A 55,516-nucleotide genomic window follows, 5' to 3' on the forward strand; every position below is an offset into this window, starting at 1 on the left:
ATCTGGCGGTGACGGTTGCGGACATCGAGGCGGAATACCAGCGCTTCACCGATCTCGGCCTCACCGTCGGCAAGCTGGTGGAGATGCCGCGGGACGGAAAGCCGTTCGCGAAATTCTTCTTCGTCACCGATCCGGATGGCTACAAGACCGAAGTCATCCAGCGCGGCGGACGGTTTCAGTAAACAGGGAGGATCGGCCATGGCGGACACCGGCATCAGGCTCGAAGAGACGTGGAAGCTCGCGCTCGAAGAGGAATTCGGCAGTGCCTATATGGCCGATCTCAAACAGTTTCTCGTCGCTGAAAAGCAGGCGGGAAAACGTATCTTTCCAAAGGGTTCAGAGTATTTTCGCGCACTTGACCTGACCCCGCTCGACGAGGTCAAGGTGGTGATCCTCGGGCAGGATCCGTATCACGGTGCGGGGCAGGCGCATGGCCTGTGTTTTTCCGTGAAGCCGGGCGTGCGCACACCGCCGTCGCTGGTCAATATCTACAAGGAAATGCAGGCCGATCTTGATACCCCGCCTGCAAAACACGGTTTTCTCGAGCATTGGGCCGAGCAGGGTGTGCTGCTGCTCAACAGCGTGTTGACGGTGGAAGAGGGCAAGGCCGCCGCCCATCAGGGTCAGGGCTGGGAAAAGTTCACCGATGCCGTCATCCGCACCGTCAACGACGAATGCGATGGCGTGGTCTTCATCCTCTGGGGTTCCTACGCCCAGAAAAAGGCGGCCTTTGTCGATCAGGAACGGCATCTGGTGCTGAAATCGGCGCATCCGTCGCCGCTCTCGGCGCATAACGGTTTTCTCGGTTCGCGACCGTTTTCCAAGACCAACGAGTATCTGCTGTCGATCGGCAAGGATCCGGTGGACTGGCAATTGCCGGACAGCGTTTGATGGCGCTTCAGTGAACGACGGATCTTTTCCGTCGTCATTTATCGAACAATGCGTTCGAACCCGATCCTCTATCCAAATTGCGATCCATCAACCATCTTCCCTGCATCAAACGGGTTCAGACGAACCCTTCAGAGAAGGGATATTTCCATGCTCGACCAGATCAAAGGGCTTCACCACGTCACCTCGATGGCTGGCAGCGCCCGCACCAACAACCGGTTTTTCACCGACACGCTTGGCCTGCGCCGCGTCAAGAAGACCGTCAATTTCGACGCGCCCGATGTCTATCACCTCTATTACGGCGATGAGGTCGGCACGCCCGGTTCCGTCATGACCTATTTCCCGTTTCCGCATATCGCTCAGGGCCGTCAGGGCACCGGCGAAGTTGGCACGACCGTGTTTTCCGTGCCGGAAGGTTCGCTGGGCCATTGGACCGATCGTCTCACCAAGGCCGGTTCGCAAGGCTTGAAGGCTGATGAAGCATTCGGCGAAAAGCGCCTGCATTTTGCCGGCCCCGATGGCGATGGTTTTGCACTGGTGGAGGTCAAGGACGATGCCCGCGCACAGTTCACCGGCAATGGTGTCGGCGCCGACGATGCGATCCGTGGCTTCCATTCGGCCTCGCTGCGCCTTCGTGATGAAGGAGCGACGGCCGAGCTTCTGAAATTCATGGGTTACAGCCAAGTCGACAACAAGGACGGCGTGCTGCGGCTTGGCCTGCCCGGCGGCAATGGCGCCGATTTCATCGACATCGAAACCATGCCGAACATTTCCAATGCTCGTCTCGGCGCCGGTTCGGTTCACCACATCGCCTTTGCCGTTGAGAACCGCGAAAAGCAGCTCGAAGTGCGCAAGGCGCTGATGGACACCGGTTATCAGGTGACACCGGTGATCGACCGCGATTATTTCTGGGCGATCTATTTTCGCACGCCGGGTGGTGTGCTGTTCGAGATCGCTACCAATGAACCGGGCTTCGACCGCGACGAGGATACCGCCCATCTCGGCGAAGCACTGAAGCTGCCGAGCCAGCATGCGCATCTGCGCAAGACGCTGGAAGAGCATCTGGAGCCGCTGGAAGGCTGACACGCCCTTGATGGAGCCGCCGGTGATGGCTGGCGGCCCCGGCTTCCACATTGAGAGGAATTTTACGATGAGCACTGAAAATTATCTGCATCGTGTCCGCGCTGGCGCGCCGGGTGCACCGATCCTCTTCGTCTTCCACGGCACAGGCGGTGACGAGAACCAGTTTTTCGATTTCGGCAGCCGGTTGCTGCCGCAGGCGACGGTGATCTCGCCGCTTGGCGATGTTTCGGAACACGGCGCGCCCCGCTTTTTCAGACGGACGGGCGAAGGCGTTTATGACCTTGTCGATCTGGCGCGTGCGACAGCGCGGATGAGCGAGTTCGTGGCTGCCAACAAGGAGAAATATGGCGCATCCAACGTGCTTGGCCTCGGCTTTTCCAATGGCGCCAACATTCTCGCCAATGTGATGATCGAGCAGCCCGGCCTGTTTGATGCCGGGGCGCTGATGCATCCGCTGATCCCTTTCCAGCCGAAGGCGAGGGCGGGCGATGCGCAGGCGCGCGTGCTGATCACCGCCGGTGAACGCGATCCGATCTGCCCGGTGCCGCTGACCAACGGGCTTGCCGAGTATCTCCGCAGCCAAGGCGATACGGTGGAGCTTGAATGGCACCCCGGCAGCCACGAAATCCGCCCCAACGAGATCGAGGCGGTGAAGCGGTTTTTCGAGCCATATGGGGCTTGATACGTGAAAGGGCGTCATGTTTTGGCGTCCTTTTTTCATGGCACCCAAGCAATCAAAATGCCCGAAAGGGTGTTTTTACGTGGAGCTCCCAAGCTTATTCGTAAAATATGCTGCAAATCTGCAATAGTTATTCAAAATTCATTTGCTGAATTTCTTGATTTCCGGTTGCTCCGGGCGAATTCCATTTACATCGCGCTGAATTATAAATTCTAATCCCTTTGCGGGTGGTGCGGGGGCACGCATCCGGGTCTGGAGCGAAGGGGAAATTCATGCGCATGCTTGTTTCGGGTGCGATCGTCACCCTTTTGATGTCGCTACAGCCTGCAGCGGCTTCCAATCTCATCGCCAATATCAGCCTGTCCACGCAGACGATGACCGTTTCCGAAAACGGCTCCGTCCGCTACCAGTGGAAGGTGTCGACGGCGCGCAAAGGCTATGTCACGCCGCAGGGTAGCTGGTCGGCCAAATGGCTCTCAAAGAATCATCGCTCGCGCAAATACGATAATGCGCCAATGCCTTACGCGGTTTTCTTCAATGGTGATTATGCGGTGCATGCCACGTTCGAGACAAAACGGCTGGGCCGACCCGCCTCGCATGGCTGCATTCGCCTTCATCCGGAAAACGCTGCCGCCTTTTTTGCGCTGACGAGCCGTCACGGGCTCGCCAATACGCGCATCACGGTCAGCCGGTAATCAGTAGCCGCACTGGCGCAGCTGTGCTTCGTAACGCTGCGCCATGTTGGCTGATTTCTGCGCCGCGCCGCGGATCGCTGTGGTGAACTGGCCGCGTTCATACCCTTTATGGCCGGCATAATAGGCGAGATAGAGGTTGCGGCTGTCGGTGCGGGCGATGCCGTTCAGGCGGCTCGAGCGGTTATGGTACCAGCCGACAAAATGGACGGCGTCGCCAAAATTGCTGCGGCGGGCATTCCAGCGGCCGGTGTCCTTCTGGTAGGTTTTCCACGTGCCGTCGAGCGCCTGCGCATAACCGTAAGCGGAAGAAATGCGGCCCCAGGGAATGAAACCGAGCACGTATTTGCGGCGCGGCTTGGCATAGGGCTGGAAACTGGATTCGACATAGATCGTTGCCATCAGCACCGGAACCGGCACGCCGAATTCCTGCTCGACGCGCTTGGCGTCACGGGCCCAGTTGTTGAACAGGCCGTCTCTTTGGTCAAAAATGGCGCAGGCATTGTTGATCCGGCTCGGCGCACTGGCGCAGCCGGTCAGAGCCAAAAGCGCGATGAAAAACGCAATACGCATCGCAGAAACTCGGGTCATGAGAAAAGTGATGCTCCTTAAAATTTAATGAAAAGTTTACGTAATCCGGCGGCGGGTGATTTGCCTGTTGAGATCGCGGTTCTGTGAAGAGCAGGACAATGTTATTTTTCTGCGGCAAAGCGTCACCTCGCGTCAGCCCCGTGATTTGATAATAGCCAAGGTCAAGAACTGGCCGATGGGGCACAGTCGGGGAGCTAGGTATTTGTCGAAGCGCAGTTTTTCGTTTCCGGTTGCAGATGTTCGGGCGCGTGCGCTCGGGGAAATCCATTCGCGGCCCTACACGCTTTTGCCCCTGCCGCGGGTGATCTTTCAGGTCGCCTTCCTGACCGAGGAAAATTTTGCAGGCGATCAGGCAATCCTGGCCGAACTGTCGCTGGGGCAGGGCATACCGGCGCCGGCGCCCGATACCAGCCACCACACCATGACCTGGGGAAGCGGCACTCTGCGCTGGGAGCGGCACACGGAATTCTCCACCTATTTCTGGGATACGCCGGCACCCGCCACATTCGGCGCCGAAATTCCGGTCAATCCTTTTGGCGCACGGTTTGCAGCACCTGGCGCGTTCATCTCCGGCGTGCGCATCGAAATTCGCCCTTCGCATGAGGACATGACGGACGTCATCGTCGGTTTCGATCAGACCAGTCTCTGTCAGAGCGTGGTGGCGGATGGGCAGGCCACTGTCGTCACCGATTTCCGTCAGGATGGCGACGGGCTGACAAAGTTTCTCGTCCTCGATCACGGCATGACGGAAGCGGCGCGCGGCATGCTGGCCCAGCGTATTCTCGATATCGAGACCTACCGGACGCTGGCCATGATGGGCCTGCCGCTGGCGCAAAACCTGTCACCGGAAATCCGCGAAATCGAGGCGGAGTTTACCGGCATCACCCAGCGCATGAAACAGCATGCGCGCGGCGAGGCCGACAGCATGCTGGCCGAAATCACGGCGCTGGCCGCTGAACTGGAAGCAAACGCGGCGCTCAGCCTTTATCGTTTCGGTGCCAGCCGCGCCTACAACAATATCGTGCTCGACCGTGTCTCGACGCTGGGTGAAAAGGCAGTACCCGGTTCGGAAACGTTGGGAGGTTTTCTGCAGCGCCGCCTGGCGCCGGCCATGCGTACCTGCCAGTCGGTGGAGGAGCGTCAGGCCAACCTGTCACGCAAGCTGACGCGCGCCACCGCGCTTCTGCGCAGCTGGATCGATGTCGATCTGCAGAAGTTCAACACCGAAATTCTTGCCTCGATGGACAAGCGCGCGCATCTGCAATTGCGCCTGCAGCAGACCGTCGAAGGCCTGTCGGTCGCGGCGATTTCCTATTACGTCATCGGTCTTGTGGGATATCTGGCAAAATTCGCGCATAATCTCGGCGTGCATATCGCGCCGGAAACCTTGACGGGCGCGGCAGTGCCGTTCGTGGTGCTGGGCATCTGGCTGACGGTTCGGCGCATTCGCAACAAGCACAGCGACTGAGGTTTTTCGTCAGGCGCTGTCATGGGGGAGACCCGACATGCTTCGTCTGACGTCCGCCTGCATCGTGCTGATTGCCAGCGTTCCCGTTTCGGCCGCCTCGCTGCCGTCCGACGTGCAGACCTTTGTGAGCGAGCGGGAAAACTGCGATCATTTTCGCGGCGAGGAGCCTTATGATGCCGATCGCCGACGCGAGATCGAGGCAGCACTCGACCGTTATTGCCGTGGCACGGATGCCCGCCTCGACGGGCTGAAGAAAAAGTACCGAAACGCGCCCGCCGCCGTTCGCGACCTGTTGAACGGGTTCGAATACCCGATCGAATAGATCAGGCCGCCGCCGTCTCTTTCGGCTTCCAGCGTTCCGCAATGGCAATGCCGCCGAGCGCCAGCGTCAGCGCGATGATGTGGAACGCGAAAAGCTGCTCGCCGAGGATGGCCACCGACAACAGTGTTCCGAACACGGGCACGAGGTTGATGAACAGGCCGGCCCGGTTGGCGCCCAGTTCGATGACGCCGCGGATATAGAGGATCTGCGCCACCAGCGAGGCAAAGAGGCCGGTATAGAGGGTTGCGGCCCAGCCGGTAAGGTCCGGCAGCAGCAGGTTTCCGGCCTGATATTCCCACGCCATCAACGGCACGGAGGAGGCGAGAGCGGCCAATGCCGGAATGGCCATCAGCGTGCGCCAGTCCACCGGCGGGCGCCAGCGCAGTGCGATCGTATAGGCGGCGTAAGCGATGATGGCAAAAATCATCAGGCCATCGCCATAATTGACCGTCAGCGCCACCAGCGTGCTGAGATCGCCATGCGCGGCGGTCAGCGCGACGCCGACCAGTGTCAGGGAGAAGCCAAAGATCTGTGCGGCAGAGACGCGGATGCGAAACAGCACGAAATTGGCAACGAAAATGAGGAAGGGGATGGCTGCCTGCTCGATCGTGACATTGATCGCCGTCGTATAATGCACGGCGGAATAGAGCAGGGCGTTGAAGAAAGTGTAACCGACCACGCCGAGGAAGATCAGCACCGGAAGATGTTTTTTCGCGACCGGCCAATCCTTCCTGATCTGCGGCAGCGAGATGGCGAGAATCACCATCACCGCCACCATCCAGCGGAAGAAAGTGAAGGTCATCGGGCTGATATGGCCGACCGCCAGCTTGGCAACAACGGCGTTTCCACCCCAGCAAAGCGTAGCAATGATCAGAAAAAGATAGGCCCTGCCGTGCACGCGCGTCCTCCGTGAATGTCCGGCAAGTGCGCTGCCTTCCGGTCGTTTTGGCCGTGCAGTTATCGGCCCCGCGGGCGATTTGTCACGTAAAAACCACAAGCACGTTGATAAAGCGGTCGCTTTCCGCGGATCGGCACAGTATAGATGCGCCGGTTTGAGTAGGCGCAACGGCTTGCGCCGCAAGGCAGGATATCGTGAAATGACGAATGTCGTGGTAGTGGGTTCCCAGTGGGGTGACGAGGGCAAAGGCAAGATTGTCGACTGGCTTTCTGAGCGCGCGGATATTGTTGTCCGTTTCCAGGGGGGGCACAATGCCGGCCATACGCTCGTCATTGACGGCGTCAGCTACAAGCTTTCGCTGTTGCCGTCGGGTGTTGTGCGTCCGGGCAAGAAGGGCGTTATCGGCAATGGCGTCGTGGTCGATCCGCATGCGCTGATTGCTGAAATCGGCCGTCTGGAGGCGCAGGGCGTCATCGTGACCCCGGACAATCTGCGAATCGCTGAAAATGCGACGCTGATTCTGTCGCTGCACCGCGAACTCGATGGCATGCGCGAAGACGCGGCCTCCAATAGCGGCACCAAGATCGGCACCACCCGTCGCGGCATCGGCCCGGCTTATGAAGACAAGGTCGGCCGTCGCGCCATCCGCGTCATGGATCTGGCCGACACCGATGCGCTGGAAGCCAAGGTCGAGCGTATCCTCAACCATCACAACGCGCTTCGTCGCGGTTTCGGCGCTGCCGAAGTCGAGCACAAGGACATCATGGAGGAACTGACCTCCGTGGCTGACCGCATCCTGCCCTTCATGGAAAGCGTGTGGGAACTGCTCGACAAGGAGCGTCGTCAGGGTTCGCGTATTCTCTTCGAAGGTGCTCAGGGCTCGCTGCTCGACATCGACCACGGCACCTATCCGTTCGTTACCTCGTCCAACACCGTTGCCGGTCAGGCATCTGCCGGTTCGGGCATGGGTCCGGGTGCGCTGGGTTACATCCTCGGCATCACCAAGGCTTACACGACCCGCGTCGGCGAAGGTCCGTTCCCGACCGAACTGAACGATGAAATCGGCCAGTTCCTGGGTGAAAAGGGCCATGAATTCGGCACCGTCACGGGGCGCAAGCGTCGTTGCGGCTGGTTCGATGCGGCACTGGTGCGCCAGTCGGTTGCCACCAACGGCATTACCGGCATCGCGCTGACCAAGCTCGACGTGCTCGATGGTCTGGAAGAACTGAAGATCTGCGTCGGCTACATGCTCGACGGCAAGCGGATCGACCACCTGCCGGCAGCCCAGGCTGCACAGGCCCGTGTCGAGCCGATCTATGTAACGCTGGAAGGCTGGAAAGAGTCGACTGTCGGCGCCCGTTCGTGGGCCGATCTGCCGGCGCAGGCGATCAAATACGTCCGTCAGGTCGAGGAATTGATCGGCGCGCCCGTCGCCCTACTTTCCACCAGTCCGGAGCGGGACGACACCATACTTGTGACGGACCCGTTTGAGGACTAATATCCTAGTTTGACACATCTTTCACGCGGGCCTTGTCGGTCGGTGATCAAGAGAAAGTATCGATGGCTGATTTTGTAGCGGTTATTCGCCGGACCGTAGACGGTCTGGCGAACAATACTCCCGAGATGCGGCTGCGGGTGTATGACAAGGCGCGCGGTGCTGTTCAGCGGCAGCTCGAGAACATGAAGCCGCGCCCGTCGGACGACATGCTCCGCCGCCAGATGGACAAGCTGGAAGCGGCGATCACCTCCGTCGAGGCCGAGCATGCGGAAGCATTGCCGGCATCGGAGCCGGCTGACGCGCCCGTTCTGGCCCCGGCTGCATTTGCGCAGGAAACCGTCGATCCGGTTCGCGAGCCTGAGCCGGCCGCCGCGCCGATCGTGGATGATGCCGCTTCGTCCTATTCGGACAGTGCCTATCAGCATGCCGAGCGGGCAGACGATGCCTACGAGCCGCCTGTATACGAGCCTGCCGCGTATGAACCGCCGGTTTACGAGCCGGCGCCTGCTGTCGATGCCTATGCTGATGCGGATCGCTACGATGCGCCGGTCGAGGAAGACCGCGCAGAGCCCTACGCTCAACATGACGCCACGGCCGACGAGCGCCGCGACGATGTGTACGAAGCTGCGGTGCCGCCCGCCGAAATCCCACGCTGGGATGAGCCGGCAGAGCCGGTTGCCGCACCTTATCCCGACGAACCACCGTTTCGTCGCGAACCGGAATTTCCGGAAACTGTCGCTTATGCGGATGATCAGGATCGCCTGATCCCTTCCCATGCGCCGACTTTCCCGGAGCAGACTTCGATCTGGCCGGAAGATCCGGATGCGCCGCATCGCCCGCTTGACGAGGTTCACGAGCAGGATTTCGGTGGCGAGCGCGACACCCAGCATGCGACGTCACGCCTTGTGGAGCCGATGGCGGATTTCGCCGAGACGCCTGCAAAAGCCGAAGAACCAAGCTGGTTCCAGGCCGTTGAGCCTAACAACGGTCCCGATCTGTCCTCGGCTGAAGCCTGGGCCAATCCTGTCGAGCTGCCGCGCCATTCGGACGATGTTGCCCCGGCAGCATTTGGCGAGCGGACGTTTGACGACCGCCCTGCGGCGGAGAGTTTTGACGCGCATTTCGAAACGCCGGTCAACGCCGCTGCCGATGCCAGAATGCCTTCGGTATCGGAACTGCCGGAATTCGGCTCGAAGACCGATGCCGCACCGGCGCAGGCTTTCCCCGACGACAACGATCCCTTCGCGGAATATCTTCGTGGCCAACCGGATGCGGCAGCCGTTCCCGGCGTTGCTGCCATCGGTGCCGCAGGCGTTGCCGCCGCTGCGACGACCGGACAGGCAAAGCCTGCCGATCCCGATCCATGGAACGATCTCGAAGAGCTGATCGGCTACAACAAGGCGGCCGCCGCTGCTGCCGAAACGGCGCCGGCGACGCAGGACGATGAGCTTCATGATGACATGATGCCGCCGCCGGTGCGTCCGTATCGCGCCAAGCCAAAACCGAAGCGCAGCTTTGGTCCGCTCATTCTTGCCGTCCTCGGTCTCGTCATCGTTGGTGGTGGCGGTTACGTGGCGTGGTCCAACTGGGATGCGGTCGATGAGCTGATCGGAAGCGTTACCGGATCCGAGACCTCGGGCACGAACACAACGCAGCCTACGCAGCAGGCGACAACGCCGCCGCCGGCTGGCCAGACGCCGCCGGCAGGTGGCAACACGGCACCGGCGCAGACGCCTGCCAATGGTCAGGCCGCGAACGGTACGACACCGCCTGCGGCCGACGGTACCGCGGCCGGTCAGAAATTCACGCAGCGCCTGCTGTCGAACGGCACTGAAGTCGACGAAGGTGCCGGTGGTCCGCCAGCCTCGGGTGGTGGCCAGTCGGTTGCCCAGCTCAACAGCCCTCCTGGCGCACCGGCCGCAACGCCAAATGAAGCGGCACCGGTTGCAGGTGGTACGCCGGCTGCAAATGCGCCTGCCGTCAACCCGGCCGATACGGCTGCCGTCAGCGGCGAAAAGATGTTTCTTTACGAAGAGCGTCTCGGTCAGCCGGCTCCGACCGCCGTCGAAGGCAATGTTTCATGGTCGCTTCAGAACGAGCCGGGTGAAAACGGCCGCCAGGAACCGACCGTTCAGGCGCGTATCAACATTCCGGGTCGTGGTCTGACGGCGCTGGTCACGTTCAAGCGCAATACCGATGCGTCACTGCCGGCAAGTCATCTGATCGAACTTGTCTTCTCGGTCCCGCCGGACTTCGAAGGCGGCGCGATCGACAGCGTTCAGCGTATTGCCATGAAGGATACCGAGCAGGATCGTGGCACGCCGCTGGTTGCGGTTCCGGCCAAGATCACTGACGATTTTCACATGATCGCGCTCAACGACTTCCCGGATGCACGCGCGACCAATCTGGAACTGCTGCGTTCGAAGAACTGGCTCGACATTCCGCTGGCCTATCGCAACGGCCGCCGCGCACTGTTGACCCTGCAGAAGGGGCCAGAGGGTATTCGTGCCTTCAACACGGCCATTCGCGAATGGTCGAGCGCCACGCCTTCGACGGGCCAGTGAGCGACACAGTCAAAAAACAACTGGACCAATCCGGCCGCAATGCTGCGGCCGGAAATGGCGCGCCGCCTGAACGCGGTTTCAACGCGCTTGTGCCGGAACTCGATGTGTCCGACATCGCTGCCAGCCTGCATTTCTGGTGTGATCTTCTCGGCTTCCATGTGGTTTATGATCGCCCGGCAGCCGGTTTTGCCTTCCTTGAAAGGGAGACCGCACAGGTCATGATCTGCCAGGTGAATGGCGAGTGGGTGACCGGTCCGCTGGAGCGTCCCTTCGGGCGTGGCATCAATCTTGAGATGAAGGTATCCGACGTTTCCGTCATCGCTGCTGCGCTGGAGGCCGCCGATTGGCCGCTGTTCCGTCCAGTGAAGGAAAGCTGGTACCGCGCTGGTTCTGAAGAACGCGGCGCGCGCGAGTTTCTGGTGCAGGACCCGGATGGATATCTCCTGCGCTTCTCGCAGTCGATCGGCATCCGTCCCGTCGCGATCTGATCGCTTGGATTAAATTTTCACACGCAAACTTGCCGCAGTGACAGCGGCTTTGCGAAATGGCATGGAACAACCATGCGTTTCGTCAGAAAAATCATCGCGGACAGAATGAGCGGCGGGGTTCTTGCCCTGCTGCTTTCGTTCATGATGATGCTGGACGGCGCGATCGGCGCGCATGCGCTGGGCGCGATGGCGGCGGCCGAGCAGGTGGCTGCGGCGCAGATCATCTGTTCCACCGATACGTCAGGCCATGATGTTCATGGCGTCGAACCTTCCCATCACAAGCAGGGCGGCAAGGCCGAGCATCCCGAATGCTGTTCCGCCGCCTGCCAGTTCGCCGCGCAAGTGGCGGCAGCCGATCTTCCGGCCGTGCCTGCGCCGCACTGGCCGCCGCTGCGCAATGACAATGTCACCGCACGTTTCACGCCGCATGTCACTCTGCAGCTGGCGGGCCTTTTCAAGGACGCGCGCGGACCACCTCACTTCTTCATTTGATGACTGCTGCTGCCGGACAATGAACCGGCCTGTCTTTTCTTATGGAGGCTTGAATGCCCTGTTCCTTGCTGGCGGAGCCCGTGCGCCCGCCTAAACTACACGTGTCGTTTGCTCAAACTTCGGGAGTGCTGCCATGACCTCGGCTCCCGTCAACGCTTCCGTGTCATCGAATAGCGCAGCTCTCCGCGCCTTTCTCACCCGATTGCATTTCTACGTCGGCCTGTTCGTCGGGCCGTTTCTGCTTGTCGCAGCGATCACCGGCACGCTTTATGTGCTGACCCCGCAGATCGAGGCCGTGATGTATCGCGACCAGTTGGTGGCGCGCACTGACGGCCCGGCACGACCCTTGTCCGAGCAGATCGCGGCGGCGCGTGCTTCGATCGGCGAGGGACCGAGACTTTTTGCCGTGCGGCCATCGACGGAGCCGGGACTTACGACGCGGGTGATGTTCACGCAGGCGGGTCTCGGCGAATCTGAGACACGCACCGTGTTCATCGATCCGGCCTCTCTGGCGGATCAGGGTGAATTGATCACCTATGGCACCAGCGGTATCCTGCCATTCCGCATTACGCTTGATTATCTGCATCGCAATCTGCTGCTCGGCGATATCGGCCGCCATTACAGCGAGCTTGCCGCCTCCTGGCTTTGGGTATCGATCCTCGGCGGCGTGCTTTTGTGGTATTGGCAGCGTGGCGTGAAGAGATCGGCTTCGGCCAAGGTCAGCACGCACCAGCGCTCACGCCGGCTGCATGTGGTGATCGGGCTGTGGACGGCGATCGGTTTCCTCTTCTTGTCCGCCACTGGCCTGACATGGTCGCGCTGGGCGGGTGGCAATATCGATGTCTTCCGCAACACCGTCGGCTGGATCACGCCGGCGATCACCACCTCCCTCAACCCGGCGGCCGAAGCGCCGGTTCTGGGCGAACATGCCGCGCATGGCATGGGGGCTGCTGTCGAAACGGCGGCCGCGGCGTCGGAAAAGGACATGGTCGCCCGTTTTGATCCCGTCGTGGCGTCCGCCCGTGCTGTCGGCATCGATTCACCGATGATCGAGATCCGTCCGCCGCGCACCGAGGGGCAGGCGTTTCGCGTCAGCGAATATGATCGCAGCTGGCCCACCCAGGTGGATACGATTGCGGTTGACCCGAACACATTTGCCGTTACCAGCCGCGCCGATTTCGAAAGCTTTCCCATCGTCGCCAAGCTGATCCGCTGGGGCATCGATGCGCATATGGGCGTGTTGTTCGGTATCGCCAATCAGGTGCTGATGGCCGTCTTCGGCATCGCCCTGACGGCGATGATCATCTACGGTTATCGCATGTGGTGGACGCGCCGTCCGGCACCGGGCGGTTCGGTGCGCACGCTGATGCGCAGCTTCTCCTATCTGTCGCCGGTCGCCAAAGTGGTTTCGTTTGCGGTCGCGATTGCCTTCGGCGTGGCGCTGCCCGTGATGGGCGTCAGCCTGCTGGTGTTTCTGCTGATCGACTTTTTCCGTGCGGCACTGGGCGAAATGATGGCGGCAGAACAGCGCAATATGCCGCCCGGCAGGCGGTAGTCTACAAACAAAAGAACCCGCGGCATCGACCGCGGGTTCTTCGTTCGTCGTAGCTGCTTTTATCAATCAGGCGCGCGGACCAGGATCTTGATCTGGCTTTTTTCGGCCACCAGCGTGTCAAAGCCCTGCGTGACGATGTCGTCCAGCTCAATGCGCTTGGTCACCAGTTTGTCGGCGGAAAAATAGCCCTGCACCATCAGGTTCATGACGGCCGGGAAGACGTCGCGGTAGGCGATCGTGCCCTTGAGGCTTTTTTCCTTGAGCACGACCGTATTGGGCTGGAAGGCGGCTTCCTTTTCCCAGATTGAGACGATCAGCGTCTCGCCCTCGTAACGGGTCGCATCGATGCATTGCTGCAGCACGGCGGGCACGCCGGTCACCTCGAAGGCGACATCGACGCCGCCGGGAGTCAGTTCGCGGATGCGGGCGGCGGCATTTTCCTTGGACGGATCGATGATGCTGGTGGCGCCCAGTTCCAGCGCCTTGGCACCACGCTGTGGCGACAGTTCGACCACATGGATGGCGGATGCCCCTGCGACCTTCAGCGCCTCGACGACAAGCAGGCCGATCGGGCCGGCACCGAATACGGCGGCGGTGCCGCCGGCTTTCAGGCTGGACAGGCGCACGGCATGCAGGGCAACCGCAGCCGGTTCGACCAGCGCGCCCTGTTCGAAGGAGAGGCCCTCCGGCATCTTGTGGACCCAGCGTTCGCCAACCGTGGTGTAGGCCGCGAAACCACCGCCACCACCGGACAGGCCGTGAAATCCAAGATCGTCGCAGAGATTGTATTTGCCATGCAGGCAGGCGTCGCACTTGCCGCAGGACAGGATCGGCTCGACCACAACGCGATCACCGGCCTTGACGCGGGTGACGCCTTCACCGACGTCGAAAACCTCACCGGAAAATTCGTGGCCCATGACGATCGGTGCGATGTCGTGGCTGACCGGATGCGGCGTCTTGACGGGAACGAAGATCGGGCCGGCGACATATTCGTGCAGGTCGCTGCCACAGATGCCGGCCCATTTCACCTTGATCTTCACTTGTCCGGCCCCGGGCTTGGGTTCGGTGACTTCCTCGACGCGAATGTCCTTGGCCTTGTACCAGCGCGCTGCCTTCATCACTCAGTCTCCTCATTATCTGCGCATGTATGTAGGGAGATTAGTACCGGAGGAGGAATGCGAACTTGATGCAGGTCAGTTTGGCGCCTTGCAATCATCTCTCGGACTGTCGCAATGCTGAGACAGAATGGGCATGAAAAAAGCCGCGGACCAAACGGCCGCGGCTCGTGATATCTGGGTGTTTCGAGGTGCTTACGCGTCAACGACGCGCAGCGCCTGTGCCTGTGCAAAGGCTTCCTTGCGGACGGCTTCCTGCACCTTTTCGAATGCGCGAACCTCGATCTGGCGGACGCGTTCGCGGGAAATGTCGAATTCGCTCGACAGTTCTTCCAGCGTGACCGGGTCCTCGGCCAGACGGCGGGCTTCGAAGATGCGGCGTTCGCGTTCGTTCAGCACGCCCATCGCCTTTGAGAGCATGCGGCGGCGGGTATCGAGTTCGTCCTGCTCGACCAGAACCTGTTCCTGGGTCTCGCTGTCGTCCACCAGCCAATCCTGCCACTGGCCGGATTCGCCTTCGGTGGCGCGGATCGGGGCGTTGAGCGATGCGTCGCCGGACAGGCGGCGGTTCATCGAAACGACTTCTTCCTCGGACACTTTCAGCGTGGTGGCGATTTCCTTGACCTGATCGGGGCGCAGATCACCGTCCTCGACGGCCTGCAGCTTGCCCTTGAGGCGGCGCAGATTGAAGAACAGGCGCTTCTGGTTGGCGGTCGTGCCCATCTTTACCAGCGACCACGAGCGCAGGATATATTCCTGGATCGAGGCCTTGATCCACCACATGGCATAGGTGGCCAGACGGAAACCGCGTTCCGGGTCGAATTTTTTCACGGCCTGCATGAGGCCGACATTGCCTTCGGACACGACTTCGCCGATCGGCAGGCCGTAGCCGCGATAACCCATGGCGATCTTGGCGACGAGACGCAGGTGACTGGTTACCAGCCTATGGGCGGCATCGCGGTCACCATGCTCGGCGTAACGCTTCGCGAGCATGTATTCCTGCTGCGGCTCCAGCATCGGGAACTTGCGGATCTCGTCGAGATAACGGTTAAGACCGCCTTCACCGGCGGTAATGGATGGCAGATTGTTGCGGGCCATAAAGCACCCCCTTCTGATCGTTTCTCCGGCTCCCTCGGGCTGACGCCATCGTATATGGACGTCATCAAAACCCTTGCAGGCAAGCCGCTTCGGTGTGGGTCATGTCATCAACCCCACTCCGACCCGGATACCAGATAAGTACGGCTGAACGGTGATTCAATGCTTCACGGTGACGTTACATCATTACAAATTCGTAAGCTTGCAACGCGCGTAAAATCGAAAAATCCGCTTGCCGGCTCGGCTGTTCCTCGGGACCGTTTCTATCGCATTTCCTCGCCGATTGCTCGGGTGATGTTAAGGGATTGCGGTGACGGACTGTTTCTAAAACGCAAACCAGGCGGCCATGTTCCATCGCCTTAAAACGGATCGGCCGGACAATGAGCCCGGCCGTAAATGATGTCATCGCGTGTCGCGACACCTCAGGCCCGTAGTGCTTCGATCAGTTCGGCCATGTCATCGGGGATCGGCGCTTCGAACTCCATCACCTCGCCGGTGCGGGGATGTTCGAAGGCGAGCAGGAAGGCGTGCAGGGCTTGGCGCGGAAAACGGCTGACCACATCCCGTGCCTCGTCCGGCAGCGTGTTCACCTTGGTCTTGAAGCCGCCGGCATAATCCTGATCGCCGATCAGCGGGGTGCCGACATGCGCCATGTGCACGCGGATCTGGTGCGTGCGGCCGGTTTCGAGCCGGCATTCGATGAGCGCCGCAAGCGACGTGGCATCGGGCTTTTCGTGAAAGCGCTCTCTCACTTCATAATGCGTGACGGCGTGGCGGGCGTCGTCGCTGTTTTCCTTCTTCACCGCACGTTTGGTGCGGTCGCCATTGGCGCGGCCGAGCGGTGCGTCGATCGTGCCCTTCAAGCCGTTGGGACGGCCCCAGACGACGGCCATATAGGCGCGCTCCAGCGGGCCGGTGCGGCCGTGATCGGCAAACTGGTCGGAAAGGTGGCGATGGGCGGCATCGTTCTTAGCGGCGATCATGACGCCCGACGTGTCCTTGTCCAGCCGGTGGACGATGCCGGGGCGTTTTACGCCGCCGATGCCCGACAGGCTGTCGCCGCAATGGTAGATTAGCGCATTGACCAGCGTGCCGGTCCAGTTGCCGGCGCCGGGATGGACGACGAGACCTGCCGGCTTGGCGATGACGATGACGTCTTCGTCTTCGTAAAGCACTTCCAGCGGGATGTTTTCGCCCTTGGGCTCCGGATCTTCCGGTTCGGGCAGGACGATCTCGATCGTGTCGCCCGGAGAAACCTTTTTCTTCGGCTCGGTGCAGGGTTTGCCATTCAGGCTGACGGCGCCCTGTTCGATCAGCGCCTTGAGGCGATTGCGCGAAAATTCGCCGCCGAGTTCGGTTGCCAGCCATGCATCGATGCGGCCTTCTGCATCGTCTGAGGCGGTCAGGACTTTCCTTGGCTGCTCGCCTTGGTTAAAGGGGTCGTTCATTCATTCATCCGATGTTGAAAAATCTGACGCAAGGACCGTTCCATGACCAAAGCCGAAATCGAGGACCAGAGCCCAGAAGAGCCGCTCGATCCGGCAATGGAGAACATCCGTCGCAAGATGATCAAGCTGCAGCTGGTGTCCGGCGGCATCTTGTTGGTCTGCTTTATGGCTGTCCTCGCCGCCATTGTCTACAAGATCACGCGTCCGGCTCCCCAGACGGCTGCAACCACCCAGACATCCGGTGGCCTTTCTGTGCCCGCCGACCAGCCGCTCTCGGCCACCGCCAACCTGCCGGCCGGCTTTGTCGTGCAGTCGGTTTCCTATTCGGGCAACCAGATCCTGTTCTTCGGCACACTGAACGGCACGTCCAAGGCGCTGATCTTCGATCTGTCCGTCGGCCGCATCATCGCCGACGTCACGGTCGGCAGCCACTGATGCGCGTCGAGGGGAACGGGCTTACCCGGATCGAGGATCCGGCCGATCCCCGCATCGCGGAATTCCGCGATATCAAGGAACGCGACCTTGCCGGGCGGCAGGGTCGCTTCATCATCGAAGGCACGGTGGTTCTGCGCATGACGGCTGCCGCGCATGGAGCCGGATCGTTCGAGATCGAAAAGATCCTGCTTCTGGAAAACCGCGTCGAGGGCGTGCGCGATATTCTGGCCGACGTGCCGGAGGATATACCTGTCTATGTGGCGAGCGGCGCGGTGCTCGATGCCATTGCCGGTTTTCACCTGCATCGCGGCATTCTGGCGCTCGGCCGTCGTGTGGCTGAACCGGATCTCGATGGCCTGATCGACAGCCTGCCGGACAAGGCGCTGGTGGTGGCCGCCTGCGGCATTTCCAATCACGACAATATCGGCGGCATGTTCCGCAACGCCGCTGCCTTTGGTGCCGATGCCGTGCTGCTCGACGAGACCTGCTGCGATCCGCTCTATCGCAAGGCGCTGCGTGTATCGGTCGGCTCGGTGCTGTCGGTACCTTATGCGCGCGGCGGTACCATCCTGTCGCTGCTGGAACGGCTGACGGCGCGTGGATTGTCGATCTGGGCGCTGTCGCCCTCCGGCACATTCGATCTGCGTGATATCCCGGCCGAGAGGCAAGGCATAACATTGGTGACGGGAACCGAGGGCGAGGGGCTTCCCGATGCGGTGATGAAGCGCTTCAGCACGGCGCGTATCTCGCAGCGGCCCGGCCTCGACAGCCTCAATGCCGGCATGGCGACGGGCATCGCGCTTTACGAAATCGCCCGCATTCAACAGAAAATCTGATTTTTACGCGTCTTGCGTCTGTTCTGAAATCGCTTCGCGGGCGCGGTCGGCAAGGCTGATGCGGCCATTGTCCGATTGCTCAGACGATGCTTCCAGCAGCTTGTGAACCGGCGAGGACGGCCCTTCCGTCGCGGCCGTCAGGGCCACCATGCTGGCGGCAATCGAGGCCATTTCGGCGCGGATGGCGTCGTCGCCAGCCTTGCCGCGCGGTTTCATCAGGCGTTCGCCAAGGGCGGTGCCGCGATTGCGGATATCCTGTGTCATGGCCGACAGGTCGGCGGTGTTGTCTGCCACGTCAGCCACAAGGGGGGAGGCCTTCTCTTCTGTTTCTGTGTCTTCCTGCTTGTTCTTGGGTGCGGGCAGGGCGATGCCCGCGGCTTTCAAAGCGCGGTTGGCGGCGCGGGTTTCCGAATTGGCGGTCTTCACCTTGTCGCGAAGGCGGGTGATTTCCTGATCACGGCGCTCCAGCGCGTTTTCCTTGTCGTTGCGCTCGGTCACTTCGCGGGCAAGCTTGTCTTCCAGCCTGAGCGCCCGGTGCTCTTCCTGCGTCAGGCGGGTCTCTGCTTCCTTGGCGCGGGTGGTGAGCAGTTTCACGTCATGACGCATCGCGTCACGTTCCTCGCGCAGCGCCGAGACGCGGAATTTCAGGTTCTCGACTTCGGTGTCACGGGTGGACAGATCGATGGTGAGATTGTCGAGATCGGCGCCGAGTTTCATGACGCGCTTGTGCAGGCTTTCGATTTCCAGATCCTTGGCGGCGCCGGCATCCTCGACCGTTTGAAGTGCTGCGCGCAATTGCTGGATATAGACGTCCTCGCGGCGCAGGCGCGACCGCAGATCGGACGCCTCGGTGTTCATGTCGTCGATCTGCATGTGCAGTTCGTGGTTTTCCGACTGAAGGCGGGTGGCATCGGCGGTGATGCCATCGTGGCGCAGCTGCAGGGCAACGGCGTTGTCGCGTGCCTTGATCAGGTCCTGTTTGGTGCGGGCATTCTCGGCAGCGTAGACCGCGCGCGCCATGTCACGCTGGGCGCGCACTTCCTGCGGGCTGATCGGCATGGTCGCCTGAATGCGGTTTTCCGTGTAGCGCACGATCCGCCGATGGATGGCAGGCGCCAGAATCATGGCGAAAAGAACGGCAGTCAGAAAGCCGAGGCCGAACAACAGGGCAAATTGGATCACGTGAGGGCCATCCCGCAGTCTGAAATATCGAGCCTATTGCAGTCTTCTTGCCTAACATCAGCTAAGCATGAGGCGCGCGAGGCGGCAAGCGCATCGCACGCCGAAAAGGCGAAAGTTGGATGACAGGGATCAGAAGGGATTCCAGGTGGGGTTTGGTGTCAGCTTCAGATAGCCGACATTGACGCCAAGACGGGCACCAAGACCGGTGCGGATCGGCACCAGCACCACATTCTGGTTCTTCAGTACGGTCATGCCGACGCCGGCGATGACGAAGGCCGAACCGCTGACGCCGCCGTAACGGGCATAAAGCGCCTGGATGGACGGAAGATCATAGACCAGCATCATCGCGCGCGTGCCCTGGCCACCGTAATCGATACCCAGCGACGGGCCCTGCCAGTAGACTTCATGCTGGCCGGCATTCTTGGTATAAAGCTGGCCTTCGCCATAGGTGAGGCCGGCAATGAAGGCGCCGGAGCCTTCCTGGCCGAGAATATAGCCATTCGGCAGGCCATATTGCTGGAAGGCGCGTTCGACGACCTTGGCCAGGCCGCCACTGGCGGAGCCAAAGAAGCCGTGGCCGGCGTCGACGATTTCCTGCGCCGTGTACTGTTCGCTGCCCTGCTGGGCTGCGGCGACGGTGGGGAGGGCAAGAGGCATTGCAAGAACAGGGGCAAGCAGGCTCTGAAAACCCAGGCGGGCGATGGCGTAAAATTTGCTCGGGCGCATCGTTCTTTCCGTGGTTCGCATCGATTCAAGTCGCATATAGCGGTCTAACCATCTTGAGGCGATGGTGTTAACAATCGGTTTACCAAAAATGGTGTTCTTAAGGCGCAACGCTGACGTCATTTTCGCGCAACGTTGGCGTGCTCAGGTTCTCGCCATTCGTGGCCGACATTGCAGCGCCATGCGCCAATTCTATGGCGCAGGAAAGACGCTGTAACATTTTAAACAACAGGAACTCCCGATGCCGAAGAACCCCAATCTCACCTTGAGCGGTGCCGACCTCGCATCGCTCCTGTGCAGCCGCGTCTGCCACGATGTGATTTCACCCGTCGGCGCCATCAATAATGGTTTGGAGCTGCTGGACGAGGGCGGAACCGACGAGGAAGCGCTGGACCTGATCCGTACCTCGGCCATCAATGCCTCGGTTCGCCTCAAGTTCGCCCGTCTTGCCTTCGGTGCCTCCGGCTCGGTCGGTGCATCGATCGATACCGGTGAAGCCGAAAAGGCTGCCAAGGAATTTGCCGCTGCGGAAAAGAAGGTCGAAGTGACCTGGAGCGGTCCGCGCGCCATCATCCCGAAGAACCGCGTCAAGCTGCTGCTCAACCTGTTCATGGTCGCCTATAGCTCGATCCCGCGCGGCGGCAGCCTCGATATCATGCTCGAAGACCCGGATGGCGATGCCAAATTCACCATCACATCGAAGGGCCGCATGTTGCGCGTGCCGCCGAAATTCATCGAGATCTGCTCCGGCAGCATCGAAGAGGCGATCGATGCCCATTCGGTTCAGCCCTATTACACGGTGCTGCTGGCGGAAGAGGCCAATATGGATCTCAAGCACGTCGTCTTCGAAGACAAGATTGCGTTTATCGCAGAAACTGCAATCGTGTGATTTATATCGCCGAACGGTAACCATTCATTAGCTGAGCTCCCCTTAGGATCAGGTCCCGGCGCTTTCATCGAAGGCCGGATCCATTGGGGAGTCCACCATGCAGCGTCTGATGATTGCCGACAGTTCCGATATCGTCCGGACCGTTGCGAAGCGTATCCTCAGCGAACTCAACTTCATGGTTTCGGAATCGGCAAGTGCCGGTGAGGCTTTGCAGCGCTGCAAGGCTGAACTTCCCGTCGTGCTGATCGTCGATGCGGGCCTGGAAGGTGCGCTGGAACTGATCGCCGGTGTGCGTGCGATTCCGAATGGTGACAAGGTGCGCATCTATTACTGCGTGATCGAAGCCGATCTGCGCAAGATGATGCAGGGCAAGCGCGCCGGTGCCGACGATTTCCTGCTGAAGCCGTTCGACCGCAAGATCCTCTCGTCGGTCTTTGCCAATCTGTCGATCGCCGCCTGATTTCCGAATAAACGCACAAAGCCGGGACGTTTTTACGTGCCCGGCCTTTTGTCTGGCCGATCATCCTTGCCGTATCCCATTGCCTGAACGTGCAAAGGCCCGCGCGATGACGATCGCGCGGGCCTTGCGGAAGGGGAATTCCGATATTTCTATCAGGCCGTTTCGGCGTATTCCGCGCCATCCGGTTCGCGCAGCACATAGCCACGGCCCCAGACGGTTTCGATGTAGTTGGCGCCATCGGCCGCATTTGCCAGCTTCTTGCGCAGCTTGCAGATGAAAACGTCGATGATCTTCAGTTCCGGCTCGTCCATGCCACCGTAAAGATGGTTCAGGAACATTTCCTTGGTGAGCGTGGTACCCTTGCGGAGCGAAAGCAGCTCCAGCATCTGGTATTCCTTGCCCGTCAGGTGAACGCGCTGACCACCGACTTCAACGGTCTTGGCGTCCAGGTTAACGATCAGTTCACCGGTGATGATGATCGACTGGGCGTGGCCCTTGGAACGACGAACGATGGCGTGAATACGAGCAACCAGTTCGTCCTTGTGGAACGGCTTGGTCATGTAATCGTCAGCGCCGAAACCAAGGCCTCGTACCTTGTCTTCGATGCCAGCCATGCCCGACAGGATCAGGATCGGGGTCTTAACCTTCGAGAGGCGCAGCGTCCGCAGCACTTCGTAACCGGACATGTCCGGCAGGTTAAGATCCAGAAGGATGATGTCGTAATCATAGAGTTTGCCGAGATCGACGCCCTCTTCACCGAGATCGGTGGTGTAAACGTTAAAACTTTCGGACTTCAGCATAAGCTCGATGCTCTGAGCCGTTGCGCTGTCGTCTTCGATCAATAGAACCCGCATGTTTTTCCCCTTTACCGCCGCGAAAGGTTTGCAACCCCCTAACGCGCACCGGATCCAGTCGTTGCCTGATTTGGAGGCTGCCACCAAATGGTTAACAAACTCTGACTCGTGTTGGCAAGGTACAGGAATTTGTTAAACAAAATTGGTACTGGCCTGATTTCAATTGAGAATCCGTCACCGCCAAAACGTGAATCATAACGCGAGGAAATTGCGCTAAGTGATTCATACGACTCGTCATTGTCGTTAGTCGAATAATCGACCATGGCATTTACTGACCCTTAAGCGATCGGCCTTATCATTAACGATGCCCGTAAACGAAAGGTTACCGCGACGAAAAATTCATTAACGTCGTGGAAATTTTTTTGGTCCTATGTGTAACAACTCGGACACAGGCTCGATTGTTAATTTGGCCGGGGTCTCGCTATCCACGGGAGTATTGCGTATGAAATCGCGTGACAGTCTGGTTCGCCTGAAAGAATTTCAGGTGAATGACAAGCGCCGACAGCTGCAGCAGTTGCAGATGATGATGGCGGAATTCGAAAGAATGGCGAAAGAGCTGGAACACCAGATCACGCTTGAAGAAAAGAAGTCCGGAATTTCCGATCCTAACCACTTTGCCTATCCGACCTTTGCAAAGGCGGCACGGCAGCGGGCGGATAATCTCCAGGTTTCGATCCGCGAGCTGAAAAGCCAGCAGGATTCCGCAGAGCTGGTGCTTGAAGAAGCACAGGCCGAGCTTTCCAAGGCAACGGCGTTGGAAGAACGCGACGTCGGCAACCAGCGCGCTCGCGCATAAAAAAGTTTCCGGCCGCCTATCGCCGGATCCATATCGCCAACGTGGCCAGGCAGATCATTCTGCCGGGCCCGTTGTCGTTTTTGTCGGGTGTTTTGTCACCACATCATGCGCTACATACGGTCACCACGTGGCTGGAGCGATTGATGCATCTGTCGAAATTTTTATGGATACTTGTTGCTGCTGTTTTTCTGATGCTCGGCCTTTTTCTGCCGATCATGCGCTTCGACAGTTTTTATTTTTTCAGCAAGACGCCGTCACTGGTCGGCGTCGTTTCCTCGCTCTGGACGAGCGGCGATATTTTGCTGGCCTTGCTGGTCGGCGGATTTTCCATCCTGTTTCCGATCCTCAAACTCGCGGCGCTTTTTTTGGGCGCGATACGCGGGGAGGGCCAATCGACGCGCAGCCGCTTCCGGCGGGTGATGCCGTACCTGTCGAAATGGTCGATGATGGATGTGATGCTGGTGGCGATCGTGGTGTTCGCGGCAAAAACCAGTGGTCTCGCGACCGCGATTGCCCAACCGGGCCTCTGGTTTTACGCGGGCTCGACACTGATTTCCGGCGTGATCCTGCCGCTGGTCGATCGCGATGCGCTCAGAAGGCGGCGCCTTAAAAAGCAGAACCCCTCGCGGCCCTGAGGTCGAGAGGGGTTAAAGCAGGCCGAATTCGGCAACACAGACGTCAGTGACGATACTGCTGGATACGGGTTGTTCTCAGGCCGGCAAGGCCATGATCATTGATCGATGCCTGCCAGGATAGGAATTCTTCTACTGTGAGCGTGTAACGCTCACAGGCTTCTTCCAAGCTCAACAGGCCACCGCGGACTGCAGCAACCACTTCAGCCTTGCGACGAATGACCCAGCGGCGCGTATCGGCCGGGGGCAAGTCAGCAATCGTCAATGGGCTGCCATCGGGTCCGATGACATATTTAACTCGGGGTCGTATCATTTCGGTCATTGGACTCTCTACACTACACAAGACCACGTGAGAGAGCCTAGAGCGGCAGTTTTAACATTTACCTAAGCGGTTCACGGGATTTTGTCCCTGCTGTGGAAAAGTTGAGCCAATAACGGAAAAAGTCAGAAAAAAAGCGCCCTGGAGGGAGCGCTTTTTATTTGCCGGGAATTAGAAGACGGACAGTTTCGTCAGAAACCCTTGCCGCCACGCAGTTCGGACACAACGGTTCCCACCATGATGCGGATATCGAACCAGACGGAAAACTTGTCGATATAATGCAGGTCGCAGGCAATGCGGGCACGTGCCTTGCCGGGACGATCAGTCGGACCACGCAGGCCGCGCATCTGGGCGAGACCGGTCATGCCGGGCTTGACCATGTGGCGACGGTGATAATCCGGCACCAGATCCTCGTAAGGAATACCGGCGGCCAGCATGCCGATAGCATGGCAACGCGGGCCGACCAGCGACATGTCGCCCTTCAGCACGTTCAGAAGCTGCGGCAGTTCATCGATATTGGTCTTGCGCAGGATGGCGCCGAGCTTGGTGATGCGCGGATCGTTCTTGATGGTCTGGGCCACACCGGTCGCGTCACCGAGGTCGGTGCGCATCGAGCGGAACTTGTAGACCCTGATCTTGCTGCAATCCTTGCCCCAGCGGGTCTGCCGGAAAAGCACCGGCCCCTTGCTGTCGAGCTTGATCAGAACAGCAACCGCCAATAGCAGAGGTGCCAGGGCGATAAGGGCCATCAGCGAGACGGAAATATCCACCGCACGTTTGGCGGTGAGGTGTCCCCGTTTCAGTCGGGGCTTGGAGAATGCAACGGCGCGACTGTTGCTTTTCGCAACCGCGAAGGACTCGCGACTCCGGACGGTGGCATAGGCTGCGCTTTTGTGGAGATCGGATATGCTCACGACGTTCCCCGCGTTATCTATGTTTTCAATCGTTTGTCTAGATCCTGATATAACACATACTCAGGACTGCTCAACCCGCTTGATTAGGGATCAATTAAGGCTGTCATGAATTCATTGAGATATTTTTGCATTGCAGCAATTTCATGACAGCCTTGATTCAAATTTTAGGCGATGATCCGTATCTCTATGTTTCTTCTGGGTTGTGCGTGTTCATACCACTTTGAAGTGTCGATGCGTTCAAACCATGGCAGTCGGATCACAGCATGGCGACAGTCAATTGTGTCAAGGTGGGAGCGAAATAGATCTGTGCCGTTCCGGTATGCCGCAAGGACAGCTCATCGCCTGCAGCCAGAAAAGCGACCTGCGTGTGGGACAGGCCCAGAGGCGCGGCTGCCGGAGCCCACAGGCCAAACATAAGGTTTGAGCCGTTGATCATGAGACTGGTCACATGGCCGGAAGAACTCGTGGCAGTGACAAGCAACGAAATCAGATAAAGACCGGCTGCCGGAACCTTGAGGGCCTGGCCGATGCTGCCAATTTGCGACCCGAGCACCACGCCGCCCTGTACCTGGTCCAGTCCGGTAAAACCGCTGTCAATCGTATCCGTCTGATTCACGGCGCCATCGTTCCTGTAGGCGCGGCCAGCCGGCCTTTGAGGCAGGTTGATGACACCACTCTGGTCAATTTTGAGCGCCGTATGCCAGTCTGCGCCATTGCTGACCTTGATCGAAAAATCATTGTCGCCGGCAAGACCAATTTCGGCATGGCCCGTCCAGTTCGATTGGAACAGCAGCGTTGCCGTGTCGGTGAGGGCGGATTTATTGATCTTTGCCTGATGCCCGTGGCCGACATGGGTGAACAGGCTGGCTTCGGAGGCAACCGCCAGACGATTATAGCTGTCTGCGCTGGTATTGATGCCAAGCATGTCGGGGGTCGCATTGCCGGTATCGACAGTGCTCCACACCGAGCCATCGAAAATTTTCAGCTTCTGCTCGGGGGTGAACCATGCGAGCCAGCCCTGTTTCGGGCGGAAGAAGGACCATGCGCCATCCTGCCTGGCAGCGATATGGCCGTCATAGCCGGCCCAGTCGCCGCCGGCATCTGCCGCCACGATAAAACGTGCGCCTTCGGCCGGGGCTGCCGGCGGGGCGGTCAGCTCGGCTTCGACGGCGAGATGAACGATCGCATCGAGGGCCAGCAGTGCCTCGTTATGGGTGACGTGTTTCTGCGCCTGCGACGGCAGGATGAAAGGCATCGAGATATTGGTCGTGCGGTCTGCCATGTGTCGTCTCCTTTGACGAGGTTGAACAGACGGGATTTTAAGTCCTGCGCGGAATGCGTGGATGAACTCGGAGTCAAGCGATTGAAAAGATTGAATCGGGTGTCGAAAACGTCCACGCCTGTCTGGCAGCGTGAAAAACGTGCCTTTCTTCCGCCGGCCGTGAAAAATGGTCGCAAACAGAATGTTGTGAGCGGGTTTGCGCTTGTTCTCGGACGCGCTTATGCGCATGTTGGCCGCGTTTAAAACAGGACCTTCGCATGCGTTATTCCGCCCTTTCCATTCTCAGACAGGCGCTGTCGGGCAATCGCGGCTGGAAACCGGTCTGGCGAGAACCGCAGCCGAAACCGCATTACGATGTGATCATCGTCGGCGGCGGCGGGCATGGTCTGGCGACGGCCTATTATCTGGCCAAGGAATTCGGCATCAAGAATATCGCGGTGCTGGAAAAGGGCTATATCGGTTCCGGCAATGTCGGCCGCAACACCACGATCGTGCGCTCCAACTATCTGCTTGAGGGCAATATTCCCTTCTACGAATTCTCGCTGAAACTGTGGGAAGGGCTGGAGAAGGATCTCAACTACAATGCCATGGTCAGCCAGCGCGGCGTGATGATGCTGGCGCATTCCGACGGCCAGCGCGACGCCTTTGCGCGGCGCGGCAATGCCATGCGCATGCATGGGGTCGATGCCGAGCTGCTGGATCGCGAAGACCTGCAGAAGATGATGCCTTACCTTAATTACGATCACGCCCGTTTCCCGATCAAGGCCGGTCTTTTGCAAAAGCGCGGCGGCACGGCGCGTCATGATGCGGTGGCCTGGGGATATGCGCGTGGTGCCGACAGCCACGGCGTCGATATCATCCAGCATTGCGAGGTGACCGCCATCCGCCGCGACGAAAACGGCAAGGTCACAGGCGTCGAGACGTCAAAAGGGTTTATCGGCTGCAACAAGCTGGCGCTGGCGACGGCCGGCCATTCCTCCGAGACGGCGCGCATGGCCGATCTGCGCCTGCCGATCGAGACACATGTGCTGCAGGCCTTTGTCTCGGAAGGCATCAAGCCGGTGATCGACAATGTCATCGTTTATGGCGGCGGCCACTTCTATATCTCGCAATCCGACAAGGGCGGTTTGGTTTTCGGCGCCGACATCGATTATTACTCGTCCTATGCGCAGCGCGGCAATCTCGCCATCGTCGAATCCACCATGGAGGAGGGGGTGTCGCTGATCCCCGGCCTTTCGCGGCTCAGGGTTCTGCGCAGCTGGGGCGGCGTCATGGACATGTCGATGGACGGTTCGCCGATCATCGACCGCACGCCGATCGACAACCTCTATCTCAACGCCGGCTGGTGTTACGGCGGCTTCAAGGCGACGCCGGCCTCCGGTTTCTGTTTTGCGCACCTGATCGCCAGAAACGAACCGCATCATGTGGCGCGCGCGCTGCGGCTGGACCGTTTCGAGCGCGGTTATGCGGTGGACGAGGCGGGCAAGGGTCCGCAACCGAACATTCATTGAGCTGGCGCCCAACCGGCCCCGAACTGGCATGAACCGAGTATTTTTCAGATGGCAAGCCTGATCACCTGCCCGCATTGCGGACGACGACCCAAGGAAGAGTTTTCCATCCGCGGCGATGCCGTGCCGGAACGGCCGGCGCCTGCCGCCTCGGAGGAGGCTTGGCATGCTTATGTCTATCTGCGCGACAATCCGCGTGGAAACATTCGCGAATATTGGCATCATGTGGCCGGTTGCCGCCGCTGGCTGGTGGTCGAGCGTGATAACCTGACCCACGCGGTTTTTGCCGTGACCGATGCACGCGAAGCAGCCAAGGGAGGTACGGCATGACCTCGTCGCGTATCGCCAATGTCGGGCTGGTCGATCACAGCCGCGTCGTGAAATTTTCGTTCGATAGCCGAAGCTACAAGGGTTTCGAGGGCGATACGCTCGCCTCGGCGCTTTTGGCCAATGACCAGATGCTGATGGGCCGCAGCTTCAAATATCATCGCCCGCGCGGGCCGGTGACGGCGGGAGCGTCGGAACCGAATGCGCTGGTGACGATCGGAAAGGATGCGCGCACCGAACCGAACACACGCGCGACCGTTGCCGAGCTTTACAGCGGCATGGTGGCGAAGAGCCAGAATGCCTGGCCTTCGCTGAAATTCGATATCGGTTCGATCAACGGTGCACTGTCGCCGATGCTGGGCGCCGGTTTCTACTACAAGACCTTCATGTGGCCGGCTGCCTTCTGGGAAAAGCTCTATGAGCCGGTCATTCGCCGCGCCGCCGGTCTTGGCAAGGCGGTGATGGAAGCCGACCCGGATCGATATGAAAAAAGCTGGGCGCATTGCGATCTGCTGGTGGTCGGTTCCGGCCCGGCCGGGCTGATGGCGGCGCTGACGGCCGCTCGCGCCGGTTTGCGGGTCATCCTTGCCGAGCAGGATTTTCGTCTGGGCGGTTCGCTTCTGTCCGAAACCGCAGTGATCGGCGGTGTTTCGGCACCCGATTTCGTCTCGGCGACGCTGGCCGAACTCGCAGCCATGCCGAATGTGACACTGATGCCGCGCACCACCGTGTTCGGATGGTATGACGACATGGTGTTTGGCGCTGTCGAAAAGGTGCAGAAACATGTGGCCGTGCCGAGCGCCGACAAGCCTGTGGAACGGCTGTGGCGTATCGCGGCCGGTCGCGCCATTCTTGCATCCGGCGCGGAAGAACGGCCGCTGGTGTTCGGCGGCAATGACCGTCCCGGCATCATGACGGCGGATGCAACGCGCACCTATCTCAACCGTTATGGCGTTGCCACCGGTCGCAAGGTTGCCGTGTTCACCAATGGCGGTTCCGGTTATCGCACCGCCGCCGATTTGTCCGCACGCGGCGTCAATATCGCTGCCATCATTGATTCACGCGCGGAATCTGCGGATTATGCGCCTTATGGCGTGCGGGTTATCCGCAGCGGCTCGATTGTCGATACCAAGGGCGGCAAGCGCCTCTCCGGCATCATGACCAACCGCTTTGGTTATGACGAGATGATCGACTGCGATGCGCTGGCCATGTCCGGCGGCTGGTCGCCGATCGTGCATCTGATGTGCCAGCGCGGCGCCAGGCCGGTGTGGTCGCAGGAGGCGCAGGCGTTTCTGGCCCCGGATGTCGGGCCGCTGTTCATCGCTGCCGGTTCGGCTGCGGGACACGCTACCATGTCCGAATGCCTGCGCGATGGCGCCACCAAGGCGCATGCGGCAGTGGAAGCCGTCGGCCGTCTGGTCGGGCATGTGAATACGCCGGAGGTGGAGGGCGAATACGATCCGTCCTTTGCGCCGCTCTGGTATGTGCCGGGTGCGCGCTCGAAAGCCTTTGTCGATTTCCAGAACGATGTGCATGTCGATGATCTGGCGCTGGCGACCCGCGAAGGGTTTGGCCATGTCGAACATGCCAAGCGTTACACCACCAACGGCATGGCGACCGATCAGGGCAAGCTCGGCAATGTCAATGCCGTGGCGCTTCTGGCCGGCATGCGTGGCGTGTCTCCGGCCGAAGTCGGCACCACCACCTATCGTCCGTTCTACACGCCGGTTTCCTTCGGCGCACTGGCCGGCACTGCGCGGGCCGAACAGTCGCGGCCGATCCGCACTTCGCCGCTGCATGGCTGGGCCAAGAAGAACGGCGCGACCTTCCTCGAAAGCGGGTTTTGGTATCGCTCCGCCTATTTCGTTGAGGGCGAGGAAAAGACCTGGCGCGAAAGCGTCGATCGCGAAGTGCTCAACGTGCGCCAGAATGCCGGCCTCTGCGATGTCTCGACGCTCGGCAAGATCGAGATTTTTGGTAGCGACGCCGCCGAATTCCTGAACCGCGTTTACTCGAATGCATTCCTGAAACTGCCGGTCGGCAAGGCGCGGTATGGCCTGATGCTGCGTGAGGACGGCATGGTCTTCGATGACGGCACCACCAGCCGACTGTCGGAAAACCACTATGTGATGACCACCACGACGGCTTACGCGGCCGAAGTGATGGCGCATCTGGAATTTGCCTCGCAAACCTTCTGGCCGGATCTCGACGTGCGTTTCGTCTCGACCTCGGACCAATGGGCGCAGATGTCGCTCGCCGGGCCAAAGTCGCGAACCATCCTGCAAAAGCTGGTCGAGGAGGATCTTTCCGACGCGGCTTTCCCGTTCCTCGCTGCACGAGAAGTGCGGTTGAAGGGTGGGCTTTCTGCGCGGCTGTTCCGTATCTCGTTTTCTGGCGAGCTGGCCTATGAGCTGGCCGTGTCCGCCGGTTATGGCGAAGCGGTCGCCGATGCGATCATGGAGGCCGGGCGCGAAGAGGGGATCTGCGCCTATGGCGTTGAGGCGCTCGACGTGCTGCGCATCGAAAAGGGCCATGTCACCCATTCCGAACTCGATGGCCGCACCACGGCCGATGATGTCGGCCTTGGCAAGATGATGTCGGCGGCCAAGCCCGACTTCATCGGCAAGCGCCTCTCCACCCGTTATGGCCTGACAGCCGCAGATCGGCTGCAGATGGTCGGCCTGAAGCCGGTCGAACTCGACAAGCCGCTCAAGGCAGGCGCTGCACTGCTGCGCGAAGGTGTCGAGCCGTCGATGACGGCGGGGCAGGGGTTTGTCTCTTCGGCCTGCTTCTCGCCGCATATCGGCCAGTGGATCGGGCTTGCCATGCTGAAATCCGGCCGCGAGCGCATCGGTGAAAAGATCCTCGTCTGGGATGCGGTGCGCAGTACCGAGTTTCTGGCGGAAGTCTGCTCGCCTGTTTTCGTTGATCCCGATAACCTGAACCTGCACGCCTGAGGTCATGCCGATGTCGATTTCCTTCACACACCGGCACATCCTCGAGGACCGCATGGGCGGTTACGAGCCGAGCCCGAATGCCAACCACCTGACGGTCGTTCGCCGCCCGGTGATCTTTTCCACGCTCGCGCATGCCGGCCATGAAGCCGCGGTGGCCGAAGCGCTGTCGCTGGTCGAGGATGTCGTCGTCCGGTCGGTCAGCCCGTCGGATTGGCTGGTCGTATCGCAAAGTGCCAGCGCTGCAACGATTTCGGCATCTCTGGCCACCATTCCGGGCCTCTCCTTTGCCGAGCAGAGCGATGGACAGGTGCTGATGGCGCTATCCGGCCCGGACGTGCGCACCATCCTTGCCAAATGTGTTGCGGTGGATCTGCATGCGGACATGTTTGCCGAGGGGCAGTCGGCGCCGATGATGATCTGCCGCGTTGCCGGCAATCTGGCCCGCACCGGTGCCGATGCATTCGAGATCATCGTGCCGCGCTCCCATGCGGCCTATGTCTTCGACGAATTGCGCGACGCCGGTCGTGAGTTTGCGATGACGCGCGGGTTTGGAGATTAAAGAGATGACAGCAGCCGGCCGTCGCAGGATCCGATGGGGCCGGGTGATGCCTGTGCTTGTCCTGTTGCTGATCGGTGCCGCTTATGCCGGATGGCGGGTGTTTTTGACGCGCTCCGTCACGATCCGGCTGGAACCTGCGGGGTATGAGCTGACCTACACCATGGCCTGGGATACCAGCATGAGGGAAAGGGTGACTCTATCCAAGGTTGGCAGCCCCTTTCAGGGTGCTTCCAGCGAATGGATAGAACTTTGGAAAAGACCGTATGATTCCGGCCTGTCTGTCTATCGAAATCAGGATGGATCACGATATTATCTGGGCACCGTCTACAAGCTTTTGATTTTCGAGCCGGCTTCGGGAAGCCTTTCGTCCCATTGCAATCCGGATGCTGCTCCAGCCCGGACCGATCTGGGTGCGCAACTGGAATTTTACAATTCGCATGAGGTACGCGAGTCCTTAGATCCCGGTGGCCGCGATCTTTTCGAATACATCGAGGAAGATCAGGTGTCGGGTGCTGTGCCCGACGATCCGCCAGAATCTCGTTATTTTACTGGGCTCCAGTATCTCGGGCGCTTTGGCCTCGTGCGGCCGCCTAAGTCTTGGCCTGGGTCTGGGGCAGGGCGTGGTGACGAAATTCGCTTCGTTCCGGCCGGGCATGCTCCCGAACCCCAGGGTAGTCTGGTCAGCCGCTGTGGTTGAAAGCGGGCGAAGCGATGCCCCATGTTTTGATGACCGACTAATTCACTCTAGGATTGCGGGATTCCTCCGGTTTTATCCACCAGAGGTCGGTCATATCCAGCTATTTCCGCACAGAATTTGTGACGTGTGTGCCGCATTTTTAGCATTGGTGAGCGTATTTGCGCCATCCTGGGCAAAAGCCCACTAATTTTTTTCTGCCTCTTTCTTTTGCACTTCACATTTCTATCGAAACGGGTAGGAATCAAAAAAATTGAAGATCCCATAAGGGACACTGACACAAAAGATGCGGCCGCCCAAAGATCGCATCCAGGGGAAACTACATGGAATATTTTATCCAGCAGCTCGCAAACGGGCTGACTCTCGGATCGATCTATGGCCTCGTGGCAATTGGTTACACGATGGTCTACGGCATTATCGGCATGATCAACTTCGCCCATGGCGACATCTTCATGCTCGGCGGTTTTGCTGCCCTGATCGTCTTTCTCATCCTCACCACGTTCTTCGCCGGTATTCCGGTGGCGCTGGCGCTTCTGGTCATGCTGATCGTCGCCATGCTGATGACGGGTTTGTGGAACTGGACGATCGAGCGCATCGCCTATCGCCCGCTGCGCGGCTCGTTCCGCCTGGCGCCGCTGATTACCGCGATCGGCATGTCGATCGTGCTGTCCAACTTCATCCAGGTGACGCAGGGCCCGCGCAACAAGCCGATCCCGCCTCTGGTCACCGAGGTCTATCATATCGGTAATATCACCATTTCGCTGAAGCAGATCCTGATCGTGGTGATCACCTCGATCCTGCTGTTCGCCTTCTGGTACATCGTCAACAAGACGCCGCTGGGTCGTGCCCAGCGCGCCACCGAACAGGACCGCAAGATGGCGGCTCTCCTGGGCGTTGATGTCGACAAGACGATCTCGATCACCTTCATCATGGGTGCAGCACTCGCCGCCGTCGCCGGTTCGATGTACCTGATGTATTATGGTGTCGCCTCGTTCAACGACGGCTTCATTCCGGGTGTGAAGGCCTTCACGGCAGCCGTTCTCGGCGGCATCGGTTCGCTGCCTGGCGCTGTTCTCGGCGGTCTGCTGATCGGCCTCATCGAAAGCCTGTGGTCAGCCTATTTCTCGATCGCTTACAAGGATGTCGCAACCTTCGCCATCCTCGCCATCGTGCTGATCTTCAAGCCCACCGGCATTCTTGGCCGGCCGGAAGTGGAGAAAGTGTAACATGGCCATCGCATCGGAAAACAACGTCCAGCCGGACGTCATGGCCAAGGCCATCAAGGAAGCCGTGTTCGCAGGCGTCGTCGCCTTCTGCATGTTCCTGCTCTTCGTCGGCATCGAAACTTATCAGGACATCAACAACCAGCTGGTCTGGCGCACGCGCTGGGGTCTTCTGGCGGTGTTCGTCGCGGTTGCCGTTGTCGGCCGTTTCGTGACGGTCGCCTTCATCAAGCCGCATCTGGACAAGCGCAAGCTTGCCAAGGCGAAAACCGGCGTTCTGGACATCTCGGAAGAAAAAAGCTTCTTCCACAAGCATTTCCTCAAGATCGCGCTGGTCTTCCTGCTTTGCTATCCCTTTCTGGCGATGATGATCTTTGGTCGTCAGGGCTCGCTGAAATATGTCGACAACTTTGGCATCCAGATCCTCATCTACGTGATGCTTGCCTGGGGTCTCAATATCGTCGTCGGTCTCGCCGGCCTGCTCGATCTGGGTTACGTCGCCTTCTATGCGGTTGGCGCCTATTCCTACGCGCTGCTGTCGTCCTATTTCGGCTTCTCCTTCTGGCTTCTCCTGCCGATGGCCGGCATTCTCGCCGCTCTCTGGGGTGTCATTCTCGGCTTCCCCGTCTTGAGATTGCGAGGGGACTATCTTGCGATCGTGACGCTGGCCTTCGGTGAAATCATCCGGCTTGTGCTGATCAACTGGACGGATGTCACCCGCGGTACCTTCGGTATCTCCGGCATCGCCAAGGCTTCGTTCTTCGGCATCTGGTCCTTCGACGTGGGTGCAGCGAACAATTTCAACAAGGCCTGGGGGCTTCCGTCTTCCTCTGTCTATTACAAGATGTTCCTGTTCTACATCATCCTGGCGCTGTGCATGCTGACGGCCTATGTCACCATTCGCCTGCGTCGCATGCCGATCGGTCGCGCCTGGGAAGCCCTGCGCGAAGACGAAATCGCCTGCCGTTCGCTCGGCATCAACACCGTCGCCACCAAGCTGACGGCGTTTGCCACCGGCGCCATGTTCGGCGGTTTCGCCGGATCGTTCTTTGCTGCCCGTCAGGGTTTCGTATCTCCGGAAAGCTTTGTCTTCCTGGAATCGGCAGTCATCCTTGCCATCGTCGTTCTCGGCGGCATGGGTTCGCTGACCGGCATCGCCATTGCGGCGGTGGTCATGGTCGGCGGTACCGAGCTGTTGCGCGAAATGGAATTCCTGAAGCACGTGTTCGGACCTGACTTTACGCCCGAACTCTACCGCATGCTGCTCTTCGGTCTGGCGATGATCATCGTCATGTTGTTCAAGCCGCGTGGCTTCGTCGGCACCCGTGAACCGACGGCCTTCCTGAAGGAGAGAAAGGCTGTCTCCGGCAGCTTCACCAAGGAAGGCCACGGCTGATGGCGACGGGTACAACGACAATGGCAAAAGACACGATCCTCAAGGTCGAACACCTGTCGATGAAGTTCGGTGGCCTGATGGCGATCAACGACTTCTCGTTCGAAGCCAAGCGCGGCGAAATCACCGCGCTGATCGGCCCGAACGGCGCCGGCAAGACCACGGTGTTCAACTGCATCACGGGCTTCTACAAGCCGACCATGGGCATGCTCACGCTCAACCGCTCGAACGGCAAGGAGTTCCTTCTGGAACGCCTGCGCGATTTCGAGATCAACAAGGTGGCGGGCGTCTCCCGTACCTTCCAGAACATCCGGCTGTTTTCGGGCCTCACCGTTCTGGAAAACCTTCTGGTCGCGCAGCACAATGTGCTGATGAAGGCCTCGGGTTTCACGATCCTCGGCCTGCTGGGGCTTCCGACCTACAAGAACGCCGCCAAGGCGGCGATCGAAAAGGCCGAATACTGGCTGGAAAAGGCCGATCTGACCGATCGTGCCGATGATCCGGCGGGTGACCTTTCCTATGGCGCGCAGCGCCGTCTGGAAATCGCCCGCGCCATGTGCACCGGGCCGGAACTGCTCTGCCTGGACGAACCGGCCGCCGGCCTCAACCCGAAGGAATCGCTGACGCTCAACGCGCTTTTGCGTGGCATCCGCGACGAGGGCACGTCACTGCTCCTGATCGAGCACGACATGTCCGTCGTCATGGAGATTTCCGACCACGTCGTGGTGCTGGAATATGGCCAGAAGATTTCCGACGGCACGCCCGATCACGTGAAAAACGACCCGAAGGTGATTGCAGCCTATCTCGGCGTCGAGGATGACGAAGTTGAAGAAATCGAGGAAAAGCTCGACAAGGGCATTATCGAAGAGGGGACCGTCTGATGACCGGTGAACCGCTTCTCAAAGTCCAGGCCGTCGAGACCTATTACGGCAATATCCGTGCTCTCTCGGGCGTCGATGTCGATGTCCACAAGGGCGAGATCGTCAGCCTGATCGGCGCCAATGGCGCCGGCAAGTCGACGCTGATGATGACCATCTGCGGTTCTCCGCAGGCCCGCACCGGACAGGTCATCTTCGACGGCGAGGATATCACAAGGCTGCCGACGCACCTGATCGCGCGCAAGCGCATCGCCCAATCGCCGGAAGGCCGTCGCATCTTTCCGCGCATGACGGTTTACGAAAACCTGCAGATGGGTGCCGGGCTCGACAACCTGAAATATTTCAACGAGGACGTGGAGAAGATCTTTACCCTCTTCCCCCGCCTCAAGGAACGCCAGAGCCAGCGCGGCGGTACGCTGTCGGGCGGCGAGCAGCAGATGCTGTCGATCGGCCGCGCGCTGATGGCGCGTCCGAAGCTGCTTTTGCTGGACGAACCGTCGCTCGGTCTCGCACCCTTGATCGTCAAGGGCATTTTCGAGGCGATCAAGAAGCTCAACAAGGAAGAGGGGCTCACCGTCTTCCTCGTCGAGCAGAACGCCTTCGCGGCGCTGAAACTGTCGGATCGCGGTTATGTCATGGTCAACGGCAAGGTTACGATGAGCGGCACCGGCAAGGAGCTGCTGATCAATCCGGAAGTCCGTGCGGCCTATCTCGAAGGAGGCCGGCATTGAGCGCGACCATTCTCACCCTCATCACGGGGAGCAACTGACATGCAGGGTCTGTTTTTCGAAGACGACACGACGGTTCGCTATTTTCTGCGCGGCATCGTGCTGCTGCTCGGTTTCTGGACCGCATGGCGGGCCGGCAAGGCGGCGGCGGAAGGCTGGAACGGTTATCGCGAAGTCGTGATCTATGCGGTGCTTTTGACCTGCGCCATGCAGTTCCTGCATTATGCGCTGTTTCAGGGGCCGTTCATCGACGCCTTCTATTTTATCCTTGATCTTGTTCTTCTTCTGGTTTTCGCGCTGGCCGGTTTCCGTATCCGTCGCACCAAACAGATGGTCCAGAACTATTACTGGCTTTACGAGCCGACCTCCGCGTTTTCGTGGAAGAACAAAGATTGACAGCCGGTCTAATCTGAATTCAGATCGGTTTGAACAAGAACAATAACACACCTCAAGGTGGAACAGCTTTCCGGCGTGGCGATGGTGGGTGTCGCGCTGGATCCCAAAAAAACCGCTCACCTCTTAAATAACTGGGAGTTATTCAATGAAGAAGTCTCTTCTTTCCGCTGTTGCGTTGACGGCCATGGTTGCCTTCGGCGGCAACGCCTGGGCTGACATCGTCATCGGCGTCGGCGGTCCTCTGACCGGCCCGAACGCCGCATTCGGTGCACAGCTCCAGAAGGGCGCCGAACAGGCCATCGCAGACATCAACGCTGCCGGCGGCATCAACGGCGAAAAGCTGACGATCGCGCTCGGCGACGACGTCTCCGACGCCAAGCAGGGCGTTTCCGTTGCCAACAAGTTCGTTGCTGACGGCGTCAAGTACGTGGTCGGTCACTTCAACTCGGGCGTTTCGATCCCGGCTTCGGAAGTTTACGCCGAAAACGGCATTCTCGAAATCACCCCGGCTGCAACCAACCCGGTCTTCACCGAGCGCAAGCTGTGGAACACCTTCCGCACCTGCGGCCGTGACGACCAGCAGGGCGGCGTTGCCGGCAAGTATCTTGCTGAAAAGTTCGCTGACGCCAAGATCGCCATCATCGACGACAAGACACCTTACGGCCAGGGTCTCGCTGAAGAGACCAAGAAGGCCTATAACGCGCTCGGCAAGAAGGAAGTCGTTCGCGAAGGCGTCAACACCGGCGACAAGGATTTCTCCGCCCTCATCGCAAAGATGAAGGAAGCCGGCGTTTCGATCATCTACTGGGGTGGTCTTCACACCGAAGCCGGCCTGATCATCCGTCAGGCAAAGGACCAGGGCCTCAAGGCAACGCTCGTGTCTGGTGACGGTATCGTCTCCAACGAGCTTGCTTCGATCGCCGGCGATGCCGTCGAAGGCACGCTCAACACCTTTGGCCCGGACCCGACGCTGAAGCCTGAGAACAAGGCACTGGTTGAAAAGTTCAAGGCCGCCGGCTTCAACCCGGAAGCCTACACGCTTTACTCCTATGCCGCCGTTCAGATCATTGCCGAAGGCATCAAGTCTGCCGGTAGCGCCGATGACGCTGAAGCCGTTGCCAAGAAGCTGCACGAAGGCACGTACAAGACCGTTCTGGGCGACATCGCCTTCGACGAAAAGGGCGACCCGAAGCTTCCGGGCTACGTCATGTACGAATGGAAGAAGGGCCCGGACGGCAAGTTCAGCTACTTCCAGCAGGGCAGCTGAGCCGGCAAGGCTTGAGCCTCAACGTATTCAGGGAGCCCGGCGCGAGCCGGGCTCTTTGCGTTTTGGGATGTGTTTTTGGGCGGCGGAATGAGACGGTGCGGCGTACTCCTTCTGATCTCCCCCCCTTGAGGGGGAGATGTCACCGTGAGGTGACAGAGGGGGGGTGGCAACGGTGCGGCATACGGTTTGCAAACGGCATTTGCGCCAGAAACACCCCCCTCTGTCCTGCCGGACATCTCCCCCTCAAGGGGGGAGATCGGCTGAACGGCATCCTCTGTATTCCATCGCCATTGTCCGATTCGACGCGATTTCCCCGTCAGGCTTCCCCATCCCGCCGCCTTATCAGATCACGCTCCGACGCCGTCACCTCGTCTACTGACGCACGCTCGTCGTCGATTTCTACCTTCGCCGCACCCGCGCCGTCTCGCCAGACTTTTTGCACGGCATCGATGGCTTCGCGCGCCGTCTCGGCCTCGATGCTGGGGCGATTGCCGTCGAGGGGCTTGATCTTGAATGACATGGTTCGGCCTCCGGGTTAGGAGGCACAACAGGACGGGCGACGCTTCCGTTCCAAATTGTTTTGGGCCGGGACATCACATCTCGTGCAGCACATGCGCGGCCTTCACCGCCGCCGATGCCCGGTTCTCGACGCCGAGTTTGACGTAAATCTGCTCCAGATGCTTGTTCACCGTGCGTGCCGAAAGCCCCAGAATATCGGCGATATCGCGGTTGGCCTTGCCCTTGGCGATCCAGAGCAGCACTTCGGATTCGCGCTGGGTCAGCGGAAAATGCTGACGCAGGATGGCATCGTCGGAGCGTTCGCGGGCGGCTGTCAGCCGGAACAGGAATTCGTCGGCTCCAATCGCGCCGAGGAAGGAAAATTGCAGGCTGGCGGCCTCGGCCGCATTGGCTGCCGGTGCGGGCAGCGAAAAGCTGGCATCGCGGGAAAAGCCCGGCTTGCCGCGTTCCGCCATCCAGGCGGCGAGGCGGGCGGCGACGATTTCCAACCCTTCGTCGCTGCCGGTGGCGGCATTGATCAGACGGGTTGCCTGCGGTGTGGACCAGTGCACGGCACCGGAGCCGCGGGCTGCCAGCAGATGTCGGCCGGCGGCATCGAGTGCGACGCGGGCGCTCTGGGCGGAGCGGGCATTGGACAGATGAACGCGGATGCGGGCGCGCAGCTCGTCGATATTGATCGGTTTGGTGAGGTAATCGACGCCGCCGCTGTCGAGTGCGTTGACGACATGTTCGGTCTCTGTAAGGCCGGTCATGAAGATCACCGGCACCTGCGCCACCGCGCCATGCGCCTTCAGCCTCCGGCAGGTTTCGAAACCGTCCATGTTCGGCATGACCGCATCCATCAGCACCAGATCGGGTGTGATGCGCTCGACGATGGAGAGGGCAGCCTGTCCCGATGTGGCGATCAGCACCGAAAAACCGGACTGTTCCAGCGCGTCGGTGAGGAAGCCGAGCGCCTCGGGGCTGTCATCGACCAGAAGCACGATATCGCGGGGCGTCGTCGTGTCAGGCATTGTCAGCTTTTTCCTCGTTGAAACGGTTCAGGAAGGCCATGTAACCGGCGATGTCGAAGGCCTGTACGTAAACACCGGCCTGTTCCGCGAAGGGGCGATTTTCTTCCGCCTTGGCCAGATCGGCAAGTTTTGCCTCGATGCCACGGACATAACCGATCTCGCCCAGTTGGAGAAGGTCCTGAAGATGGGTCGAGCCGGGGCTTTGGACGGTTGCCGGTCTGGGTGCCGGTTCCGGTGGCTGATCCTCCTCATAGGTCCATTTTAGCCCGAGATGGACGGCGAGCTTGTCGGCCAGACGGCGCACGTTGACCGGTTTGGCGATCGCGTCGTTATGGCCATCTGTGCCGTCGGGCGTGCCGGCGCCATCACCGATATTGGCCGACAGCATGACGATCGGCGCGGTCTGCCCCTGTTCGCGCAGTTTTGCGACGAGTTGCCAGCCGCTCATGCCCGGCATGGAGATATCGACAAGGAAAAGGTCGGGTTTGACGCCTTCGATCAGCGTCAGGCATTCCGGCCCGCTTGCCGCCGTCAGCACGACAAAATCCATCGGCGTCAGCACTTCGCGCATCAGTTCGCGATGATCCTGATTGTCATCGACCACGACGATGGTGCGGCGCGGGCCGGTATAAGAGGTGATCTTCTTTTCCAAGGCCGGTGCGGTGCTGGGGCGATGCACGGCCGACAGCATCAGCCGCACCTTGAAGGTCGAACCTTCATCCTTGGCGCTGGCAACAGTGATCTCGCCACCCATTGTGTTGGTCAAAAGTTGCGTGATGGTGAGGCCGAGACCGAGACCCGGCATCGGACGAATGCTTTCGGCCTCGCCGCGCTGAAAGGGTTCGTAGATGCGGCCGAGATCCTTTTCGGCGATGCCGCGTCCGGTATCGGCGATGGAGAATGTCGCGACCTGGCTGCGATAGGCAATGTCGAAGCGCACCGTGCCGTGGTCGGTGAATTTTATGGCGTTGGACAGAAGGTTGACGAGGATCTGGCGCAGGCGTTTTTCGTCAGTGCGCACATATTGCGGCAGGGTTTTGGCGCGGTCGTGTTCGAAGGTCAGGCCCTTGGCCTGCGCCTGCATGGAAAACATCTCGACGATCTGGTCGAGAAAATCCTGGATGTTGATCTCGTTGGAATAGACCTGCAGGCGGCCCGCCTCGATCTTGGAAATATCCAGCAGTCCGTCGATCAGGCCCGAGAGATGATCGGCGGAGCGCTTGATCACCTTGATGGCGGATTGCCGTGGGGCAGGGATGGTGTCGTCTCGCTCCAAAATCTGGGCGTAACCGAGCACGGCGTTCAGGGGTGTGCGCAATTCATGCGACAGGCCGACCACATACCGGCTCTTGGCGCGGTTGGCGGCCTCGGCGGTTTCCTTGGCTTCCTGCAAGGCGGCGTCGGTTTTCTTGTGGGCGGAGATTTCTTTCAGCAGCAGTGTGTTCTGGCGCGAGGATTCTTCTTCCGCCACCACCCGGCTGTCATGGGCAAGCACATAAAACCACGAGACGATGCCGGCCATGATGGCAAAGACGAAAAACACGATCGAGATCGTGCCATAGATGATTTCGGCATTGGCGGGTGCTGCCTCGCCGGCCTGATAGGCGATCATGCCGAGAATGGCGCCCATGGCCGAAATCGAGATGACGGCGGTGGTGGCGTAACGTCCAAGCCGCGTCGTCAGCTTGGTGATGACGGTTTCCGGCAGGAAGGCGCGGGCGACAGTGCCGACCTGCGTGTTCAGCCGCGCATGCGGTTTGCACATGTCGTGGCAGCGGCTGTCGAGCGAACAGCAGAGCGAACAGATCGGCGCGGCATAGGCGGGACACCAGGCCATGTCTTCGTGTTCGAACGGGTGTTCGCAGATCGAACAGGTGATGGAGCCGAGGGTCGCCCAGCTTTTGCGCTGTTTTCGCGCCAGGTAATATTTGCCCTTGGTGGCGAAGGCGATGGCCGGCGACAGCAGAAGCGCGATCAGGGTGATGTAGGTGGAAAGCGATGCCCAGAGTGGCCCGAACAGGCCGAAATGAGCGGCCAGCGCGATCGTGGCAGAGCCGAACATGGCGCCGATGCCGACCGGGTTGATGTCATAGAGATGCGCGCGCTTGAACTCGATGCCCTGTGGCGAGAGGCCGAGCGGCTTGTTGATGCAGAGATCGGCCGAGATGGTGCAGAGCCATGACATGGCGATGATCGAAAAGATGCCGAGTGTCGCTTCCAGCAGCCGGTAGATGCCGAGTTCCATCAAAAGCAGCGCGATGGCGACGTTGAACACCAGCCAGACGACCCGGCCGGGATGGCTATGGGTCAGGCGCGAGAAGAAATTCGACCATGCTAAGGACCCGGCATAGGCGTTCATCACGTTGATTTTCAGCTGCGACACGACAACGAAAGCGGCCATCAGAAGAAGGGCGGCGGTCTCGTTGGGGATCATGTAGCCGAAGGCGGTGAGATACATATGGGCGGGATCGGCGGCCTCGTGTGCCGGGACGGCGGTCGACAGCGTCAGCACCGCCAGAAACGAACCGGCCAGCAGTTTTGGCACGCCGACGACCACCCAGCCGGGACCGGCGAGAAACACCGCAAAACGATGCCGCCACTTGTGCACGCCTTCGGATGGCAGGAAGCGCAAAAAGTCGACCTGCTCACCGATCTGCGGCATCAGCGCCAGAATGACGGCGGAGGCTGCACCGAATTCCACGAGGTCGAAGGGAGCGGCACCACCGATTTCACCGTTGGAATGACCGATGCCGGCAAAAGCCCGCCAGAGGTCGAATTTTTCCCAGTCGAGGAAGGCGATGAAGACGAAGGGCAGGATGTTCAACACGATCCAGAACGGCTGGGTGATCAGCTGGAAACGCGAGATCAGCTGCACACCATAGATGACCAGCGGGATCACCACCACGGCGCTGATGATGTAACCGATCCATGGCGGAATGCCGAAGGCGAGGTCCAGTGCGCCGGTCATGATCGAGGCCTCGATCGCAAACAGCATGAAGGTGAAGCTGGCATAGATCAGCGAGGTGATGGTGGAGCCGATATAACCGAAGGAGGCACCGCGCGTCAGGAGGTCGATATCGACGCCGTGGCGGATGGCATAACGGCTGATCGGCAGGCCGATGACCAGCATGACGATGGCGGCGGCGATGATTGCAAAAAACGCGTTGGTGGTGCCGTAGGAAAGGGTGATCGTGCCGCCGATCGCCTCCAGCGCCAGAAAGGAAATCGCGCCGATGGCGGTCTGCGAAATGCGGCTGGAGGAAAACCGTCGGGCGCTTTTTGCGGTGAAGCGCAGCGCATAGTCTTCCAGCGTCTGGTTGGCCACCCAGCGATTGTATTCTCGGCGGACGGGGATGATGCGTTGGCGTGCGGCCATGCCTGAAAACGAGCGCCTTTGACAGGGAGACTGATATTTGGGCAGTTTCTGCTGCGGCGCAGCGTTTGGCAAGCGACATGCAACCTGAACGGCCATTGTTTTGCCGGATTTTCCCTTGTCATTGTTGTGCCGGCTATCAAAAATCGCCGGACAGGTCGACATACTGACAGAAGCGCTTGCAAGCCCGTTGGGGCGCTCCATGTCAGAACCGATCAGACATGCATACCGGCACAGCGGCCGCCGGCAACGTTTTCACGCCGCGCCAGATCAACCCAATATTTCAGGCGTTTCCCGTGACCTCCACATCTCCCGACGCAGAAGAACCCTCGCAGGATTTCGGCACGACCGGCATTGCGCCGATGGAACGTGCCAGCCCCATCACCCGCTTTTTCATGGGCATCGTCGCCTGGGCGGAGAAGCTGAATTTCAGGCACGCAAAACTCGGCAACCCGCCGGTCTATGACAATGCCACCTTTCCCTGGGCTGCCGAGATCGAGAAGGCCGCTCCGGCGATCCGCGCCGAACTTGACCGTATTCTTATGCGCAAGGACGAGTTGCCGAGCTTTCAGGACATTTCCACCGACGTGAAGACGATCTCCACCGATCAGGGCTGGAAGACGTTTTTCCTGCTCGGTTTCGGCGTGCGCTCGGAGCAGAACATCAAGGCCTGCCCGGACACATGGAGTGCGATGCAGCAGATACCCGGCCTGACGACGGTGATGTTTTCCATCTTCGAACCGGGCAAACACCTGCCCGCCCATCGCGGTCCCTATAACGGTGTGCTGCGCCTGCATCTGGGCCTGATCGTGCCGGAAAATTCGGGCGATATTCTTGCCATCCGCGTCAAGGACCAGATCTGCCATTGGCAAGAGGGCAAGGTGCTGATCTTCGACGATGCCTATGAGCACGAGGCCTGGAACCACACCGACAAGACCCGCGTCGTGCTGTTTGTCGATTTCGTCAAGCCGCTGAATTTCCCGGCCCGGCTGGTCAACTGGCTGCTGATGCACATGGCGATTTTCACGCCCTTCATCCGCGAAGGTCTGGACAACCACAAGGAATGGGAAAAGAAATTTTATGCGCAGGCCGAGGCGCTGCGCAATCGGCCGAACTGAGGGCCATAAGGCGATAATAGCGCTTGCTATTTCACCGTAATCAGCGGCTAGACTTGTGCGTCAACATGAGGAGACACGCCATGGCCAAGGGTCAGGTACGCAGCAACAAGGAAACGCGAAAACCCAAGAAGGACAAGGTCGCTGCAAGCGCGGCTCCGACCTTGGGATCGCAGGTCAAACTGGCCGACAGTTCCACGAAAAAGAAGTAATTCCTATTCGCTCGACCTGCGCCGGATATCCGGTGCCCTGAAAACCGGCAGCCGCTTATCTCCAGCGGCCGCCGAATTGAGCCTATCGCAGCCGTACCCGGCCGGCCGAGCCCCGCGCTATCATGCGCCGCGCAAATGCTCCCGCTTTCCCCCTCCGGCTACGTCATTTTGCGTATTCGAGTTTGCGGTGCAGCAGCCGATAGTCGGCTTAAGCAACGGTTAACAAGAGGCGCAGGCCCCCGTTGCTTGAACGAACAAGAAGAGGGGTTCGACCAATGACATTCAAGAGCAAACTGGGAGGCGCGCTGTTGGCCGCCGCGATGTCGGCAACCGCGCTGTCCGGCGCCTTTGCCGCTGACGACACGATCAAGATCGGCGTGCTGCATTCGCTGTCGGGCACGATGGCGATTTCGGAAACCACGCTGAAAGACGCCATGCTGATGCTCGTCGAAGAGCAGAATAAGAAGGGTGGCGTTCTCGGCAAGAAGCTTGAGGCCGTGGTTGTCGACCCGGCTTCCGACTGGCCGCTGTTTGCCGAAAAGGCCCGCCAGCTGATTTCCCAGGACAAGGTTGCCGCCGTGTTCGGTTGCTGGACGTCTTCGTCGCGCAAGTCCGTGCTGCCGGTGTTCGAGGAGCTGAACTCGATCCTGTTTTACCCGGTCCAGTACGAGGGTGAAGAATCCTCGCGCAACATCTTCTATACCGGCGCTGCCCCGAACCAGCAGGCCATTCCGGCCGTCGATTATCTGGCTGCCACCGAAGGCGTCGAGCGCTGGGTTCTGGCCGGTACCGACTATGTCTATCCGCAGACGACCAACAAGATCCTGAAGGCCTACCTGATGTCGAAGGGCGTCAAGGAAGAGGACATCATGATCAACTACACGCCGTTCGGTCATTCCGACTGGCAGACGATCGTCTCCGACATCAAGAAATTCGGCTCGGCCGGCAAGAAGACCGCTGTCGTTTCCACCATCAACGGTGACGCCAACGTGCCGTTCTACAAGGAACTCGGCAACCAGGGTATCAAGGCGGAAGACATTCCGGTCGTCGCCTTTTCCGTCGGTGAAGAAGAGCTCGCCGGCCTCGACACCAAACCGCTGGTCGGCCATCTCGCCGCCTGGAACTACTTTCAGTCCGTCGATGCGCCGGTCAATGCCGAGTTCATCAAGAGCTGGCACGCCTATACCAAGAACGACAATCGCGTCACCAACGACCCGATGGAAGCCGCCTATATCGGCTTCAATGCCTGGGTGAAGGCCGTCGAGGCTGCCGGCACGACCGAGACCGACAAGGTTCTCGACAGCATCATCGGTGTTTCCGTGCCGAACCTGTCGGGCGGCACCTCCACCGTCATGCCGAACCACCACATCACCAAGCCGGTGCTGATCGGTGAAATCCAGGCCGATGGCCAGTTCGACATCGTGCAGGAAACGGCGGCTGTGGTGGGCGACGAATGGTCGGATTACCTGCCGGACTCGAAGGACCTGATCTCCGATTGGCGCAAGCCGATGGAATGCGGCAACTTCAACGTCGCCACCGGCAAGTGCGGCGGCAAGGGTAGCTGATCTTTTCCTTCGAGGCAAAGACCCCTCCCAACCCTCCCCACAAGGGGGAGGGCTCTAACCCAGTCGCTCCGCCAAGGTTTTCAATGAGCCGAAGTGGGTGCCGCGAATTTTCTCCCCCCTTGTGGGGGAGATGGCCGGCAGGCCAGAGGGGGTAATGCCCCCGACGCCAGCCACCCGGGGGACACACATATGCTTATCCGTTTCATCACTCTCATCTTCCTGATCCTCGCCTCTGCCGCGCCATCCTTCGCGCAAGCGCCGGACCCAAAGCCGCTGTTCAACCAGCTGGCCGATGCCGATTTCAATGCGGCTGAAAAGCTTGTCGGGCAGATCGCCACGACCGGCGATACCCGTGTCGTGCCGGCGCTCAATGCCTTTGCCGAGGGTGACCTCTATTTCCGCAAGTCCGACAAGGCGGTGTTCGCCGCGAAGCCTGCCGGTGCGCAGCTCGAGCTGATCGACCCGGTAACGGGCGAGAGCGCCGGTCAGGTTGCCAAGGGTGCGGTGACAAAAATCAGGATCAACAACAATCTACGCCGCGCCATTCGCGCCGCTCTCGGTGGCCTGACGCTGATGAGCCCGGATCGCGGCACGCGGCTTTCTGCCGCCGATGCCATCCTGCGCTCGCCAAGCGCCGAGGCGCTCGATCTGGTCGAGGCCGCCCTTGCCAAGGAAACCGACGCCACCGTCAAGGCGCGCATGGAAGAAGCCCGCGCCGTGTCGCTGCTTTCCTCCGACCGTTCCATCGATGACAAACGCGCCGCCATCGCAACCATCGGCAAGCTCGGCGGACGGGACGCGCTCGGCATCCTCAATGCGGTTTCCTCCTCCATCGATGCCAGCCTCAAACCCGATCTCGATGCGGCGATCACCGCCATCCAGAACGAACAGCAGCTGTGGGACATGGCGCAGAACGTCTGGTACGGCCTGTCGCTCGGCTCGGTGCTGCTGCTTGCCGCCATCGGCCTTGCCATCACGTTTGGCGTCATGGGCATCATCAACATGGCGCATGGCGAAATGGTTATGCTCGGCGCCTATTCCACCTTCGTCGTGCAGCAGGTGATCCGCGAAAATGCGCCCGGCCTGTTCGACTGGTCGCTGACGATAGCGCTGCCGGTCGCCTTCCTCGTCACCGGTGCGGTTGGCCTTGTGATCGAGCGCGGCGTCATCCGTTTTCTCTATGGCCGGCCGCTGGAAACGCTGCTCGCCACCTGGGGCATTTCGCTGATCCTGCAGCAGAGCATCCGCACCATCTTTGGTCCGACCAACCAGGAAGTCGGCAACCCGTCGTGGATGTCCGGTTCGTTTCCGGTTGGCGGTATGACGATCACCTGGAACCGCATGTGGATCGTCGTCTTTTCGCTGTCGATCTTTGTCGGTCTGCTGCTTCTGATGAAACGTTCCGCCTTCGGCCTGCAGATGCGCGCCGTCACCCAGAACCGCCGCATGGCCTCGTCCATGGGCATCAAGACGCCGTGGGTGGACGCCTTCACCTTCGCGCTCGGCTCCGGCATTGCCGGGATTGCCGGGGTGGCGCTTTCCCAGATCGACAACGTCTCGCCGAACCTTGGCCAGAGCTACATCATCGATAGCTTCATGGTCGTGGTGTTCGGCGGCGTCGGCAATCTCTGGGGCACGCTGGTGGGCGCTCTGTCGCTCGGGATCCTCAACAAGTTTCTCGAACCGTCGGTCGGGGCCGTGCTCGGAAAGATCCTCGTGCTCGTGCTGATCATCCTCTTCATCCAGAAACGTCCGCGCGGCCTGTTCGCGCTCAAGGGAAGGGCGATCGAAGCATGATTTCCGCCTTCATCTTTCGTGCCCTGAAAGGCCATATCGTCGTCACCGTTGCCGTCATCCTCGCTTTCGCGGTGCTGGTGCCGGCCTCCAACCTGCTGCTGGCGCCTGACCATGCCCTGCACATCCCGACCTATGTCATGTCGCTGATGGGCAAATATCTTTGTTATGCGCTGCTGGCGTTGGCGCTCGATCTGGTCTGGGGGTATTGCGGCATTCTCTCGCTCGGCCACGGGGCGTTTTTCGCGCTCGGCGGTTATGCCATGGGCATGTACCTGATGCGGCAGATCGGTTCTCGCGGCGTCTACGGCAATGCCGACCTGCCGGATTTCATGGTCTTCCTCAACTGGAAGGAATTGCCGTGGTTCTGGTACGGGTTCGACATGTTTCCGTTCGCGATGCTGATGGTGCTGTTCGTGCCGGGCCTGCTCGCCTTCGTGTTCGGCTGGTTCGCATTTCGCTCAAGGGTGAACGGCGTCTATCTGTCGATCATCACCCAGGCGATGACCTATGCACTGATGCTTGCCTTCTTCCGCAACGACATGGGGTTCGGCGGCAATAACGGCCTGACCGACTATAAGGAAATCGTCGGCTTTTCCGTGCAGGGCGGCGGTACGCGTGCGGTTCTGTTCGCCATGTCGGCGCTGATGCTGGCGCTTTGCCTGCTGATTGCCTCGGCCATCGTCAATTCGAAATTCGGCAAGGTGCTGGTCGGCGTTCGCGATGCCGAAAGCCGGGTGCGGTTTCTCGGTTTCCGCGTCGAAAACATCAAGCTGTTCACCTTCGTCGTCTCGGCCATGTTTGCCGGTATTGCCGGTGCGCTGTTCGTGCCGCAGGTGGGCATCATCAATCCGGGCGAATTTGCGCCGGCCAACTCGATCGAGGTCGTCGTCTGGACAGCGGTCGGCGGGCGCGGCACGCTGATCGGGCCGATCATCGGCGCGGTTCTGGTCAATGCCGGCAAAAGCTATTTCACCGGTGCCTTCCCTGAACTCTGGCTGTTTGCGCTGGGCGGGCTGTTCATTGCCGTCACGCTGTTCCTGCCGAAAGGGATCGTCGGCACCATCCAGAGCGGTTTTACCGGGCGCAAGGCGATGCGGGCCGCAGCCGATGCCGAAAAGGGCCGTGGTGACGTGACCGCGGTCGCGCAGGCGGCGGAATAGGAGAGGGCGCCAAGATGAACACGATTGCCGAAACACGCTCGAAAAGCCTGCTCTATCTGGAGGATGTCTCCGTCTCCTTCGACGGGTTCAAGGCGCTCAATTCGCTTTCCTTCGTCGTCGAGCCGGGAGAGCTGCGCGCCATCATCGGCCCCAACGGCGCCGGCAAGACGACGATGATGGATATCATCACCGGCAAGACGCGGCCGGACACGGGCAAAGTGCTGTTCGAGGATGAGATCGACCTGACCAGAAAGGATGAGGCCGATATCGCCCAGCTCGGCATAGGCCGCAAATTCCAGAAGCCGACCGTGTTCGAAAGCCATACGGTCTGGGACAATCTGGAACTGGCGCTGAACCGGCCGCGCGGGGTGTTTTCAACATTATTCTACAAGCTTTCGGCCGAAGACACCGCGCGTATCGAAGAAATCCTCGACACGATCCGCATGAGCCACCGCAAAAACGAACTCGCCGCCAATCTAAGCCACGGCCAGAAACAATGGCTGGAAATCGGCATGCTGCTGGCGCAGGAGCCAAAGCTGCTGCTGGTGGATGAGCCGGTGGCGGGCATGACCGATGCGGAGACGGCCGAGACGGCGGTGCTGTTGCGCGAGATCGCCAAAAGCCGTTCGGTCGTGGTGGTCGAACACGACATGGGCTTTATCCGCGAGCTTGGCGTCAAGGTGACGTGCCTGGCGGAAGGCTCTGTTCTTGCGGAAGGCTCGATCGACTTCGTGTCGAGTGATCCCAAGGTGATCGAAAACTATCTCGGTCGATGACACAAGCTGGCGCGGTGGAGAAAAACTTCAAGTCTTGCAGATGATGATGGAACACGCTGTAAAGGCAGCGTTTTTTACTTTGGGGTTTCATCATGGCTTTGCTTGGCATTCTGGTTATGGCAATCGGCGGCGCGGCCGTCTGGTACTGGCGATTGAAGATGGTGCGCGAGGCGGGCAGCGAAGTCATCGACTCGATCGAACGCATGCGTGGCGCCTTCAAGCGCCGGCAGTTTCGCAAGAAGGCGGAGGCCGCACCGCTCGCTTCCATCGCCGATCCGGCGATCGCGGCGGTGGCCTTCTTCTTCTGCATCGCCAAGGAGAAGCCGATCTATCTGGAGGCGGCCAAGGATGTCATCCGCAACCGCATGGCCGGCATCATCCGGCCGGGCGACATGGATGAAGTGATGGTGTTTTGCGAATGGGCTTCGAAAAACACCATCAATCCGGAGGATCCGATCCGCCGCTTCCGCGACATGTGGATGAAGGCGCTGGATACCAACGAACGGATACAGCTGATCGGCATTGCCGAGGAAGTCGCCGAAGTCGGTGGTGACCGGACGAATGAACAGGAGCAGGCGCTGCAGGTGCTCAGGCGCACGCTCATGAGTTGAACAGAAAAGGGTTTTGGGGATGCTCGCAGTCAACAATGTCAATCTGCATTACGGTGCCGCACAGGCGCTGCGCGGCGTCTCCATCCATGCCGAAATGGGCAAGATCACCTGCGTGCTCGGCCGCAACGGCGTCGGCAAGTCGTCGCTGCTTCGCGCCGTGACCGGCCAGAAGCCGGTCAGCGCCGGCACGATCTCGTTTGATGGTGCATCATTGAACGGGCTTTCGCCCTATGTGCGCGCCAAGCACGGCATCGGTTATGTGCCGCAGGGGCGCGAAATCTTTCCGCTTCTGACGGTGAAAGAAAACCTCGAGACCGGTTATGCGCCATTGGCGCGCAGCGAGCGTACCATCCCTGACGAAATCTTTACCCTGTTTCCAGTTTTGAATTCCATGCTGTCGCGTCGCGGCGGCGATCTGTCGGGCGGACAGCAGCAGCAATTGGCCATTGGCCGCGCCATGGTCACGCGCCCGAAAATTCTCGTGCTGGACGAGCCGACCGAAGGCATCCAGCCATCGATCATCAAGGATATCGGCCGCGCCATCCGGTATTTGCGGGATTCCACCGGCATGGCGATCCTGCTGGTGGAGCAATATCTCGATTTCTGCCGGGAACTCGCCGACCATGTCTACATCATGGATCGTGGCGAGATTGTGCATGAGGGGGGCGCCGAAACGCTGGATACGGCAGAAGCAAGGCGTCACCTGACCGTCTGACGCGTTTTTTGCGCCACAGCTGCCATTTATTGCATGGCTGCTACCCGGTGCGACTATTTAAATCGCTTCTAATAAGTGCTATTCAACTGCCATTCAGACAGTCGAAATCCACCCCGCACCCTATGATGAGGCGCTTGATGGCATTTGAACGCATGAACGCTCGATCTGGTTCCCAAGCTCTTGGCACTTTTTTTGCGACAGGAGCTTTTTTCTTGGCCGCCGGCCTTGGAATGGCGCATGCCGGATGTGGCGAGACCTATAAGCCGGGTCGCCACCTGACAACGATCGAAGCCGATGGCGTCAAGCGTTCAGCTGTCTATTACGTGCCGTCCTCCTATACGGGCAAGGACAAGGTCGCCGTCGTTTTCGATTTCCACGGCAGCAACAGCAATCCCGATGGTCAGTTGACCCGCAGTTCCTGGGACAAGGTTGCCGAAAAGAACGGTTTCATCGCTGTCGCTCTGCAGGGCAGCATTGCCGGCAAGACGCCCGGCACCTTTGCCTGGAACGTTCCCCATGTCGAAGTCAGCAAGGCGATCATTCCGCAGGGCGGGCAGGGTGGTCTCGACGAGATTTCCTTCATCGACGAAGCCGTCGATGAGGTGAAGGACGATTTCTGCGTCGATCCGAACCGCATCTTTGCCTCCGGTTATTCCGGTGGTGGCCGCATGCTGTCGGCCTATCTGTGCGCCGGTGGCGACGATTTTGCAGCGGCAGGTTTTGTCAATTCGCTGCGCGCCGGCCGTCCGCTGGAAGCCGATGGCAAGTGGGGGCCTGACAAGGCCAATTGCAGCCCTGCCAAGCCGGTCTCGATTGTCGCCTTCGCGGGCGAGAAGGATCGCCAGAACCCGTATTCCGGTGGCGGTTCCGCCTATTGGCAGTATGGTTTCAAGACCGCCATCCAGCGCTGGACCGATCTTGATGGCTGCACCGGCAATGGCCGCACGGACACCGTCAACGGCGTCACCTACGGCGTTTACGACACCTGCAAGAACGGCGCCCGCATCGCCGCCTATTCGTTTGCCAATGGCACGCATGACTGGCCGAAGCCGACCGAGAAGGAAACTGTCATCGCGGCGGCCACCGACAGCGCCAATGGCGTCGTCAAGGTCTCGGCCACGGCCCGGAAGCCGGCCTTCGATGCCAATATTGACCCGGCCTATCGTATGTGGGACTTCTTCGGCAAGGCCGACAGCACCGATGTCGTGGCAACCGCCGCGCAGCCAAAGGCCAAGGTAACGGAAGCCGCTGCCAAGGATTGCATGGCAACCGGCGACAGCCAGGACATGACGTGCAGCAGCAGCCAGACCACCGACATGCGCCGCAACGGGCAAGGGGCGAAGGGCGCCTTGTAACCAAGGCGTTCCAGGGCCGTACGCGGCTTTCCGAATTCTATCAGGAAGGTTGCGCCAAGATCCGCCTGCCGGAAACGTTTTCTCCGGAAATGGAGGCGATTCTGATCAATACGTCCGGTGGGCTGACCGGCGGAGACAGAGTGGGGTGGAAGATCGTCGCCGGTGATGGGACGGCGGCGACGATCACGACCCAGGCCAATGAGAAGATCTACAAGGCATCCGCCGACACCGCGCGTCTCGATACGCGCATCGAGGTCGGCGAGGGGGCAGTCGTTCACTGGCTGCCGCAGGAAACCATTCTTTTCGACCGCTCATCGCTGACGCGCAGCCTTGAGGTCGATCTCCACGAAAATTCCGAATTTCTTGCCGTCGAAGCGGTTCTGCTTGGTCGCAAGGCGATGGGCGAGGCGGTCGTTAGCGGATTTTTCCGGGATCGCTGGCGCATCCGGCGTAGCGGAAAGCTCATCCATGCCGAGGATTTGCGCCTAGAGGGTGAAGTCGAATCATTGTCTGACCAGTCGTCGGTTCTGTCCGGCCAGGTGGCGTTTGCGACGCTGTTTTACACCGGGCCGCGCGCCGAAGCGCTTCTGGCGCCGCTTCGAAGCGTGCTCGGTGACGCAAATGCGGGCGCAAGCCTCTGGAATAACAAGCTGATTGCCCGAATAACCGCCATTGACGGCTTCGCTTTGAGAAAAATCCTCGTACCGGCAATTTCCGTATTGCGTAATGGCGCGCCAGTGCCGAAAGTCTGGCATATCTGATCCGATAAGCTTGGACGTTCCATGAACCTGACCCCACGCGAAAAAGACAAGCTGCTGATTTCCATGGCGGCCATCGTTGCCCGCCGCCGCCTCGAGCGTGGCGTGAAGCTCAATTATCCCGAAGCCATCGCGCTGATTACCGATTACGTTGTTGAAGGCGCGCGCGACGGCCGCGCGGTCGCCGACCTGATGGAAGCCGGTGCCCATGTCGTGACTCGCGAACAGGTGATGGATGGCATTGCCGAAATGATCCACGACGTGCAGGTGGAAGCCACCTTTCCCGATGGCACCAAGCTGGTGACCGTCCACGAACCGATCCGCTGAGGAAAAGCCCATGGCACTGGCCCTGCGACCCAATTGCGAATGCTGCGACAAGGATCTGCCTCCGGATAGCCGTGAGGCGATGATCTGCACCTTCGAATGCACATTCTGCACCGATTGTGCCACCGATACGCTTGGTGGTTTCTGCCCTAATTGCAGCGGCGAATTGGTGCGCCGTCCGGTGCGCCCGGTGGCGGCGCTCGTCAACAATCCCGCATCGACGGTGCGGGTGCTGAAGCCCGAGGGCTGCAAGCCACAAATCGCTTTAACCGCCTGAGGGAGTGATTCATGATACCCGGTGAAGTCATTGCCGCAAAAGGCGAAATCGAGCTGAATGCCGGCGCGCCGACCATTTCGATCGATGTGTCCAATACCGGCGACCGGCCAATCCAGGTGGGCAGCCATTACCATTTCTTCGAGACCAATAACGGCCTTGCCTTCGATCGCGACAAGGCGCGCGGCATGCGGCTGGACATTCCTGCCGGCACGGCGGTGCGTTTCGAGCCGGGCCAGACCCGCTCGGTGACGCTGATCCCGCTCTCGGGCAAACGCGAAGTCTACGGGTTCCAGCAAAAAATCATGGGAGCGCTCTGATATGGCAGCTAAACATTATATCGGCGGCTGCCAGTGTGGCGCAGTCTCGTTCGAAGTGGATGCCGATCTCGACAAGACCGTGACCTGCAATTGTTCGCGTTGCCAGCGTCTCGGTGCCGTGCTGACATTTACGCCGCGTGCGGCGTTTGATCTGAAATCGGGTGAGGAGAATCTTACCGAATACCGCTTCAACTCGAAAAAACTGCAGCACCTGTTCTGCAAGACCTGCGGCATCCAGAGCTTTTCCTATGGCACGGCACCCGACGGCGCCGAAATGGTAGCGCTCAACGTCAACTGCCTGGAAGGCGTCAATCCGCGCGAACTGACCTCCTATCATCACGATGGGGCGGCGGCGTGAGATGCGAAAGGGCCGGCGAATGCTGAAACTGGCGATCATGCCGCTTCTGTGCGGCTGCGTGCTGTTGACCGATGCGCCGATGTCGAATGGTCAGGAGCCGGATGTCGATTGCGACAAGGCCGAGACGCAGACGGACATGACGATCTGCGCGCAGCGCGATTTCGGTGATGCCGATGACGAGCTGAACGCCCAGTACAGGATCACCCGAAGCACCATGCGCCAGCAGGATGCGGATGGCATACCGGAGACAAGGGGCGCTGAAGATGCTCTCGTCAAGGCGCAGCGCGCCTGGGTCAGCGACCGCGATGCGCAATGCACGTCGGCCGGTTTTCAGGCGCGTGGCGGTTCGATGGAGCCGATGCTGGTCGCCAATTGCCAGGCCGAACTGACGCGCGCGCGGACCGAAGAGCTCAAAAGTCTGGCCGATGGGCTGGAGAACTGAGAGCGGCCAAAATTGTTGAGATGACGAAGATCGGTTAACATAGGTACATTGCGAAAACCGGGATCAACGCTGATGGGCAGGTTCGAAGCAAAAACGACGATGGACGGGACGGCGACCATTCCGGCCGAAGTCCGCGACGTGCTCGGGCTGCAGCCGGGCGGCGCCTTGCAGTTCATCGTCGATGACGACGGGAAGGTGACGGTGGTTGCCAAGACCAGTGATCTTGCGCATCTGCGCGGCATTTTCGGCAAACACGAAGGCCCGCCGATCGATATCGACGAGGCGATCATGGAGACGGTGGCGCGTCGTACGGCTGTTGACCGCACGGAGGACGATCCTTGATCGGACTCGATACCAACATGCTGGCGCGCTATTTTCTGGACGATGATCCGCTTTGGTCACCTCGTATTGCACGGTTTTTCGCAGAAAATCTTTCCGAGCGCAGACAGGGTTATATCAACCCGATCACCTTGACCGAGCTTGTCTGGGTTCTGCGCCGCAGGCCAGAATATGATCGGGCGGCTCTTGCGGGTGTCATCGAAGGCATCCTGTCCTCCACCAGTCTCGTCGTTGGCGAGGCCATCAAACGTGCGCTTGCCTCGTTCAAGGCAGGCAGTGCCGGATTTGCCGATTATCTCATTGCAGAACTCAACGAAGCCGCTGGCGCGTCACCCACCGTGACGCTCGACCGGCAGGCTGCC

The 55,516-nt window shown here is 60.0% G+C and carries 60 protein-coding genes (2 of these 60 cut by a window edge); 46 read left to right on the top strand and 14 right to left on the bottom strand.

Annotated features, from left to right (window positions below; genetic code table 11):
* The 5 genes from AAIH70_RS08225 to AAIH70_RS08245 all read left to right on the top strand — a co-directional run.
* On the top strand, window positions 1–182 hold the final stretch of the coding sequence (locus AAIH70_RS08225) for a VOC family protein (RefSeq protein ID WP_132271687.1). The gene continues 214 nt to the left of window position 1, outside the view; only the last 182 of its 396 coding nucleotides appear in the window; its start codon lies off the left edge, out of view; it ends in the stop codon at window positions 180–182.
* A 16-nt stretch (window positions 183–198) separates the two neighbouring features.
* The gene (ung, locus tag AAIH70_RS08230; RefSeq protein WP_132271688.1) at window positions 199–891 is read left to right on the top strand and encodes a uracil-DNA glycosylase; all 693 of its coding nucleotides are present in this window, start codon (window positions 199–201) and stop codon (window positions 889–891) included.
* Window positions 892–1,038: 147 nt separating this feature from the next.
* Complete coding sequence (locus AAIH70_RS08235) at window positions 1,039–1,971, top strand: VOC family protein (RefSeq protein ID WP_132271689.1); 933 nt, start codon at window positions 1,039–1,041, stop codon at window positions 1,969–1,971.
* 67 nt (window positions 1,972–2,038) lie between these two features.
* Complete coding sequence (locus AAIH70_RS08240; protein WP_132271690.1) at window positions 2,039–2,653, top strand: alpha/beta hydrolase; 615 nt, start codon at window positions 2,039–2,041, stop codon at window positions 2,651–2,653.
* A gap of 269 nt (window positions 2,654–2,922) precedes the next feature.
* A complete protein-coding gene (locus AAIH70_RS08245; RefSeq protein ID WP_132271691.1) occupies window positions 2,923–3,345 on the top strand; it encodes a L,D-transpeptidase in 423 nt (140 codons plus the stop codon).
* Here AAIH70_RS08245 and AAIH70_RS08250 read toward each other — a convergent pair whose 3' ends face one another.
* Window positions 3,346–3,915, bottom strand: a complete 570-nt coding sequence (locus AAIH70_RS08250; protein WP_132272544.1) for a transglycosylase SLT domain-containing protein — start codon at window positions 3,913–3,915, stop codon at window positions 3,346–3,348.
* Window positions 3,916–4,135: 220 nt separating this feature from the next.
* On the opposite strand from AAIH70_RS08250, the gene AAIH70_RS08255 reads away from it, so the two are divergent.
* Both AAIH70_RS08255 and AAIH70_RS08260 read left to right on the top strand, forming a co-directional pair.
* The gene (locus AAIH70_RS08255) at window positions 4,136–5,401 is read left to right on the top strand and encodes a DUF3422 family protein (RefSeq protein WP_132271692.1); all 1,266 of its coding nucleotides are present in this window, start codon (window positions 4,136–4,138) and stop codon (window positions 5,399–5,401) included.
* Window positions 5,402–5,438: 37 nt separating this feature from the next.
* Entirely contained in the window at window positions 5,439–5,723 is a 285-nt protein-coding gene (locus tag AAIH70_RS08260) for a hypothetical protein (RefSeq protein WP_132271693.1), read from the top strand.
* A 1-nt stretch (window position 5,724) separates the two neighbouring features.
* On the opposite strand, the gene AAIH70_RS08265 is transcribed toward AAIH70_RS08260, so the two are convergent.
* A complete protein-coding gene (locus AAIH70_RS08265; RefSeq protein ID WP_132271694.1) occupies window positions 5,725–6,621 on the bottom strand; it encodes a DMT family transporter in 897 nt (298 codons plus the stop codon).
* A 199-nt stretch (window positions 6,622–6,820) separates the two neighbouring features.
* Between AAIH70_RS08265 and AAIH70_RS08270 the strand changes: the two genes are divergently transcribed.
* The 5 genes from AAIH70_RS08270 (at window position 6,821) to AAIH70_RS08290 (ending at window position 13,218) form a co-directional block, all read left to right on the top strand.
* Window positions 6,821–8,119, top strand: coding sequence for an adenylosuccinate synthase (locus AAIH70_RS08270; RefSeq protein ID WP_132271695.1), 1,299 nt, complete (start codon window positions 6,821–6,823; stop codon window positions 8,117–8,119).
* 62 nt (window positions 8,120–8,181) lie between these two features.
* Window positions 8,182–10,683, top strand: coding sequence for a hypothetical protein (locus AAIH70_RS08275; RefSeq protein WP_132271696.1), 2,502 nt, complete (start codon window positions 8,182–8,184; stop codon window positions 10,681–10,683).
* A complete protein-coding gene (locus tag AAIH70_RS08280) occupies window positions 10,680–11,171 on the top strand; it encodes a bleomycin resistance protein (RefSeq protein WP_245519013.1) in 492 nt (163 codons plus the stop codon). The genes AAIH70_RS08275 and AAIH70_RS08280 overlap by 4 nt, the downstream gene beginning before the upstream one ends.
* Before the next feature lie 72 nt (window positions 11,172–11,243).
* Entirely contained in the window at window positions 11,244–11,663 is a 420-nt protein-coding gene (locus tag AAIH70_RS08285) for a DUF2946 family protein (RefSeq protein ID WP_132271697.1), read from the top strand.
* Window positions 11,664–11,796: 133 nt separating this feature from the next.
* On the top strand, window positions 11,797–13,218 hold the full coding sequence (locus AAIH70_RS08290; protein ID WP_132271698.1) for a PepSY-associated TM helix domain-containing protein: 1,422 nt from the start codon (window positions 11,797–11,799) through the stop codon (window positions 13,216–13,218).
* 62 nt (window positions 13,219–13,280) lie between these two features.
* Here the strand turns inward: AAIH70_RS08290 and AAIH70_RS08295 are convergent, their stop codons facing one another.
* The 3 genes from AAIH70_RS08295 to AAIH70_RS08305 form a co-directional block, all read right to left on the bottom strand.
* Entirely contained in the window at window positions 13,281–14,336 is a 1,056-nt protein-coding gene (locus tag AAIH70_RS08295) for a 2,3-butanediol dehydrogenase (protein WP_430033785.1), read from the bottom strand.
* A gap of 192 nt (window positions 14,337–14,528) precedes the next feature.
* A complete protein-coding gene (rpoH, locus tag AAIH70_RS08300) occupies window positions 14,529–15,431 on the bottom strand; it encodes an RNA polymerase sigma factor RpoH (RefSeq protein WP_132271700.1) in 903 nt (300 codons plus the stop codon).
* Window positions 15,432–15,850: 419 nt separating this feature from the next.
* Window positions 15,851–16,876, bottom strand: a complete 1,026-nt coding sequence (locus AAIH70_RS08305) for an RluA family pseudouridine synthase (protein ID WP_132271701.1) — start codon at window positions 16,874–16,876, stop codon at window positions 15,851–15,853.
* 42 nt (window positions 16,877–16,918) lie between these two features.
* On the opposite strand from AAIH70_RS08305, the gene AAIH70_RS08310 reads away from it, so the two are divergent.
* On the top strand, window positions 16,919–17,311 hold the full coding sequence (locus AAIH70_RS08310) for a hypothetical protein (RefSeq protein ID WP_132271702.1): 393 nt from the start codon (window positions 16,919–16,921) through the stop codon (window positions 17,309–17,311).
* Window positions 17,311–18,147: a TrmH family RNA methyltransferase gene (locus tag AAIH70_RS08315; RefSeq protein ID WP_132271703.1), complete on the top strand. Its 837-nt coding sequence runs from the start codon at window positions 17,311–17,313 to the stop codon at window positions 18,145–18,147. The genes AAIH70_RS08310 and AAIH70_RS08315 overlap by 1 nt, the downstream gene beginning before the upstream one ends.
* A 3-nt stretch (window positions 18,148–18,150) precedes the next feature.
* On the opposite strand, the gene AAIH70_RS08320 is transcribed toward AAIH70_RS08315, so the two are convergent.
* Window positions 18,151–19,329 carry a hypothetical protein gene (locus tag AAIH70_RS08320; RefSeq protein ID WP_132271704.1) on the bottom strand — a complete coding sequence of 393 codons (1,179 nt, stop codon included), beginning with the start codon at window positions 19,327–19,329 and terminating at the stop codon, window positions 18,151–18,153.
* Window positions 19,330–19,458: 129 nt separating this feature from the next.
* Window positions 19,459–20,055 (bottom strand): DUF1134 domain-containing protein, encoded by a 597-nt coding sequence (locus AAIH70_RS08325; RefSeq protein WP_132271705.1) that lies wholly within the window; start codon window positions 20,053–20,055, stop codon window positions 19,459–19,461.
* Window positions 20,056–20,293: 238 nt separating this feature from the next.
* Between AAIH70_RS08325 and chpT the strand changes: the two genes are divergently transcribed.
* Both chpT and AAIH70_RS08335 read left to right on the top strand, forming a co-directional pair.
* The gene (gene chpT, locus AAIH70_RS08330; protein WP_132271706.1) at window positions 20,294–20,941 is read left to right on the top strand and encodes a histidine phosphotransferase ChpT; all 648 of its coding nucleotides are present in this window, start codon (window positions 20,294–20,296) and stop codon (window positions 20,939–20,941) included.
* Window positions 20,942–21,038: 97 nt separating this feature from the next.
* Window positions 21,039–21,401, top strand: a complete 363-nt coding sequence (locus AAIH70_RS08335; RefSeq protein WP_132271707.1) for a response regulator — start codon at window positions 21,039–21,041, stop codon at window positions 21,399–21,401.
* A 152-nt stretch (window positions 21,402–21,553) separates the two neighbouring features.
* On the opposite strand, the gene ctrA is transcribed toward AAIH70_RS08335, so the two are convergent.
* A complete protein-coding gene (gene ctrA / locus AAIH70_RS08340; RefSeq protein ID WP_112733668.1) occupies window positions 21,554–22,255 on the bottom strand; it encodes a response regulator transcription factor CtrA in 702 nt (233 codons plus the stop codon).
* 442 nt (window positions 22,256–22,697) lie between these two features.
* Between ctrA and AAIH70_RS08345 the strand changes: the two genes are divergently transcribed.
* Together AAIH70_RS08345 and AAIH70_RS08350 are read left to right on the top strand one after the other, a co-directional pair.
* Complete coding sequence (locus AAIH70_RS08345) at window positions 22,698–23,051, top strand: flagellar export protein FliJ (RefSeq protein ID WP_132271708.1); 354 nt, start codon at window positions 22,698–22,700, stop codon at window positions 23,049–23,051.
* Window positions 23,052–23,194: 143 nt separating this feature from the next.
* On the top strand, window positions 23,195–23,686 hold the full coding sequence (locus AAIH70_RS08350; protein WP_132272546.1) for a paraquat-inducible protein A: 492 nt from the start codon (window positions 23,195–23,197) through the stop codon (window positions 23,684–23,686).
* A gap of 43 nt (window positions 23,687–23,729) precedes the next feature.
* Here the strand turns inward: AAIH70_RS08350 and AAIH70_RS08355 are convergent, their stop codons facing one another.
* From AAIH70_RS08355 to AAIH70_RS08365, 3 genes are all read right to left on the bottom strand, one after another.
* A complete protein-coding gene (locus AAIH70_RS08355) occupies window positions 23,730–24,005 on the bottom strand; it encodes a DUF1153 domain-containing protein (protein WP_112733674.1) in 276 nt (91 codons plus the stop codon).
* Between the two features lie 188 nt (window positions 24,006–24,193).
* The gene (locus AAIH70_RS08360; protein ID WP_132271709.1) at window positions 24,194–24,916 is read right to left on the bottom strand and encodes a sugar transferase; all 723 of its coding nucleotides are present in this window, start codon (window positions 24,914–24,916) and stop codon (window positions 24,194–24,196) included.
* A gap of 256 nt (window positions 24,917–25,172) precedes the next feature.
* Window positions 25,173–26,198, bottom strand: coding sequence for a DUF2793 domain-containing protein (locus AAIH70_RS08365; protein WP_165931926.1), 1,026 nt, complete (start codon window positions 26,196–26,198; stop codon window positions 25,173–25,175).
* Between the two features lie 257 nt (window positions 26,199–26,455).
* Between AAIH70_RS08365 and AAIH70_RS08370 the strand changes: the two genes are divergently transcribed.
* From AAIH70_RS08370 to AAIH70_RS08420, 11 genes are all read left to right on the top strand, one after another.
* On the top strand, window positions 26,456–27,709 hold the full coding sequence (locus AAIH70_RS08370) for a sarcosine oxidase subunit beta family protein (protein ID WP_132271711.1): 1,254 nt from the start codon (window positions 26,456–26,458) through the stop codon (window positions 27,707–27,709).
* Between the two features lie 48 nt (window positions 27,710–27,757).
* Window positions 27,758–28,036 carry a sarcosine oxidase subunit delta gene (locus AAIH70_RS08375; RefSeq protein WP_132271712.1) on the top strand — a complete coding sequence of 93 codons (279 nt, stop codon included), beginning with the start codon at window positions 27,758–27,760 and terminating at the stop codon, window positions 28,034–28,036.
* Window positions 28,033–30,990 carry a sarcosine oxidase subunit alpha family protein gene (locus AAIH70_RS08380; protein ID WP_132271713.1) on the top strand — a complete coding sequence of 986 codons (2,958 nt, stop codon included), beginning with the start codon at window positions 28,033–28,035 and terminating at the stop codon, window positions 30,988–30,990. The genes AAIH70_RS08375 and AAIH70_RS08380 overlap by 4 nt, the downstream gene beginning before the upstream one ends.
* 10 nt (window positions 30,991–31,000) lie before the next feature.
* On the top strand, window positions 31,001–31,549 hold the full coding sequence (locus AAIH70_RS08385; protein ID WP_132271714.1) for a sarcosine oxidase subunit gamma family protein: 549 nt from the start codon (window positions 31,001–31,003) through the stop codon (window positions 31,547–31,549).
* Between the two features lie 4 nt (window positions 31,550–31,553).
* On the top strand, window positions 31,554–32,246 hold the full coding sequence (locus tag AAIH70_RS08390; RefSeq protein ID WP_430033792.1) for a hypothetical protein: 693 nt from the start codon (window positions 31,554–31,556) through the stop codon (window positions 32,244–32,246).
* A 320-nt stretch (window positions 32,247–32,566) separates the two neighbouring features.
* Window positions 32,567–33,469: a branched-chain amino acid ABC transporter permease gene (locus AAIH70_RS08395; protein WP_132271716.1), complete on the top strand. Its 903-nt coding sequence runs from the start codon at window positions 32,567–32,569 to the stop codon at window positions 33,467–33,469.
* Between the two features lies 1 nt (window position 33,470).
* A complete protein-coding gene (gene livM, locus AAIH70_RS08400; RefSeq protein ID WP_132271717.1) occupies window positions 33,471–34,862 on the top strand; it encodes a high-affinity branched-chain amino acid ABC transporter permease LivM in 1,392 nt (463 codons plus the stop codon).
* A complete protein-coding gene (locus AAIH70_RS08405) occupies window positions 34,862–35,740 on the top strand; it encodes an ABC transporter ATP-binding protein (protein ID WP_132271718.1) in 879 nt (292 codons plus the stop codon). The genes livM and AAIH70_RS08405 overlap by 1 nt, the downstream gene beginning before the upstream one ends.
* A complete protein-coding gene (locus tag AAIH70_RS08410) occupies window positions 35,740–36,468 on the top strand; it encodes an ABC transporter ATP-binding protein (protein WP_132271719.1) in 729 nt (242 codons plus the stop codon). Before AAIH70_RS08405 ends, AAIH70_RS08410 begins: the two co-directional genes overlap by 1 nt.
* 39 nt (window positions 36,469–36,507) lie before the next feature.
* Complete coding sequence (locus tag AAIH70_RS08415; protein ID WP_132271720.1) at window positions 36,508–36,861, top strand: DUF6867 family protein; 354 nt, start codon at window positions 36,508–36,510, stop codon at window positions 36,859–36,861.
* Between the two features lie 145 nt (window positions 36,862–37,006).
* Window positions 37,007–38,128, top strand: a complete 1,122-nt coding sequence (locus tag AAIH70_RS08420) for a branched-chain amino acid ABC transporter substrate-binding protein (protein ID WP_132271721.1) — start codon at window positions 37,007–37,009, stop codon at window positions 38,126–38,128.
* A gap of 316 nt (window positions 38,129–38,444) precedes the next feature.
* Here the strand turns inward: AAIH70_RS08420 and AAIH70_RS08425 are convergent, their stop codons facing one another.
* From AAIH70_RS08425 to AAIH70_RS08435, 3 genes are all read right to left on the bottom strand, one after another.
* The gene (locus AAIH70_RS08425) at window positions 38,445–38,648 is read right to left on the bottom strand and encodes a hypothetical protein (protein ID WP_132271722.1); all 204 of its coding nucleotides are present in this window, start codon (window positions 38,646–38,648) and stop codon (window positions 38,445–38,447) included.
* Window positions 38,649–38,721: 73 nt separating this feature from the next.
* The gene (locus tag AAIH70_RS08430; protein ID WP_430033796.1) at window positions 38,722–39,660 is read right to left on the bottom strand and encodes a response regulator; all 939 of its coding nucleotides are present in this window, start codon (window positions 39,658–39,660) and stop codon (window positions 38,722–38,724) included.
* Window positions 39,653–43,036 carry a hybrid sensor histidine kinase/response regulator gene (locus AAIH70_RS08435; RefSeq protein ID WP_132271724.1) on the bottom strand — a complete coding sequence of 1,128 codons (3,384 nt, stop codon included), beginning with the start codon at window positions 43,034–43,036 and terminating at the stop codon, window positions 39,653–39,655. Before AAIH70_RS08435 ends, AAIH70_RS08430 begins: the two co-directional genes overlap by 8 nt.
* A 293-nt stretch (window positions 43,037–43,329) precedes the next feature.
* Between AAIH70_RS08435 and AAIH70_RS08440 the strand changes: the two genes are divergently transcribed.
* From AAIH70_RS08440 to AAIH70_RS08520, 17 genes are all read left to right on the top strand, one after another.
* Window positions 43,330–44,151, top strand: coding sequence for an aspartyl/asparaginyl beta-hydroxylase domain-containing protein (locus tag AAIH70_RS08440; protein WP_245519019.1), 822 nt, complete (start codon window positions 43,330–43,332; stop codon window positions 44,149–44,151).
* Between the two features lie 80 nt (window positions 44,152–44,231).
* On the top strand, window positions 44,232–44,360 hold the full coding sequence (locus tag AAIH70_RS08445; RefSeq protein WP_281033522.1) for a hypothetical protein: 129 nt from the start codon (window positions 44,232–44,234) through the stop codon (window positions 44,358–44,360).
* A 275-nt stretch (window positions 44,361–44,635) separates the two neighbouring features.
* Window positions 44,636–45,925 (top strand): urea ABC transporter substrate-binding protein, encoded by a 1,290-nt coding sequence (urtA, locus tag AAIH70_RS08450; RefSeq protein ID WP_132271726.1) that lies wholly within the window; start codon window positions 44,636–44,638, stop codon window positions 45,923–45,925.
* Window positions 45,926–46,114: 189 nt separating this feature from the next.
* A complete protein-coding gene (gene urtB, locus AAIH70_RS08455) occupies window positions 46,115–47,722 on the top strand; it encodes an urea ABC transporter permease subunit UrtB (RefSeq protein ID WP_132271728.1) in 1,608 nt (535 codons plus the stop codon).
* A complete protein-coding gene (urtC, locus tag AAIH70_RS08460) occupies window positions 47,719–48,882 on the top strand; it encodes an urea ABC transporter permease subunit UrtC (protein ID WP_132271729.1) in 1,164 nt (387 codons plus the stop codon). Before urtB ends, urtC begins: the two co-directional genes overlap by 4 nt.
* A gap of 14 nt (window positions 48,883–48,896) precedes the next feature.
* On the top strand, window positions 48,897–49,658 hold the full coding sequence (gene urtD / locus AAIH70_RS08465) for an urea ABC transporter ATP-binding protein UrtD (RefSeq protein ID WP_132271730.1): 762 nt from the start codon (window positions 48,897–48,899) through the stop codon (window positions 49,656–49,658).
* A gap of 92 nt (window positions 49,659–49,750) precedes the next feature.
* Window positions 49,751–50,269, top strand: coding sequence for a hypothetical protein (locus tag AAIH70_RS08470; protein ID WP_132271731.1), 519 nt, complete (start codon window positions 49,751–49,753; stop codon window positions 50,267–50,269).
* A gap of 19 nt (window positions 50,270–50,288) precedes the next feature.
* Complete coding sequence (gene urtE, locus AAIH70_RS08475; protein WP_132271732.1) at window positions 50,289–50,984, top strand: urea ABC transporter ATP-binding subunit UrtE; 696 nt, start codon at window positions 50,289–50,291, stop codon at window positions 50,982–50,984.
* Window positions 50,985–51,196: 212 nt separating this feature from the next.
* The gene (locus AAIH70_RS08480) at window positions 51,197–52,339 is read left to right on the top strand and encodes an alpha/beta hydrolase family esterase (RefSeq protein WP_132271733.1); all 1,143 of its coding nucleotides are present in this window, start codon (window positions 51,197–51,199) and stop codon (window positions 52,337–52,339) included.
* Window positions 52,276–53,100 carry an urease accessory protein UreD gene (locus tag AAIH70_RS08485; RefSeq protein WP_430033801.1) on the top strand — a complete coding sequence of 275 codons (825 nt, stop codon included), beginning with the start codon at window positions 52,276–52,278 and terminating at the stop codon, window positions 53,098–53,100. The genes AAIH70_RS08480 and AAIH70_RS08485 overlap by 64 nt, the downstream gene beginning before the upstream one ends.
* Before the next feature lie 21 nt (window positions 53,101–53,121).
* A complete protein-coding gene (locus tag AAIH70_RS08490; protein ID WP_132271735.1) occupies window positions 53,122–53,424 on the top strand; it encodes an urease subunit gamma in 303 nt (100 codons plus the stop codon).
* 10 nt (window positions 53,425–53,434) lie between these two features.
* Window positions 53,435–53,698 carry a DUF1272 domain-containing protein gene (locus AAIH70_RS08495; RefSeq protein ID WP_132271736.1) on the top strand — a complete coding sequence of 88 codons (264 nt, stop codon included), beginning with the start codon at window positions 53,435–53,437 and terminating at the stop codon, window positions 53,696–53,698.
* An 11-nt stretch (window positions 53,699–53,709) separates the two neighbouring features.
* Window positions 53,710–54,015 carry an urease subunit beta gene (locus tag AAIH70_RS08500; RefSeq protein WP_132271738.1) on the top strand — a complete coding sequence of 102 codons (306 nt, stop codon included), beginning with the start codon at window positions 53,710–53,712 and terminating at the stop codon, window positions 54,013–54,015.
* Window position 54,016: 1 nt separating this feature from the next.
* Window positions 54,017–54,373, top strand: a complete 357-nt coding sequence (locus AAIH70_RS08505) for a GFA family protein (RefSeq protein ID WP_132271740.1) — start codon at window positions 54,017–54,019, stop codon at window positions 54,371–54,373.
* Window positions 54,374–54,392: 19 nt separating this feature from the next.
* Window positions 54,393–54,815, top strand: a complete 423-nt coding sequence (locus tag AAIH70_RS08510; RefSeq protein ID WP_132271742.1) for a lysozyme inhibitor LprI family protein — start codon at window positions 54,393–54,395, stop codon at window positions 54,813–54,815.
* Between the two features lie 72 nt (window positions 54,816–54,887).
* Window positions 54,888–55,157: an AbrB/MazE/SpoVT family DNA-binding domain-containing protein gene (locus AAIH70_RS08515; RefSeq protein ID WP_132271743.1), complete on the top strand. Its 270-nt coding sequence runs from the start codon at window positions 54,888–54,890 to the stop codon at window positions 55,155–55,157.
* A protein-coding gene (locus tag AAIH70_RS08520; RefSeq protein WP_132271744.1) for a PIN domain-containing protein crosses the window boundary here: on the top strand, window positions 55,154–55,516 show its 5' portion. 39 nt of this gene lie beyond the right edge of the window; the window shows 363 of its 402 coding nt (coding positions 1–363); the start codon lies at window positions 55,154–55,156; the stop codon falls past the right edge of the window. Before AAIH70_RS08515 ends, AAIH70_RS08520 begins: the two co-directional genes overlap by 4 nt.

The sequence above is a fragment of the Neorhizobium sp. BT27B genome (genome assembly GCF_050455485.1).
GTDB lineage: Bacteria > Pseudomonadota > Alphaproteobacteria > Rhizobiales > Rhizobiaceae > Neorhizobium.

Excerpts from the sequence above, each read along its gene's own strand:
- AAIH70_RS08490 (WP_132271735.1), top strand. The coding sequence starts at position 53,122 with ATGAACCTGACCCCACGCGAAAAAGACAAGCTGCTGATTTCCATGGCG.
- AAIH70_RS08355 (WP_112733674.1), bottom strand. The coding sequence starts at position 24,005 with ATGACCGAAATGATACGACCCCGAGTTAAATATGTCATCGGACCCGAT.
- AAIH70_RS08375 (WP_132271712.1), top strand. The coding sequence starts at position 27,758 with ATGGCAAGCCTGATCACCTGCCCGCATTGCGGACGACGACCCAAGGAA.
- AAIH70_RS08495 (WP_132271736.1), top strand. The coding sequence starts at position 53,435 with ATGGCACTGGCCCTGCGACCCAATTGCGAATGCTGCGACAAGGATCTG.
- AAIH70_RS08500 (WP_132271738.1), top strand. The coding sequence starts at position 53,710 with ATGATACCCGGTGAAGTCATTGCCGCAAAAGGCGAAATCGAGCTGAAT.
- AAIH70_RS08235 (WP_132271689.1), top strand. The coding sequence starts at position 1,039 with ATGCTCGACCAGATCAAAGGGCTTCACCACGTCACCTCGATGGCTGGC.
- AAIH70_RS08385 (WP_132271714.1), top strand. The coding sequence starts at position 31,001 with ATGTCGATTTCCTTCACACACCGGCACATCCTCGAGGACCGCATGGGC.
- urtE (WP_132271732.1), top strand. The coding sequence starts at position 50,289 with ATGCTCGCAGTCAACAATGTCAATCTGCATTACGGTGCCGCACAGGCG.
- AAIH70_RS08325 (WP_132271705.1), bottom strand. The coding sequence starts at position 20,055 with ATGCGCCCGAGCAAATTTTACGCCATCGCCCGCCTGGGTTTTCAGAGC.
- urtC (WP_132271729.1), top strand. The coding sequence starts at position 47,719 with ATGATTTCCGCCTTCATCTTTCGTGCCCTGAAAGGCCATATCGTCGTC.
- AAIH70_RS08310 (WP_132271702.1), top strand. The coding sequence starts at position 16,919 with ATGACCAAAGCCGAAATCGAGGACCAGAGCCCAGAAGAGCCGCTCGAT.
- AAIH70_RS08345 (WP_132271708.1), top strand. The coding sequence starts at position 22,698 with ATGAAATCGCGTGACAGTCTGGTTCGCCTGAAAGAATTTCAGGTGAAT.
- AAIH70_RS08405 (WP_132271718.1), top strand. The coding sequence starts at position 34,862 with ATGGCGACGGGTACAACGACAATGGCAAAAGACACGATCCTCAAGGTC.
- AAIH70_RS08380 (WP_132271713.1), top strand. The coding sequence starts at position 28,033 with ATGACCTCGTCGCGTATCGCCAATGTCGGGCTGGTCGATCACAGCCGC.
- AAIH70_RS08335 (WP_132271707.1), top strand. The coding sequence starts at position 21,039 with ATGCAGCGTCTGATGATTGCCGACAGTTCCGATATCGTCCGGACCGTT.
- AAIH70_RS08285 (WP_132271697.1), top strand. The coding sequence starts at position 11,244 with ATGCGTTTCGTCAGAAAAATCATCGCGGACAGAATGAGCGGCGGGGTT.
- AAIH70_RS08515 (WP_132271743.1), top strand. The coding sequence starts at position 54,888 with ATGGGCAGGTTCGAAGCAAAAACGACGATGGACGGGACGGCGACCATT.
- ctrA (WP_112733668.1), bottom strand. The coding sequence starts at position 22,255 with ATGCGGGTTCTATTGATCGAAGACGACAGCGCAACGGCTCAGAGCATC.
- urtA (WP_132271726.1), top strand. The coding sequence starts at position 44,636 with ATGACATTCAAGAGCAAACTGGGAGGCGCGCTGTTGGCCGCCGCGATG.
- AAIH70_RS08315 (WP_132271703.1), top strand. The coding sequence starts at position 17,311 with ATGCGCGTCGAGGGGAACGGGCTTACCCGGATCGAGGATCCGGCCGAT.
- AAIH70_RS08270 (WP_132271695.1), top strand. The coding sequence starts at position 6,821 with ATGACGAATGTCGTGGTAGTGGGTTCCCAGTGGGGTGACGAGGGCAAA.
- AAIH70_RS08415 (WP_132271720.1), top strand. The coding sequence starts at position 36,508 with ATGCAGGGTCTGTTTTTCGAAGACGACACGACGGTTCGCTATTTTCTG.
- chpT (WP_132271706.1), top strand. The coding sequence starts at position 20,294 with ATGCCGAAGAACCCCAATCTCACCTTGAGCGGTGCCGACCTCGCATCG.
- AAIH70_RS08370 (WP_132271711.1), top strand. The coding sequence starts at position 26,456 with ATGCGTTATTCCGCCCTTTCCATTCTCAGACAGGCGCTGTCGGGCAAT.
- AAIH70_RS08430 (WP_430033796.1), bottom strand. The coding sequence starts at position 39,660 with ATGCCTGACACGACGACGCCCCGCGATATCGTGCTTCTGGTCGATGAC.
- ung (WP_132271688.1), top strand. The coding sequence starts at position 199 with ATGGCGGACACCGGCATCAGGCTCGAAGAGACGTGGAAGCTCGCGCTC.
- AAIH70_RS08510 (WP_132271742.1), top strand. The coding sequence starts at position 54,393 with ATGCTGAAACTGGCGATCATGCCGCTTCTGTGCGGCTGCGTGCTGTTG.
- AAIH70_RS08275 (WP_132271696.1), top strand. The coding sequence starts at position 8,182 with ATGGCTGATTTTGTAGCGGTTATTCGCCGGACCGTAGACGGTCTGGCG.
- AAIH70_RS08365 (WP_165931926.1), bottom strand. The coding sequence starts at position 26,198 with ATGGCAGACCGCACGACCAATATCTCGATGCCTTTCATCCTGCCGTCG.
- AAIH70_RS08445 (WP_281033522.1), top strand. The coding sequence starts at position 44,232 with ATGGCCAAGGGTCAGGTACGCAGCAACAAGGAAACGCGAAAACCCAAG.
- AAIH70_RS08395 (WP_132271716.1), top strand. The coding sequence starts at position 32,567 with ATGGAATATTTTATCCAGCAGCTCGCAAACGGGCTGACTCTCGGATCG.
- urtB (WP_132271728.1), top strand. The coding sequence starts at position 46,115 with ATGCTTATCCGTTTCATCACTCTCATCTTCCTGATCCTCGCCTCTGCC.
- AAIH70_RS08420 (WP_132271721.1), top strand. The coding sequence starts at position 37,007 with ATGAAGAAGTCTCTTCTTTCCGCTGTTGCGTTGACGGCCATGGTTGCC.
- AAIH70_RS08470 (WP_132271731.1), top strand. The coding sequence starts at position 49,751 with ATGGCTTTGCTTGGCATTCTGGTTATGGCAATCGGCGGCGCGGCCGTC.
- AAIH70_RS08250 (WP_132272544.1), bottom strand. The coding sequence starts at position 3,915 with ATGCGTATTGCGTTTTTCATCGCGCTTTTGGCTCTGACCGGCTGCGCC.
- livM (WP_132271717.1), top strand. The coding sequence starts at position 33,471 with ATGGCCATCGCATCGGAAAACAACGTCCAGCCGGACGTCATGGCCAAG.
- AAIH70_RS08260 (WP_132271693.1), top strand. The coding sequence starts at position 5,439 with ATGCTTCGTCTGACGTCCGCCTGCATCGTGCTGATTGCCAGCGTTCCC.
- AAIH70_RS08435 (WP_132271724.1), bottom strand. The coding sequence starts at position 43,036 with ATGGCCGCACGCCAACGCATCATCCCCGTCCGCCGAGAATACAATCGC.
- AAIH70_RS08425 (WP_132271722.1), bottom strand. The coding sequence starts at position 38,648 with ATGTCATTCAAGATCAAGCCCCTCGACGGCAATCGCCCCAGCATCGAG.
- AAIH70_RS08290 (WP_132271698.1), top strand. The coding sequence starts at position 11,797 with ATGACCTCGGCTCCCGTCAACGCTTCCGTGTCATCGAATAGCGCAGCT.
- rpoH (WP_132271700.1), bottom strand. The coding sequence starts at position 15,431 with ATGGCCCGCAACAATCTGCCATCCATTACCGCCGGTGAAGGCGGTCTT.
- urtD (WP_132271730.1), top strand. The coding sequence starts at position 48,897 with ATGAACACGATTGCCGAAACACGCTCGAAAAGCCTGCTCTATCTGGAG.
- AAIH70_RS08305 (WP_132271701.1), bottom strand. The coding sequence starts at position 16,876 with ATGAACGACCCCTTTAACCAAGGCGAGCAGCCAAGGAAAGTCCTGACC.
- AAIH70_RS08505 (WP_132271740.1), top strand. The coding sequence starts at position 54,017 with ATGGCAGCTAAACATTATATCGGCGGCTGCCAGTGTGGCGCAGTCTCG.
- AAIH70_RS08240 (WP_132271690.1), top strand. The coding sequence starts at position 2,039 with ATGAGCACTGAAAATTATCTGCATCGTGTCCGCGCTGGCGCGCCGGGT.
- AAIH70_RS08410 (WP_132271719.1), top strand. The coding sequence starts at position 35,740 with ATGACCGGTGAACCGCTTCTCAAAGTCCAGGCCGTCGAGACCTATTAC.
- AAIH70_RS08390 (WP_430033792.1), top strand. The coding sequence starts at position 31,554 with ATGACAGCAGCCGGCCGTCGCAGGATCCGATGGGGCCGGGTGATGCCT.
- AAIH70_RS08245 (WP_132271691.1), top strand. The coding sequence starts at position 2,923 with ATGCGCATGCTTGTTTCGGGTGCGATCGTCACCCTTTTGATGTCGCTA.
- AAIH70_RS08295 (WP_430033785.1), bottom strand. The coding sequence starts at position 14,336 with ATGAAGGCAGCGCGCTGGTACAAGGCCAAGGACATTCGCGTCGAGGAA.
- AAIH70_RS08350 (WP_132272546.1), top strand. The coding sequence starts at position 23,195 with ATGCATCTGTCGAAATTTTTATGGATACTTGTTGCTGCTGTTTTTCTG.